Origin of the sequence: Micromonospora sp. D93 (assembly GCF_018070365.1) — a bacterium.
Classification (GTDB): domain Bacteria; phylum Actinomycetota; class Actinomycetes; order Mycobacteriales; family Micromonosporaceae; genus Micromonospora; species Micromonospora ureilytica.
Map to the genome: position 1 here is coordinate 114,199 of NZ_JAGPXW010000012.1, position 54,023 is coordinate 168,221.

The following is a 54,023-nucleotide window of genomic DNA, read 5'->3' on the forward strand; positions in this document are numbered from 1 at the left end:
CCACCCGGAGCGCGCGACGGTTGTCGATGCTGACCGGGCGTGTTGTCATTGGCGAGTGTCAGGTGCCGAGGAGCTGCTGCGGTCGAGGGGCCTGCGTGTCACGCGGCCACGCCTCGCGGTGCTCGACGTGCTGGCCGGAGGCGGTCACCTGGAGGTCGACGAGATCACCCGACGGGTTCGTGAACGCCTCGACTCGGTCTCCACCCAGGCGGTCTACGACGTGCTGGGCGCGCTGTCCCGGGCCGGGCTGTCGCGGCGGATCGAGCCGGCGGGCAGTCCCGCCCGCTACGAGGCGCGGGTGGGCGACAACCACCACCACGTGGTCTGCCGCGGGTGCGGCGAGATCGCCGACATCGACTGCGCGGTGGGCAGCGCCCCGTGCCTGGAGCCGAATGTCGCGCACGGGTTCGAGGTGGACGAGGCCGAAGTGACCTTCTGGGGTCTCTGCCCGGGCTGCCGGGCCCGCCGCTCCGCCGACGTCTGACCGGCGGCACCGGGGCGCAGGCGCGGCACCGGCGGCACGTGACCGGCGAGGCCGGCCGGGCCGTGGCACTCTTGGGCGGTGGACTCCGATGACCTCGGCCTCTTCGGTCCGGGTTCGGTCACGTGGAAGGTGCACGACGAGCCGATCCTGATCGTCGCCGGCCTGCGCTCCCTCTTCCTCCAGGCGTTGCACCCGCGGGCCATGGCCGGGGTCGCGCAGAACAGCAACTACCGCACTGACGCCTGGGGCCGACTGCTCCGCACCGCCACCTACGTGGCGACCACCGTCTACGGGACCACCGCCGAGGCGGAGGCCGCCGGGGCCCGGCTGCGCCGCCTGCACGACCGAATGCGGGCCACCGACACGCTCACCGGTGCGGAGTTCCGGATCGACGAACCGGACCTGCTGCGCTGGGTGCACGTGACCGAGGTCGAGTCGTTCCTGAGCACGGCCCGACGCGCCGGTCTGCCGCTGAGCGACGACGAGGTGGACGGCTACTACACCGAGCAGCGCCGCGCCGCCGCCCTGGTCGGCCTGGACCCGGCCACCGTCCCGGGCACCGCCGCCGAGGTCGCGGACTACTACGAGGCCGTACGGCCACAGTTGCGGATGACCCGGGAGGCCGCCGAGACGGCGGTGTTCCTCACCGCCCCGCCGCTGCCGTGGAAGCTCAGCCTGCCGGTCCGGTTGGGGCTCACTCTGGGCCCGCCGCGCTGGGCGTACCTGGGGATCGCCGGCACCGCGTTCGCCCTGTTGCCGACATGGGCGCGCCGGATGTACGGGGGTCTCGGTCTACCGACCACCGCGCTGTCGGCGGATCTGAGCGTGCGCGCGATGCGGCTCGCGCTCGCTGCCGTCCCCCGCCGCTACCTGGAGGGGCCGTTGATCCAGGCAGCCAAGGAGCGGGCCGCGCGGCACGCCGCTGCCTCGTTGGCCGGCTGACCCGACCTCCGCCAGGGAGATCAGCCGTCGGCAGGCCGGTCCATGGCCGCCCACGGCTCCTTGCCCGGCACCTGCGCGCCGGTCGGGCAGTGCCGCCGGAAGTCGCACCAGCCACAGCGCGGGCCCGGTGCCACCGGGAACGCCTCGTCCGCGTCGGCGCCGTCCGCGACCGCCCGTTCGGCGGCCATGATGTCGCGGGCTGTCTCCTCCGCGCGGGTCAACTGCCGGGCCAGCGACTCGACTGTGTGGTCGTGGGCGGCGACCGTGCCGGTCGGCAGGTGGTGCAACTCCACCCGACGACACGGCTTGCGGAACACCCGCTCGGCCGCATACGCGTAGAGCGCCAGCGCCTGCGAACCCCGGGCGTCGTCCGCGTCCAGACCGGTGCGACCGGTCTTGTAGTCGACGATGACCAGCTCGGGCCCTTCCGGCCCGGGTCGCGAGTCGATCCGGTCGGTGCGGCCGTTGAACGCCAGCACCGCGGTCTTGACCGCCACCACCCGCTCCACGCCGAGCGGGTCGGAATCCGGCTCCAGCGTCTCGACGTACGACTCCAGCCAGCCCAACGCCCGCAGGTAGGCGGCCCGCTCCTGCTCGTCGTCACGGTAGCCCTCGCGGACCCAGGTGCCCTTGAGCAGCGTGGCCAGCGCCTCGGGGCGCCGCCGGTCGGCGGGCAACGCATACCAGTTTTTCAGGGCGGTGTGCACGCTGGCGCCGAGCGAGTTGTGCGCCCACGGCGGGCCCTTGGGCGGGGCGGGCCGGTCGACGTAGGAGTAGCGGTAGCGACGCGGGCAGTCCGCGTACGCGCCGAGCCTGCTCGGGGTGCAGACGAACAGCCGCTCGGGCATGCCCTCGAAGCCGAGTTGCTCGGCGTCGCCGGCGCGCTGCCGGGGGGCCCGGCCGCCGGCGGCCGGCCGCCCCGCTGATGAGGATCGTCGCACGCCTGCGATCCTGCCATCCGCCCCCGACATCGCGCGCGTGCCGTCAGGCCATGTTGACGTACTGCGTGACGAAGGCGGCCACCGCGTCGGCGATGAGCTGCACGGCGATCGCGGCCAGCAGCAGGCCGGCGATCCGGGTCAGCACCTCGATCCCGCCCGGCCGGAGGATCTTCACGATGCCGCCGGAGAAGCGCAGGACGATCCAGACGGCGACCATCACGGCGAGGATCGCCACGGCGATGGCGGTGAACTCTCCCAGCCCGTCGGCCTGCTGGACGAAGAGCATGGTGGCCACGATGGCACCCGGCCCGGCCAGCAGTGGCGTGCCCAGCGGCACCAGCGCGATGTTGGAGGTGACCTGTTGGCTCGGGTCGTCGGCCTTGCCGGTCAGCAGTTCCAGGGCGACGAGCACGAGCAGCAGCCCGCCGGCCGCCTGCAACGCCGGCAGGTCCACGTGCAGATAGTCGAGCAGGGTCTGCCCCGCCACCGCGAAGATCACGATGACGCCGAGCGCCAACGCGACGGCCTGCCAGGCTGCCCGGTTGCGGTCGCGGGCGGGCAGCGGGCCGGTCAACGCCAGGAAGATCGGCATCATGCCCGGCGGGTCGGTGATCACCAGCAGGGTCACGAAAACCTCGCCGAACAGCTTCAGATCCACGTGATCAACCTAGCCGCGCCCCGATGGGCGAAATACCCGGATCAACCCGAAGCGACCTCGGTCACCCCGTCGGCGACGATCCGCTCGTACGCCTCGACGCCCGTGCTGAACGCGCCGAGCCGAACGGTCTTGTGGGTGCCGTGAAAGTCCGACGAGCCGGTGACGAGCAGACCCAGCTCGGCGGCGAGCGCCCGTACGTGTTCCCGCTCGGCCGGGCTGTGGTCCTCGTGGTCGACCTCGAGCCCGGCGAGCCCGGCGGCGGCCAGCTCGGCGATCAATTCGTCGGGTACCACCCGGCCGCGTCGGGTGGCCCGCGGGTGGGCGAAGACCGGCACACCTCCGGCCGCCCGGACCAGTCGAATGGCCCGGAACACGTCGATGTCCTCCTTGGGCAGCCGGTACCGCTCGCCCAGCCAGTTCGGGCCGAACGCCTCCCGGACACTGTCGACCAGGCCGGCGCGGATCAGCGCCTGCGCGAGGTGCGGGCGTCCCACGGTGCCGCCACCCGCTCCGGCCAGGATGTCCGGCCAGTTCACGTCGATGCCGTCGGCCCGCAGGAGACCGACCATCCGTTCGCCGCGTTCCTCCCGGGCGGCCCGGACCCGAGCCAGCTCGGCCACCAACTCCGGGTGGTCCGGGTCGAACAGGTACGCGAGCAGGTGCAGCGGCACCGCTGGCTGCTCGCCGGACCAGCGACACGACAGCTCCGCACCCCGGACCAGACGCAGACCTCGCGGCAACGCGCCGACGGCCGGCGCCCAGCCGGCCGTGGTGTCGTGGTCGGTGATCGCCAGCACGTCCAGCCCGGCGTCGACAGCCGCGCCGACCAGCTCGGCCGGGGTCAGCGTGCCGTCGCTGGCCGTCGAGTGGGTGTGCAGGTCGATCCGGGGGGCGGAGCCGGTACGCGAGGTCACCGCCCGACGCTACCGAGGAAACAGTGAGCCCGGCTCATGTGGGTCGCCCAGGTCACCCGGGGGTCAGAAAGTCCTTCACCAGGATCGGCTGATCTCCGGTCGGCACGCCCGGCACCGCTGTGGGGCTGGCGGGCTTTCCCGCCCGCACCTGGCCGACGTCGACCCGGACCAGCTCGCCGGTGCCGTCGAGGTAGGAGGCGTGGGCCTCGTTGCTCCACACGATCGCCCCGGTCATCGGCGGCCCGACCGCAACGGCGGTCGTAGCCGGCCCGAGCCGCTGCAGGTCGACAAGCAGGGACCGGCCGGCCTTGCCGACCTCCCCGTTCACCAGCAGCCACCGCCCGTCCGGTGAGACCCCGCCGACGCCGTCCTGGCTCAGCTCCGGACCGCAGCCGGTGCGTACCGGGTCCAGCTGACGGGTCGGGGTGAGTACGGCGAGGCAGGTCCGGCCCGGCTCGGTGGTGACCTGGCCGACGAGCCGCCCGTCGGGCAACCGCCCATAGACGTTGAGGCTCTTGCGGTCGAGGGCTGCGGGCAACGGCCCCGCACCGGGCCGCCAGAGGGTGTGACCTGCGCCGGCCGGGTCGAGTCGGACCAGCACGCTGTCGCCGACGAACCGGACGGGATCCGCCGCCGCGGGTACCGGGGTGCGTACCGCCCCGATGAGTTGGATGCCGGCCACGCCCGCCACCAGCAGATCGCCTCCGTCGCGCCAGGCGACCTGGAGGCTGTCCGGGGCCAGGACGATGGCGCCCGCCCCGGCCAGCAGCACCTGCACCAGGCCGTCGTCCTGCACCACCCACAGGGAGCGCCCTGCGGTGCTCTGCGCGCCGACCACCAGCCAACCGCCGCCGCCGGGCAGGGGCTGGGCGCGTTCGGCCGGCCCCACGTCGGGCAGCACCAGCCGCCGCCCGTCGGCGCTGATGAGCGTCTCGCCGACGAGAGGAGAGGTCGATGTCTCGGGCGAGGGGGCCGGGCCGGGAATGTTGGCCGTCGGGAGCGGTCGGCTGGTCGGATCCGGGTCGCCGATCACCACGATGGGTGGGCCGTCCCGCCTGGTCTCGGCACCGAGCTGGACCATGCCGGCGCCGAGCAGCACGGTGGTGACCGCCGCGAGGGCGACGCCGACCGCGGTGCGTCGACGCCGGATCCGGTTCGCGCGGCGAATGGCCTGCCCCGCCGGGTCGAGGCTCAGCGGGCGGGCAAGAGTGACCTGGCGCGAGAGTGTCTCCCGCACCGCACCTTCCACCTCGTCAGGCCGCACCTGGTATGAACGCCGTGGGCCGTCCGTCAGGTTGTCGCGCCGGCCTGGGACCTCACTCACTGCTGTTCCCCGGGCCCGTGCCGACGGGCACGGCCGCCGGGGCGGTGGGCAGCACGACCTGCGGGGTGATCGGACGCGGCGTGGCGGGGCGCGGAGCGGCCACGCGGGGCACGGGTCGGGCAGCCGCCCGCATCGGCCTGGGCGTCGCAGCGGCACCGGTGACCGGGACCCGTCCGGTCCGGGAACCCGGGCTCGTCGTCCGGCCGGCGGCGCCGGTCGCGCCCGCCCCACCGTCGGCGGCCGACCGGCCGGCGATACCGGCTGCTTCGGCGAGGTCCGCCGCGTCCGCGCCCAGTCGACGACGCAGCGTGGCCAGTGCCCGGGACGCCTGGCTCTTCACCGTGCCAGGTGAAATGTCCAACATCGCGGCGGTCTGTGCCTCCGACATGTCCTCGTAGTAGCGCAGCACCAGCACCGCCCGCTGCCGGTTGGGCAACTCTCGGAGATGCCGCCAGAGCAGGTCACGGTCGAGTTGCTGCTCGATCTCGTCGACACCGGCCCGCTCGGGCAGCACCTCGGTCGGGCGTTCGCCGTGCCAGCGCCGCCGCCACCAACTGGTCGACGTATTGACCAGCACACGTCGGGCGTACGGCTCGACCGCCTCGATTCCGCCGAGCCGCTTCCACGCGAGGTACGTCTTGGTCAGCGCCGTCTGGAGCAGGTCCTCGGCCGTGGCCCAGTCCCCGGTGAGCAGGTAAGCGGTGCGTAGGAGCGCGGCGGAGCGGGCCGCGACGAACTCGCGGAACTGCTCCTCCAACGAGTCCTTGCTCGCCACCGCCCACCTCCACACCCCTGCCGTCCTGGCAGAGTGCCACGTCAGGGGCGCTCTGGTCCATGACGAAAGGTGCGCACTTGCTCCGATGTTCGGTCGAAAACCTTCACGCGCCGTCGTCGGCCTTTGCCTCGTCGGCCTCCTTGCCGAGCCGCGCCTCGACCGCCTGCGGCTCGTACATCTCCTCGACCACACGCAGGTAGAGCTCGTTCGGGTTGGGCAGGTTCTTGATCTCGCGGAGCGCCTGCTCCTGGCCGGCGGACTCCAGCACGAAGGTGCCGTAGTTGAGCGCTCGGCCGGTAGGCGACTGCTCGTACTTCATGTCGGTGACCCGGACCAGCGGCATCATCGCCACCTTGCGGGTGACGATGCCGTTGACCACCATGACCCGCTTGTTGGTCAGGATGAACCGGTCATACCACCAGTCGGCGACCTTCCACGCCACCCAGCCCATCACCGCGAACCAGAGCAGCACGGCGATGGTGGTCAGCGCGCCGACGTCCTGACCGGCGAGGAAGCCGGAGAGGTAACCGAGCACGAAGGTCGCCGCGACGCCGATCAGCAGCGGGTTGGTGAGGTGGATCCAGTGCCGCTTCCACTCGCCGCGGTAGCGCTCGGTGGGGAAGAGGTAGCGGGCCACCAGCGAACTGGGCTCATCTTCCAGTGGCAGCACCCGACGAGGGGTCGAGCCGGTCGCGTCGGCGCGCAACCCGGCCAGCTCGTCCTCGGAGATCTGCGGCGGCTGGTAGCTGGCCTCCGGATCACGGATCCACCCCCGACCGGAACGACCCTGGCCGGCATAACCGGGCCCGTCGCCGTAACCGACGTCGTCCGAAAGGGACGGACCGTCGGACAGGCCGGGACCGGCCCCGTAGCCCGGGCCGTCATCAGGCCCGATCCGCGGGATCGGCTCGGTGTCGCGCTCGCGGCGTTCCCGGTCGGGGTCGTCCGGGTCGAAGGGTGGACCGGAGGGGCTGCCCATCGGCGGCTAGGCGACGAGACTGGTGAAGAAGTCGCCAAACCCCTGGGCGATATCCATGATCCCGCCGCCGAGCGACTTGAACACGTCCGCCGCAGAGTTTGGCCGGTAGGCGACGAAGAAGATCAAGAATGCGATTCCGGCCCAGGTGAGGACCTTCTTGACCATGGCGGGCCATCCTCTCGCGCGGCGCCGGGTCCCATTACCGCAGCGGCACCCAGAGTATCAGTGTGGTGTCGTACAGTGAATATCTGCGTCCGTTCTCCGTCAAACCGGGAGAGTTGTCAAGCTCTACCGGGTAGATACGGAGACGGTGCGCCGTACACGAGCTCGGGCGGAGTCCACTCGGTAAGGTCGTGTAGCACGACGTCTTCCGCGAGCAGGTGACCCGCACTCGCCGGCCAGGCTATCGCATGGAGCCACATTCCCCGAGCCTCGCCGGCGTACGCGCTTCGATCCATTGGTGAATTCACCAACCACAGTGGAGTGGGATGCCCGCCGACCTTGATCTTCGCCTGTCCGACGTGGTCAGGGTGACCCGACCCCGGGTCGGTCAGCGCGTCGACCAACTCCGGTCCCGGATCCGGGCCGGTCAGCCCGGCGAGTCGGGTGCCCAGGCCCACACCGGGCTCCTCGGCCACGAAGACCAGATCGGCCGGACCCCCGCCGAGTGGCGCCGGGCCCGCGCAGGCCACCGCTGTCGCCCGCACACCCGTGCGGTCGTCCCCGGCGTACGCCACGCCGGTGAGTGTCCAACCGGGCGGCAGTGGCCACGGGCACCACAGCGGCGTCACCGGTGGATCGGCGGTCGTGGTGATCCGCTCCACCACGCTCGCCAGGATGTCCGCTCCGATGTGCTCGGGCACGTGCAACGGCGGCACCGGGCCGCAGCGCACACACCTCGAGTCGGTGTTCATCAGATCCGGCGCCCGTACCGGGCCCCCGCATCTCGGACAACTCACCGCGACACTCACATCCCCCACCGTCTCCCCGGACCGCCGGAACGTCAAGCCGGAACGTCCGATTCGGCACCGTACGTGGGTCAGTCAGGCGGCGTGCCGGCGTGCGCGCGGATCCAGGCGTGCATCGCGATTCCGCTGGCCACGCCCGCGTTGATCGACCTCGTCGAGCCGTACTGGGCGATGGAGTAGAGCTGGTCGCACGCGGCGCGGGCCGGCGCGGAGAGGCCGGGCCCCTCCTGGCCGAACAGCAGCACGCAGTCGCGCGGCAGGGTGCCGGTCTCCAGCGGGCGCGACCCGGGCAGGTTGTCGATGCCGAACACCGGCAGGCGCCGCCCGGCCGCCCAGGCGACGAACTCCTCGATCGTCTCGTGGTGCCGCACGTGCTGGTACCGATCGGTCACCATCGCGCCGCGCCGGTTCCACCGTCGCCGTCCGACGATGTGCACCTCGGCCGCGTTGAACGCGTTGGCGTTGCGTACCACAGTGCCGATGTTGAAGTCGTGCTGCCAGTTCTCGATCGCCACGTGGAAACCGTGCCGGTGCCGGTCCAGATCCGCGACGATCGCCTCGTGCCGCCAGTAGCGGTAGCGGTCGACGACGTTGCGCCGGTCCCCCTCCGCCAGCAGTTGCCTGTCGTAACGAGGATCGTCCGGTGGGTCCCCCGGCCAGGGGCCCACGCCCACCTCAAGCTGGTCGTCGGTCACGGTCATCAGAGGGTACGGACCGCCTCGGCGCCCGGCGCGACGACCTGCCGGTCAACCGAGGTCGAGGGCGGCACCGAGCCGGTCCAGGAAGCGCCGGTCCGCCGGGCTGGCCGGTGGGTCCACCCGGCGCGCGCCGGTGCCGGGCACCGCGCGACAGACCCGGGCCGCGACCGACTGCACCCACTGGCGGTACGCGGCCGAGTCGGCGGGGTCGGCCCGCCGCCGGAGGACCCGGCTCGCCGCCCGGCAGGCGGCCAGCAGGTCCACCAGGTCGGTGAGGCGCTCGGCGGGTTGCGGGGTGCCGTCGTGGCGGGCGTAGATCGTGGCGACCACCGCGCGGACCAGGTCGCTGTCGGAGGCTCGACCCGCGGCCACGGCGTCCAGGCCGGCCAGGCTCGCCATGACCCCGCGCTCCGTCCGGCCAGGACCGGGCGCCGCGGCGGCCACGAGAACCCGTCCGGGCAGGCTGGTGAGCAGGTCCCACTCGGCGGCGGAGTAGACAGCGGTGGTCAGGGGCGCGGCTCGGCGGCCGGCAGAGGACGGCTCTCCCGCGACGGAGTGGCTCATCGGAACCTCCGGCGTCAGCATATGCCCCGAGACGGGAACAGGGCCCCTTCCCCAGCAGACCCGTGGCGGGGAAGAGGCCGGTGTTCGTCGACGGTCGAGCCCGCCGCGACGGTCAGCGCGGCTCGGGGAAGCTGGGCCGCTCCGGATCCACTCCGTCGGGGACCGCGGCGGCCGCGTACTCCCGCTTGGGGACCATGACCTTGCGCCGGAAGACGCAGACCATCGTGCCGTCCTGGTTGTAGCCGCGAGTCTCCACCGACACCACGCCCCGGTCGGGTTTCGAGCCGGACTCCCGCTTGTCCAGCACAGTGGTCTCGCCGTAGATGGTGTCGCCGTGGAAGGTCGGCGCGACGTGCCGCAGCGACTCGACCTCCAGGTTGGCGATCGCCTTGCCACTCACATCGGGCACCGACATGCCGAGCAGCAACGAGTAGATGTAGTTGCCGACCACGACGTTGCGCTTGAACTGGCTGGCCGTCGCGGCGTAGTGCGCGTCCATGTGCAGCGGGTGGTGGTTCATCGTGAGCAGGCAGAAGAGGTGGTCGTCGTACTCGGTGACGGTCTTGCCCGGCCAGTGCCGGTAGACCGCGCCGACCTCGAACTCCTCGTAGTAGCGACCGAACTGCATGCTGGTCCCTTCGACGGGCGGCGATGGAGTTCGGCACAGCATGCCTTACCGATGGTTAAGGCAACCGGCGGGGCGCGACGGCGGCGGAAATGTCACACCGGTCACTCGCCTGGGGGGAGACGCAATGAGCGGCGGGGCCCTCCCCGGCACCCGCCGCCCACGCTCTGATGTGAGGAATTCTGCCCTACGCCTGCGTAGGTTCAACAGAGATCGGCGTCACATTTATCTTTTTGTAACACTACTGTCCGTGACGAAGCGGAGGTTGATCAGCGATCTCCGCAGGCCGGATACCTCCTCGTCAGGGCCCAAGTTACCGATTCGTAGTGCTCAATCGGGTGGATCTCCCTGGAAACGCTCCCATTACCGCTGGTCACGCAAGTGCGTCGTGCACTTGCGTTCCGCAGGTCGGGTGTGAACAGACATGTGTCGATGACCCGCAGCACCCCCCGGCAGCCCCGAGCACGTTTCGTGCCCCACCGCCCGGGAATTCGATACGGTCAGCCCTGGTTCTACGGGACGTAGATAAACCGCGGTGATCGGAGAGTGCAATGGCAACCGTTGAGCTGACCTCGACGAACTTCGACGAGGTGACCGGCAACGACGGCATCGTCCTGGTCGACTTCTGGGCCGACTGGTGTGGTCCGTGCAAGCGGTTCGCCCCGGTCTACGAGCGCTCCTCGGAGAAGCACCAGAACATCGTCTTCGGCAAGGTCGACACTGAGGCCCAGCAGGAGCTGGGCGCCAAGTTCGACATTCGCTCGATCCCGACGATCATGGCGATCCGCGACGGCGTCATCGTCTTCGCCCAGCCGGGCGCCCTTCCCGAGTCCGCGCTGGAGAACCTGATCGAGCAGGTCGAGGCACTGGACATGGACGACGTTCGCAAGCAGCTGGCCGAGCACAACCACTGAGTCGTCCCCGCGACGACACGCCAGGCCGGGCCCGATGCGGGCCCGGCCTTCGTCGTACCCCCCGGAAGCTGGCGCATGATCACCTGCCTGGTCAGGCCGAACTGGCCGTCGGTGGGACCCGACACAGCCGGTACATCCCGTATCGTCACGACCCGATGGAGAACCTGACCACCCGCGGGCGCGCGACCCGGCTCGCCGCGACCGCACTCGGCCTCGCCCTGCTCGTCGTCGGCACCTTCTGGGGCAGCGACGACGACTTCCCGTTCGGCCCGTTCCGGATGTACTCCACCTCCACCCCGCCGAACGCGCCCGCACCCGACACCCGCGTCGAGGGGGTGAACAGCTCCGGGGCTCTGATCGACCTCGACCAGAACGCGACAGGCATCCGCCGCGCCGAGATCGAGGGTCAGCAGGCCCGGTACGCCGCCGACCCGACGCTGCTCACCGAGGTCGCCGACGCGTACGCCGAACGCCACCCGGACGCCCCCGCGCTGGTCGAGGTCCGCATCGTCATCCGCTGGCACGGCATCCGCGCCGGCCGACCGACCGGCCAACACACCGACGAGACCGTCGTCCGCTGGCAGGCCCCCCGATGAGCCGCTGGCTGACCGAGGCCGTACCCCGGGGCCGGGTGGCCGCGTTCCGCACCCTGATCTATCTGTTCGTCGCCGCCGACCTGGTGATCTTCACCCCCTGGGTACGCACCCGGGTCAGCGTGCCCGGCGACCTGTACCGGCCGCTCCTGATCGGCCGACTGCTCCCACTGCCGACGCCAACCGAGACGTTGGTGACGGTGATCTTCTGGGCGTTGCTGCTACTCGCGCTCCTCGCCGCGACCGGGCGGGCGCCCCGGCTGCTCGGCTGGGCCGTGTGCGCGCTGTACCTGGAGTGGATGATCATCGCGATGAGCTACGGGAAGGTCGACCACGACCGGTTCGGTCTGCTCGTCGCACTGGCCGTGCTGCCCACCGCCGGTCGCGCCCGACACGGCGACACCACCCGCACCGAGGCCGGTGGCTGGGCCCTACGCGTCACCCAGGTCGCGGTTATCTGCACGTACTTCCTGGCCGCCTTCGCCAAGCTGCGTTTCGGCGGACTGGACTGGCTGACCGGCTCGGTCCTGGCCCGCGCGATCATCCGGCGCGGCACCGACCTGGCGGACCTCATCGCCCAGGTGCCGCACCTGCTGATCGTCGCCCAGTTCGGCATCGTCGCGTTCGAGCTGCTGAGCCCGGTGGTCTTCTTCCTGCCGGCCCGCTGGCGACTCGCCATGGTCGGCTTCTTCTACTCGTTCCACGCGGTCACCATCGCGACCATCACGATCTCGTTCGCGCCGCACCTGGCCGCGATGACCAGCTTCCTACCGCTAGAACGGGTGCGCCCACTGGTCTGGGCCCGCCGGCTCGTCGGCCGCGAAACTCCCGCGTCAGCGACCGACGTTTCTCCAGCGGACCCGATGGACGCCGACACGGTGCCGCCTGGCCAGGCCCCGGTGGGAGCCGGCGCGGAGCGGGCGCTCGACGATCAGGCGCCGGTGGTCGGGCGACCAGTCGGCCCGTAGAGCCGCTCCCGGGCCTCCTGCGGCAGGGAACAGGCCGCCGTGCCACCGGGAAGCCGGTGCCGGTTGCGCGCCACCCAGCGGTACACCGGCCAGGCCGCGGCGCGGACCGGCCGGAACCGCAGACCCGCGCCGGCGACCCGCCAGAGCGGGCCACTCGCGGCAAGCAGTTTCGCGATGGCGTCCGGGCCCGCCGCGCGCGAGCCGTCCACGCCCACCCACTGCACGGCCTCCTCGCACTCGGCCACGGTCAGGCCGAGCGCGTCCAGGTCGGCGAACTGCCAGGGCACCACCCGCGCGGCGGTGGGGATGCGGCGCTCGATGAACTCCGCACAGGTCGTGCAGAACGCGCAGTCCCCGTCGTAGACGAAGGTCGACGTCTCCATGGTGTCCATCCTCCCCTCTCCGACCACGCGAACGCCCACAGGTGTACGGCGGGTCACTTGCGCTTGTCTCGTACACGTGTTCGAATAGTGCCCATGCGCTGGGACAACCTCACCGCTCCCCCGGTCGAGGGAGACCCCGAGCGGGCAGCGCCAGCGACGCCACCCCTGCCGCTGGCGCTGCCCGGCGCCATCGCCCGCACCAACGGAGTGGTCAGCCACAACTGCTTCGCCCGGAACACGCACACCTATCTCGATCTCGATGCCGGCGCGGACTTCGACCGGAAGGTGATCGTCAAGGTCAACGCCGGTGAGCTGGTCCGACGGGAGCTGGCCGCGCCGCGCTGGCGGGGCGCGCACGTGGCGATGGGCACCAACGTGGACTGCTACCAGCGCGCCGAGGGTCGTTACCGGCTGATGCCGCAGATCATCGGCGCCCTGCGAGACTTCGCCAACCCGTTCTCGATCCTTACCAAGGGCACGCTGATCCTGCGCGACCTGCCGCTGCTGCTCCAGGCCGCCGAGGTGACCACGGTGGGCATCTCCTTCTCGGTGGGGATCGTCGACGAGCACCTCTGGCGCAACGTCGAGCCGGGCACACCGCACCCACGCCGCCGGCTCGACGCCGTCCGGGCACTCGCCGACGCCGGCTTCTCCGTCGGCGTGCTGATGGCACCGATCCTGCCCGGCCTCAGCGACGGCGACGAGTCGATCGACGCCACCGTCTCGGCGATCGCCGCCGCCGGCGCGACGAGCGTGACCGCCCTGCCGCTGCACCTGCGTCCCGGTGCCCGGGAGTGGTACGCGCACTGGCTCGCCCGCGAGCACCCGCACCTCGTGCCCCGCTACCGCGAGCTCTACCGAGCCGGCGCATACGCCCCGCAGGCGTACCAACGGGAGTTGACCGCGCGGGTGCGGATCGCCTCCCGCCGGCACGGGCTGCACCGCGGGGAGCGGGGCGACAACCGCAACCTGCCCGAGCCGCCGCCACCGTCGGCGGCCGAGCAGCTGACGCTGTTGTAGTCGGAGCTACAGTCGGCGGGTGCGTACCGCTCAGCAGATCCTCGCCGACTCCGCCGTGATCGCCGTCGTGGGCGCGTCCCGCGACCCGTTCAAGGCAGCGCATGGCGTGCCGTTGCAGATGCAGCAGTACGGCTGGCGCATCATCCCGGTCAACCCGTCGGTCGACGAACTGTTCGGGGAACGGGCGTACAAGACCCTCGCCGACATTCCGCACCCCGTCGACCTGGTGGACGTGTTCCGGCCGGCGGCCGACGCCGTGCAGGTGGTCCGGGACGCGGCGGCGATCGGCGCCCCCGCGGTCTGGCTGCAACTGGGCATCGTCTCGGCCGAGGCGCGGCAGATCGCCGAGGAGGCGGGCATGGACTACGTCGAAGACCGCTGCCTCATCGTCGAACGCGCCGCCGCCAACCTGACCCGCCTCCCCTGACGCGAACCCCGCCCCGCCCCGCCGATCATGCAGTTGTGGTGCCAGGTTGGGGGCCTTTGCCGCTTCTATCCCCCATCACGACTCCTTGATCGACGCGTCCGTCGGCGCGGACAGCCTCGGTCACGAGCGCGATGCCTCTGAGTCATATTGATGCCTCACGGTCATCACGCTCGTGACCGACGACGCGGATCGGCGACCGGCCAGCAAGCAACCGGCAGCGAGCAACCGATCAGCAGGCGCGGATCAGAGCTTGTACTCCTTGAGGAGGCCCCGGGAGATGATGGTCTTCTGGATCTCGGAGGTGCCCTCGCCGATGAGCAGGAACGGGGCCTCCCGCATCAGCCGCTCGATCTCGTACTCCTTGGAGTAGCCGTAGCCGCCGTGGATGCGGAACGCCTCCTGGACGACCTCGGCGCAGTATTCCGAGGCGAGCAGCTTGGCCATGCCGGCCTCGACGTCGTTGCGCTGGCCGGCGTCCTTGAGTCGGGCGGCGTTGACCATGAGGGCGTGCGCCGCCTCGATCTTCGTGCCCATCTCGGCGAGCTTGAAGGCGATCGCCTGGTGCTTGGCGAGAGGCTGGCCGAAGGTCTTGCGCTGCTGGGCGTAGCTGACCGCCAGCTCGAAGGCGCGGATGGAGATGCCGCAGGCGCGGGCGGCCACGTTGACCCGGCCCACCTCGATGCCGTCCATCATCTGGTAGAAGCCACGGCCCACCTTGTCGGCGCCACCGAGGATCGCGGAGTCGGGCACTGTCACACCGTCGAGCACCATCTCGGTGGTTTCGACACCCTTGTAACCCATCTTCTCGATCTTGCCGGGGATGGTGAGGCCGGGGGCGGTCTCGCCGAAGCCCGGCTCCTTCTCCAGCAGGAACGTGCTCATGTTGCCGTAGACCGATTCCGCGCCGGTGTCGGTCTTGACCAGGGTGGCGACCACCGAGGAGTACGCCCCGTTGGTGAGCCACATCTTCTGCCCGTTGAGCACGTAGCGGTCGCCGTCGCGGACGGCCCGGGACTTGATCGCGGAGACGTCGGAGCCGGTCTCGGGCTCGGACATGGAGAAGGCTCCGCGCACCTCGCCGGTGGCCATTCTCGGCAGCAGGCGGGTCTTCTGCTCGGCGGAGCCGTGCTGGGAGATCAGGTACGCCACGATGAAGTGGGTGTTGACGATGCCGGAGATCGACATCCAGCCTCGGGACAGCTGCTCCACCACAAGCGCGTAGGTGAGCAGTGATTCGCCGAGCCCGCCGTACTCCTCGTCGATGGTGAGGCCGAACAGCCCCATCTCGCGCATGCCGTCGAGGATGTCGGTGGGGTACTCGTCGGCGTGCTCCAGCCGCTGCGCGTGCGGGATGATCTCCTTGTCGGCGAACTCCCGAACGGTCTCCAGGATCGACTGTTGCACGTCGGTCAGGCCGGGCGTCTGGGCGAGTCGGGCCATCTCAGCCTCCGGGGATCCGCGCACTACTCGTGGGTAACTGAACGCTGGGTCAGTATCGGCCCCCCGGGCCGACGAGGCCAAGGTGACCAGTCCACACAACCGCTGTGAAAAGGTTCACCGCTACGGGTAGCGTCCGGCAAGAGGGACTTTTCCGGCACCGGCAGCAGGAGGACAGCTGTGAGCTACCCGCCGCCGTCGGGACCACCCGAGGACGAGCCGCCGCCGTCACCCTACGAGCCACCCAGGGACCAGTCGCCGTACGCGCCACCGCCGGCCGGCCAGCCCCCGTACGCGCCGCAGCCGGACCAGCCGGCCTACGAGCTGCCAGCGGAACGCTCACCGTACGGGCCACCGGCTGGTGAACCGTCGCCGTACGGCCACCAGGGGCCGCAGCAGTCTGCCCACTGGAGTCAGCAACCGCCGTACCCCCCGCAGGGCCCCTACGGCCAGTACGGTCCACCGCCGTCCGGGCCGGGTCGGGGCACCAACGTGCTGGCGATCCTGTCGCTGGTGTTCGCCTTCGTGTTTCCGCCGGCCGGCGCCGTCCTCGGCCACGTGGCCAAGCGGCAGATCCGTACCAGCGGCGAGGAGGGCGGCCAGCTCGCGACCTGGGGGCTGATCCTGGGCTACGTCTTCACCGGGCTCACCGTGCTGGCCTGCTGTGGCTGGCTGGCGCTGGTGGCCTTCGCCAACAACGCCGGCGACAGCGGCAGCTACTGACCGACGCACCGGCGCGGCCCGGCCCGGTCAGCGGAAACGGGCCTCGCGGACGCTGTTGCCGCCGTCCACCACCAACATCTGCCCGGTGATGTACGAGGCAGCCGGCGAGCAGAGGAAGCTGATCGCCGCGGCGACCTCGTCCGGCGTGCCCGGTCGCCCCACCGGGGTGCCCAACCCCTGCTTGATCTCGGCCATGGTGGACGCCGCGGTGTAGATGGTGCCGGGCGCCACGGCATTGACTGTCACGCCGTCGGCGATCATCTCCATCGCCAGGGCCCGGGTCAGACCGACGACCCCGGCCTTCGCCGCGGCGTAGGCGGCCTCGGTGGGCAGGGCGTTGACCGGGCCGGCCGTGGCCGAGAGGTTGACGATCCGACCCCAGCCCCGCTCGGCCATCCCCCCGATGAACGCCCGGCTGCACAGGAATGCGGTGGAGAGGTTGCGGTCGATCTCACCGCGCCACTCGTCGTAGGTCAGCTGCGCCACCGGCCGCAGCACCCCCTGGCTGGCCCGACTGGCCAGGCCGGCGTTGTTGACCAGCACCTCGACGTCGCCCAACTGTTCGGCGACCGCATCGGCCAGCGCGCCGACCTCGGACTCGTCGGTCAGGTCCGCGACGAAACCGGTCACCCCCAACTCGGTCGCCCGCTCGTGGATACGTCGGGTGGTGGAGACGATGGCCACCCGGGCGCCCAGGTCGGCGAGTCGCCGGGCGGTGGCGTACCCGATGCCGTCCGGACTGCCCGCGCCGGTGACCAGGGCGACCCGCCCGTCGAGGCGCATGGTGACCGGGTCGGTGAGCGCGACCGGCTCGTCGGGACCGGGGTTGCCGGCCGGGGCGGCCGTCCGGGCGCGCCGGGCCGCACCCGGGCGGCTGACGTCCCGTCGGGGTCGGCTGCCGGAGCGGTCCGCGGCGCGCGCGTCGTATGCCATGCCAGCGATCCTGCCCGTTACGACCGGCCCGAGCAACGCGGCACCCGGAAGCGGGGGCGTCGGGTTTGGGCGGCGCTGGCTACCCTGTCTCCGCACCCCGACCTGACGGAGAGTTCGCATGACCAATCCCCCGCCGCCCGGCAACTGGACCGATCCCACGTGGTCGGCCCAGCCGTCGAGCCCCGCACCGGACCCGACCCTTGTGGCCGGTCAGCCGGTGCCCCCGCAACCTGGCCCGGTCGACCCGTACGCGCCCGACCCGTACGCCCCGGACCCGTACGCCCAGGTCGACCCGTACGCCCAGGTCGACCCGTACGTGGGCGCGCAGCCGCCGGCGACCCAGCCGATGCCCGGTTACGCCCCGGCCGGTTACGCCCCGGCCGGTTACCCGCCGCAGTACCCCGGCTACGGCTACCCGCAGCCCCCGAAGACCAACGGGCTGGCGATCGCGGCGTTCGTGCTGGCCCTGATCGGTTTCACGTCCTGCATCACCGCGCCGATCGGCGCGATCCTCGGGCATGTCGCGCAGAAGCAGATCCGGCTCAGCGGCGAGGGCGGCGCGGGGATGGCGAAGGCCGCCATCATCGTCGGCTGGATCCTCACCGGGTTCCTGGTGCTGGTGATCCTCTTCTACGCTTCCGCGATCATCTACGCGATCGCGACGAGCGACAACAGCAGCAGCTACTGATCCGCGCGCGGGCCGGCGTACCGCCGATTGTCGAGCCGGATCGACAGCCGGCGGCTGTCGTCCCGGCCCGGCCGGTCACTCCGCCGGTGGGGTGAACGACGAGGTACGGCTCATCCCGGCCGCCCGACCCTTGGCGGCGACCACAAGCGCCATCTTGCGGGACGCCTCGTCGATCATCTCGTCGCCGAGCATCACGGCGCCGAGCCGGCCGCCGGCCTCCGAGGTGTAGTGCTCGTACGCGTCGAGGATCAACTCGGCGTGGTCGTAGTCGGCCTGCGCCGGCTGGTAGACCTCGTTGGCGGCGTCGATCTGGCCCGGGTGCAGCACCCACTTGCCGTCGAAGCCCAGCGCGGCCGAACGCTTGGCCACCTCGCGGAAGGCGTCGACGTCGCGGATCTGCAGGAAGGGGCCGTCGATGGCCTGCTTGTCGTGCATCCGCGCGGCCATCAGGATCCGCATCAGGATGTAGTGGTACGGGTCGCCCGGGTAGTCCGGGATCAGGCCGCCGACCACCATCGACTTCATGTTGATCGACGCCATGAAGTCGGCCGGGCCGAAGATGATGGTCTCCACGCGCGGGGAGGCGGCGGCGATCGCGTCCACGTTGACCAGACCGGCGGCGTTCTCGATCTGCGCCTCGATGCCGATCCGACCGACCTCCAGGCCGATCGTCTTCTCGATCTGGGTGAGCGTCAGGTCCAGCCACTGCACCTGGGCGGCGGTCTGCACCTTCGGCAGCATGATGCAGTCCAGGTTGGCGCCGGCGCCCTCGACGACCTCGATGACGTCCCGGTAGGTCCACGGGGTGGTCAGGTCGTTGACCCGGACCACCCGGGTCTTGCCGGCCCAGTCACCCTCGTTGAGGGCGGCCACGATGTTCTTGCGCGCGTCCGGCTTGGCCAGTGGGGCGACGGCGTCCTCCAGGTCGAGGAAGACCTGGTCGGCCGCGAGCCCCTGAGCCTTGCCGAGCATCTTCACGCTGGAACCCGGCACGGCGAGGCAGGACCTGCGGGGGCGACCGACTGCGGCCATGGATGCGCTCCTTCCAGGGTCCGGCGGGCATGCCGACGCCACCTGACGACAGATCCGAGACCTTAACGATCCCAAAGGGCGTTGTGACGCCACGGTAACCTCGCGCCATGACCGGGGTGAATGGACCTGTGGAAGATCTCACTGGGCGCCGACTGGTGGTGGTGACCGGGGCCAGCTCCGGCATCGGGCTGGCCGCCGCCGTGCACCTGGCCTGCCGTGGCGACCAGGTGGTACTGGTCGGGCGGGACCCGGCCCGCCTCCAGGCCGCCGCCGAGCGGGTACGGGAGAACTCCGGTGAGCGTCCGGAGCTGTTCCGGGCCGACTTCGCGATCCTCGACGACGTACGCCGACTGGCCGAGCAGCTTCGAGCCGCGTACGACCGGATCGACGTGCTCGCCAACAACGCCGGCGCGATCGCGCTGCAACCACTTGTCACAGTCGACGGCTTCGAGATGTCGATCCAGGCCAACCACCTGGCCCCGTTCCTGCTCACCAACCTGCTCGCCGACCGGGTGGACCGGGTCGTGGTGACCGCCTCCGGCGGGCACCGCTTCGGCGCACTCGACCCGGACGACCTGAACAAGCCCCTGCGTGACTACCGGCCGATGGGCGCGTACGGCACCAGCAAGCAGGCGAACATCCTGTTCAGCGCCGAGGCCGCCCGGCGCTGGCCGGACATGTTCGCGTACAGCTTCCACCCCGGGGTGGTCCGCACCCGGTTCGCCAACGACAGCAGGCTCGTCGCGTTCGGCATGCGTTTCATGCCCTTCCGGAGCCCGGAGAAGGGCGCCGAGACGCTTGTGTGGCTGGCCAACCAGGAGCACTCCCGGCTGATCAACGGGGGTTACTACGTGGATCGTCGGCCGCGTCGGCCCCTTCGGAAGGCGGCCGATCCGCAGCTCGCCGCCCGGCTGTGGGCAGCGAGCGCCAAGGCGGTCGGTCTCGATGGCTGAGGGGACGGTGTGCTGACACTCGTCGCGATCGTCGAGTTCGCCGTCGGGGCCGAGGCCGCCGGGCAGCGTTACGAGGACTCCGTGCTGGCCCTGCTCGGCCGACACGGCGGCCACCTGGAACGGCGACTGCGCGGCACCGACGGGCGCACCGAGGTGCACATGATCCGGTTCGACGACCGGGCCGGGTACGAGTCGTTCCTCGCCGATGCGGACCGGGCGGCCCTGCGTACCGCCCTCGGCGAAGCCGCTCCGACGACCCGGGTCATCGAGGTGCACGAGAGCTAGCCCGCCCTGGGTTCGCTCCGCCGGCCGCCGAGCACCACCACCGCCACCCCGACCAGCAGCAACGCCATGCCGAGCAGCGCGTACGGGCGGGGCAGTTGACCCAGCCAGGCCCAGCCGAGCACTGCCGCGCCGGGCGCCTCCAGCAGGATCAGCACGCTCACAGTGGTCGCCGGGATCTTCCGCAGCGCGTAGTTGAACATCGAGTGCCCGAGCAGTTGTGCGCCGGCCACCAGGGCCAGGATGGCCAGCCAGGTACGCCCGTCGAACCCGGTCATCCGTACGCCACCGACCAGGCACAGGGCCAGCAGGATCAGCGCGCAGATCCCGTAGCAGATGGTGGTGTAGGTGGTGGTGCTGATGCTGGTCCGCGCCCGTTCCCCGAACGCGGTGTAGACGGCGGCGAACACGCCGCCGGTCAACGCCAGGACGTCGCCGAGGACGGCCCGGCCGGAGACTCCCACGTCCACCCCCGTGGCGACCGCCGCGCCGCCGACCGCCACCGCGATGCCGATCCACACCACCCGGGGCAGCGGACGCCCCTGGGCGCGGGCGATCAGCCCCTGCCAGACCGGCTGGGTGGCGACCAGTGCGGTGGAGGTGGCGACCGAGGTGAGCTGGGCGCTCGGCACCCAGGTCGCGAAGTGCCCGGCCAACGCGACCCCGGACAGAGCGCAGAACAGCCCCTCCCGCCGGCCGGCACCCACGGTCAGCGTTCGGAACTCGGCGCGACGTCGAACCAGCGCGAAGGGGCTCAGTACGGCCACCGCGAGCAGGTTGCGCCAGAACGCGATGGCCAGCGCGGGGGCGGCGGCGTACGCGATCAGCGGCGCGGACGACGACACGGCGACCACGGCCAGCCCGACCGCGCCGGTGGTCAGCGGATCCACTGTCGGCCGAGGTGAAGGTGGGGGCACGGGACGTAATCCTCACACGTATGACGGTCAGCACGGAGGGTCATCGCTCCGTTACGATCACGCGGTTCCGCGCCGGCGACCCTCGACCGCCCGGAGGCGTTCCCCCATGCCCAGCTACCAGGCGGTGCTGTTCGACTTCTTCGGCACCCTGACCCGTTCGGTGCAGCGCGGCGTCGCCCACCTCGGCACCGCGGAGCTGCTCGGGTGCCACACCGACACGTTGACCGAGGTGCTGGATCGTACCTACTACGAGCGGGCCACCGGCCTTCTCGGCAACGCGGAGGCGACCCTGCGCTGGGTGTGCGCCCAGGCCGGCGTACACCCCAGCGACCAGGCGGTACGGGCGGCCGTGGCCTCCCGGCACCGGGCGGTCCGCGCCGACACCTGGCTGCGGGCCGACGCGGTGCCGGTGCTGGCGGCCCTGCGCCAGCGCGGCCTGCGCACCGGCGTGATCAGCGACTGTACGCACGAACTGCCGGCCTTCCTGCCGCAGCTCGCGATCGCCCCGCTGCTCGACGTACGGGTCTTCTCGGTGCAGGTCGGGCGGTGCAAGCCGGATCCGACGCTCTACCTGACCGCCTGCCAGCGGCTCGGGCTCGCCCCCGGCGACTGCCTCTACGTCGGTGACGGCGGCAGCCAGGAGTTGACCGGCGCCGAGCGGGCCGGGATGACCGCCGTCCGGCTCGCCGCACCGGATCTGGCCACGCACCTGGTGTTCAACGCCGACCGGGACTGGCGCGGCCTCACACTCGGCACCCTGGGTGAGGTGCTCGCTCTCGTCGACGCGGACGCGGCGGTCGCGGGGGTCGGCGGCCGGGCGGGCTGATCAGTTGATCAGCGGCGGCGGACCCGGTGCAGGCGGAACGGCTTGCGGGTGGCCCGGACCGCCGGAGTCGCCCGGGGCGGCTCGGCCTGCGCGTCGGCCGGCAACTCCGCTCCGGCCAGCGGCGTACCGGCCGGGGCGAGCCGGTTCACCGCGCATCCGTCCGCGGCCCAGCGGGCCACCAGGTCGGCGGTCGGACCGGGCGCGTTGAGGCGCTTCGCCGCCACCAGCGGCGCGGTGATGTCCCACGCCTCGGTGCCCGGCTGCAACCGGCTCACCCGGGCCGGCCAGGTGACGATTCGACCGCCGTGGTCGCCGCGCAGGGTGACCTGGGCCTCGGTAGCGTCGGCCAGACCCGGTGCGGCCTGCTCGCCCGGCCCGCTCACCACCAGGAGCGCGCCCTCCAGTGGGGCGCACCAGAGCGCGAGCGCCGGCCCGCCGGCAACGCTGATCCAGGCCACGGCGGCCTTCTTCATCGCCTCGTCGACCAGTGGGGTGCCCCCGGGGGCGTCCTCGTCCGTCACACCCGCATCCTCCCGCATCGGCGCCTCCGCTCAGCCCACGAATGGCGGCACGGCGATCTCGCCCCGGGCCACCGGCACCACCTGACCGGCGACTGTCGCGCCGACCGCCACCCCGTCCGCCGCAGTGACAGTGCAGGCCAACGCGGACGGACGGTTCATCTCCACACCCTGACGGACCGCGTACTCCGATCGCCCCTCGCCGGGCAGCAGACCACTCGCCACCAGCCAGACACCGAGGCCGAGCGCCGCCGAACCGGTCGCCGGGTCCTCCGGAACGCCGATCCCCGGCACGAAGACCCGGGCGTGCGCGGTTTGCGCGGCCGCGTCCCAGGAGAAGACGCTGACGTGCGACACCCCGTACCGCTGCGCCACCGCGGGGTTCACCCGGGCGCGGGCCACCGACTCCGGCCGCACCGGCAGGTACGGGAACTCCAGCCCGCAGCCGGCGACACGTGGGGCGGGCCCCATGTGGTCGTCGGCGACCAGGCCGGCGATCTCCAGCAACGGCTCCGGGTCCAACTCCGGCCCGAGGGTCGGGGCGCCCCCGGTCAGCGTCGCCCCGGACGCGGTCACCTCGATCGGCAGCACACCGGCCCCGCACTCCTGGGTGACCTGCCCCACACCGAACATGCCCCGCCGGCACGCGGTGACCGCCGCGCCGACGCTGGGGTGCCCCGCGAACGGCAGCTCCTCCACCGGAGTGAAGATCCGGGCCCGGTAGGTGATGCCGACCTGGGTCGGCGGCAGCACGAACACCGTCTCGGAGAGGTTGAACTCCAGCGCGAGCGCCTGCATCTGCTCGGTGGCCAGCGCCTCCGCGCCGAACACCACCGCTAGGGGGTTGCCGGCGAAGGGGCGGTCGGTGAAGACGTCCACGATCTCGTAGGCCAAGGTCGACATGTTGATAAACCCTAGGCGCTTAGGCTGGTGCCCGTGAGCACGCCGAACCGGGTCTACATCGCCCGTCTCGCCGGAGTCGCCGTCTTCGACCCGAACGGCGACCAGGTGGGCCGGGTTCGTGACGCCGTGGCACGGCTCCGGGCGACCAAGCGTCCGCCGGAGGTGGTGGGCCTCGTCGCCGAGATGCCGATGCGCCGTCGGATCTTCCTGTCCATCAACCGGATCACCTCCATCGACGCGGACGCCGTCGTGCTCGGCTCCGGCACCCTCAACCTGCGCCGGTTCGAGAAACGCCAGAACGAGCTGCTGGTGCTCCAGGAACTGCTCGACCGGCGTGTGCAACTCGACCCGGGCGGCCAACCCGGCGCGGTCGTGGACGTCGCGATGGAGTGCACCCGGGGCGGCGAGTGGTCGCTGACCCGTGTCGCCGTACGCGAGCAGACCGGTCGGCTCAGCCGCCGCGGCCACCTGCACCAGGTCGAGTGGGACCGGGTGCGCGGGCTCAGCGGCATCGCCGACAACCGGGGTACGGCGAACCTGCTCGCCGTCCTGGAGGACATGCGCCCCGCCGACCTGGCCAACGCGCTGCAGGATCTGCCCGACGCGCGGCGTAACGAGGTCGCGGCCGCGCTGGACGACGAGCGACTGGCCGACGTGCTCAGCGAGCTGCCGGAGCACGACCAGGTGGAGATCCTCGCCGCCCTGGACCGGGAGCGGGCCGCCGACATCCTGGAGGAGATGGACCCGGACGACGCCGCGGACCTGCTCAACGAGCTGCCCCCGCCCGAGCAGGACGTGCTGCTGGACCTGATGGAACCGGACGAGGCCGACCCGGTGCGTCAGCTGCTGAAGTACACCCCCGGCACGGCGGGCAGTGTGATGACCTCGGAGCCGGTCATCCTGCCGCCGGACGCCACAGTCGCCGAGGCGCTGGCCCGGATCCGGGAGCCCCAGCTCTCCCCCGCCGTCGCCGCGCAGGTCTTCGTGACCCGGGCGCCGCAGAACACGCCGACGGGCCGCTACCTGGGCATGGTGCACTTCCAGGCGCTGCTGCGCGAACCACCGGCCGACCTGCTGGGCAAGGTGGTGGTCAACGACATCGACCCGCTGCGCCCCACCACGCCGCTGCCGGAGATCACCCGCCGGATGGCCACCTACGACCTGGTCGCCATGCCGGTGATCGACCGCAACAACCGGCTGGTTGGCGCCGTGACAGTGGACGACGTGCTGGACCACTCGCTGCCCCAGGACTGGCGGGACCGCGACACCCTGGTCGCCCCGGGCACCGCCGACGTGGCGCTGGACGGCGCGGATGGCTGAGCAGCGGCGGGCGGAGCGGCTCGACCAGCCGCGCGAGCCCCGGGGCATCAAGCTGCCCCGGTTCGACGCGGAGGCGTTCGGTCGGTGGTCGGAGGGCATCGCCCGGGGCATGGGCACCGCGAACTTCCTCGTCGTCATGACGGTGGTGATCGCGATCTGGTTCGGCTGGAACACCCTGGCCCCGGCGAACCTGCGCTTCGACCCGTACACCTTCACGTTCCTGACCCTGATCCTGTCCCTGCAGGCCAGCTACGCGGCCCCGCTGATCCTGCTGGCCCAGAACCGGCAGGCCGACCGGGACCGGGTGGCCCTCGAGGAGGACCGGCGGCGAGCCACCGCGCAGAAGGCGGACACCGAGTACCTGGCGCGGGAGATCGCGGCCCTGCGGATCGCGCTGGGTGAGGTCGCCACCCGCGACTTCCTCCGCTCCGAGCTGGCCCGGCTGGCCGAGGAACTGGACGAGATGGGGCAACGCCGGCAGCGACTGGAGCGCCGCCAGCAGGAGAAGGACAGCCGGCAGGAGCGGCGTGGCCAGCGGCCGACCGACGGTGTCGGCCTGGACGAACCCCGTGACGACCTGGACGGCGACTTCACCCGGGGCGCCCGGCCGGACGGCACCGGCCCGCGCCGGCCGGAGGGCTGACCAACTGGTCATCGATTGGCTCACACCGCCCCGGGCAGCGGCGGCAGCGGATGCCCCGCGACGTAGCATTGCGGGCATGTCAGCACCCGTGAGCACCGTCGAGGACGCGATCCAGGCCGCCCTGGCCACCGTCAACGACCCGGAGATCCGCCGGCCCATCACCGAGCTGGGCATGGTCCGCTCCGCCACGATCGGTGCCAGCGGCGTCGTACGCGTCGAGCTGCTGCTCACCGTCGCCGGCTGCCCGCTGAAGGACAAGCTGCGTAACGACATCACCGCCGCCGTCGCCGCGGTACCCGGCGTCACCGGCGTGGAGATCGACTTCGGTGTGATGACCCCCGAGCAGCGGCAGGGGTTGCAGTCGCAGCTGCGCGGCGGCGGCGCCACCGAGGAGCCCGTCATCCCGTTCGCCCAGCCCGGTTCACGCACCCGCGTGTACGCGGTGGCCAGCGGCAAGGGCGGCGTCGGCAAGTCCAGCGTGACTGTCAACCTGGCGGCGGCGCTCGCCGCCCGTGGGCTCTCCGTCGGGGTGGTCGACGCGGACATCTACGGCCACTCGGTGCCGCGGATGCTCGGCACGGAGGCCCGGCCCACCCGCGTCGAAGACATGATCATGCCGCCGCAGGCGCACGGCGTGAAGGTGATCTCCATCGGCATGTTCACCTCCGGCAACGCCGCAGTGGTGTGGCGTGGCCCCATGCTGCACCGGGCGTTGCAGCAGTTCCTGGCCGACGTCTACTGGGGCGACCTGGACGTGCTCCTGCTCGACCTGCCGCCGGGCACGGGTGACGTGGCCATCTCGCTGGCCCAACTGCTGCCCAACTCGGAGATCCTGATCGTCACCACCCCGCAGACCGCCGCCGCCGAGGTGGCGGAGCGGGCCGGTGCGATCGCCCTGCAGACCCACCAGCGGGTGGTCGGCGTCATCGAGAACATGTCCTGGCTGGAGCTGCCGGACGGCTCCCGGATGGAGATCTTCGGCTCCGGCGGTGGCACTGCCGTCGCCGAGTCGCTGAGCCGGACCATCGGTGCGCAGGTGCCGCTGCTCGGTCAGATCCCACTGGACACCCGGGTCCGCGAGGCCGGCGACGCCGGCAACCCGATCGTGCTGGCCGAGCCGGAGTCCCCGGCCGCGCAGGCACTCGGCACGATCGCCGACCGGCTCGCCCTGCGCCGCGATTCACTGCTGGGCAAGCCCCTCGGCCTCAAGCCCGCCGGCCGCTGACCACCACGAACACCCCTCAGCCCGTCGGCCACCGTTGGCCGGCGGGCTGAGTCGTCGTACGGCCGAGGCGGGTACGGGCCGGGCCGGGCCGAGGCGCGGAGTACGGGCCGAGGGGCGGGGTACGGGGTTGGTCAGGTGGCGTCGTCGTAGCTGACGCGAGGGGCTGGCGCCGAGGGGCTGCTGGTGGCCGTGCCGGAGCGGGCCTCGTTCGACCGCAGGTCGGCGGCGTTGGCCACGTCCTTCAGGTCGTTGTGCACGCCGCTGACGTCCGCGCGCAGGTTGTCGTAGACGCCCTGCAACGGCTTGCGGATCGCCGCCTCGTCCTCCTCGCTGAGGAGGTGCTTGCGGATGAACGCCTTCGGGTGCAGGTCTTCCAGCTGGATGTCGGTGCCCAGCTCGCGGCTCAGGTCGCCGGTGGCGTTGCGGGCCATGTTGCGCAGGTTGCGCACCAACCGCAGGCCGTCGGTGATCACGGCGGGGAGCCGGTCGCCGAAGATCAGCAGCGCCAGGAGCAGCAGCGCACCGATCTCCCACCAGTTCAGGTTGTCGAGCATCCCGCGGGCCTCCTCTCGGCGTCAGCAGCAAGACTACGCACGCTGGACCGCTTTCGGGCAAGGGGTGCGCCGCTGTTCACTTCGCGTCCGCGGCGAGAGTTACCGAGGTGTTCTGCCGGGTGGCGCCCCGCCGATACTCGACGGTCACGACCGAGCCCGGCGCGTACTTTCGGACCAACGCGGTCAGGTCCGTGGGCTCAGTCATCGGCCGTCCGTTGATCTTGAGGATCACGTCGCCGACCTTCAGCCCTGCGCCGTCCGCGGGGCCGGACGGCTCCACCTCGGCCAGCCGCAGGCCACCCCCGACAACCCCGGTCGGGCCGTCGGCTCGGGCGCCGATCACCGTACGCCGGGCCTTGCCGGTGCCGATGATGTCCTGGGTCACCCGCTTGGCCTGGTTGATCGGGATGGCGAAGGCGAGCCCGATGTTGCCCGCCTCCTGCCCCTCGGTGACGAGTGACTTGATTGTGGAGTTCACCCCGACCACCCGGCCGGCGCCGTCGACAAGCGGGCCGCCCGAGTTGCCGTGGTTGACCGCGGCGTCGGTCTGGATGGCGGCGTAGTAGCGCACCGGACCGCCCGGCTCGCCGGCCTGCATCGTCCGGTCCAGGGCGCTCACGATGCCGGCGGTGACCGTGTTGGCCAGCGACAACGGCGAGCCGATGGCGAGCACGGGGTCGCCGACCGCCAGCGCGTCGGAGTCACCGAACTCCACCGGCCGCAGCCCGGGACGACTCACCTTGATCACGGCGATGTCCGACTCCGCGTCCTGCCCGACGATTGTCGCCGGCGCGGTGCTGCCGTCGTTGAAGACCACCGAGGCCTTGCCGGTGCCACCGGCCACCACATGGTCATTGGTGATCACATGGCCGTCGGCGGTGGCGATGAACCCGGAGCCCTCACTGGTCCCGCCGAGGCTGCTCACCCGCACGGTGACAACGCTGGGCAGGACTCGCTCGGCGACCCCGGCCAGCGACTCCGGTTTGCGCTGCGCCAGTGCCGGCACCTCCGCGGGCGCAGCACCGAGGACGGCCGCGCCAGCGCCGCCGCGTACCGCGAACGCGTAGCCCAGCGCACCACCGAGGGTGCCGGCCAGGAGCGCGGTGATCACCGGGATGAGCAACAGGTGGCGCAGTGTCGGCCGGCCCGGCGCATCGGGATCGGTGACCGGCTCGGGCTCGGTGCCGGGGGCCACCACCCCGGGCACCACCACAGCGGTCGGCGCCGACGGGTCGCGCCAGGGGTCGGCGAGCGCGTCCGACCACCAGGCCGACGCGTCGGCCGAGTTGGGCCCGCCCGCAGCCGGCGCCGGCCAGCCCGGTGCCGGCCCGCCGGAAGACGCCTGCCAACTCGGTGCCATCCCACCGGGAGACGCCTGCCAACCAGGTGCCGGCCCGCCGCCTGGCGGGGCGAGGGGCGTGTGGTCAGCCCCCGGCATGGTCGGCGGCCCCACCGACGGCGCTCCTACCCCGGGCGGTCGCGCCGGAGCCGGAGTCTCACCGCCCCGGCGCCAGTCCCAGCCGTCGGTCACGTCGGTGCCTCCCAGTCCGTCCCCGGATCCCGCGCCGCGTCGCCCGGCCACGGGCCGGTCTGGTCGCGGCTGACGGGATACCGCCTCCAGGATTGCACGGATGTACGCGGTGCAGTCAGCGGTTGCCCCGGTGATCGCTTCCGGTGGAGGCGCGGCTGCGCCCCGCGACGGTCGCCTCTACGCTCACAGTGCCAACCCGCCCCCGCACCACGCACCGCCCCCGGAGGTGCCCCATCGCCACGGTCGCCGGTTCCGGCAGTTCGACGACGCAGGCTCAGCAGTTCGCCGAGTCGTACGTCACCGAGGATCTCGTTCTGCGTACCGCCCGCAGCCTGGCCCGTGAGGTGGGCCTCGACGCGGTCACCCCCGGCGCGGGAGCGGCGCTGCGGCTGCTCGCCGCCGCCGGCAATGCCCGTGCGGTGGTGGAGATCGGCACCGGCACCGGGGTGAGCGGGGTCTGGCTGCTGCGCGGCATGCGCGCCGACGGCGTGCTCACCACCATCGACCTGGAGGTGGAGCACCAGCGGATCGCCCGGCGGATCTTCGCCGAGGCGGGTTTCGCGGCCGGGCGCACCCGGATCATCACCGGCCGGGCGCTCGACGTGCTGCCCCGGCTCGCCGACGGTGCGTACGACCTGGTCTTCGTGGATGCGGAGGCGACCGGCTTCCATGCCTGCGTGGAGGCGGCGCTGCGGCTGTTACGCCCGGGTGGCGTGCTGGCGCTCAACGGCGTGCTGGCCAGCGGTCGGATCGGCGACCCGTCCGCCCGGGACGCGGAGACGGTGACGGTTCGCGAGACGATCAAGGCGGTCCGTGAGTCGGAGCACTGGATCCCCGCGCTGCTTCCGGTCGGGCATGGGCTGCTCGCCGCGGTGAAGTGCTGACCGGGCCTCAGTGAACGTCGGCCAGCCAGCGCAGCAGTGACCGGACGCCCCAGCCGGTGGCGCCGCGGCTGACCTCGGCCTGGTCGCCGTCGGCCCAGGACGGGGCCGACATGTCCAGGTGCAGCCAGCGGTCTCGTAGTTCGCCGGTGAACTCGCGCAGGTAGAGCGCGGCCAGCACCGAGCCGGCACCCTGCGCCGGTGCGCTGTAGAGGTCGGCGATCTCGCTGCCGAGGTACTCGACGTAGTCGGTGTGCAGCGGCATCCGCCACGCCGACTCGCCGGCCGCCTCGGCGGCCGCCAGCACGGCGGCGGCCAACTCGTCGTTCTCGCTGTACAGGGCGGCGGTGCGTTTGCCCAGCGCCACCGAGTTCGCGCCGGTGAGCGTGGCCAGGTCGAGCAGCAGGTCTGGTTTGAGCTGCTGCACCGCGTACGCCAACGCGTCGGCGAGGACCAGTCGACCCTCGGCGTCGGAGTTGGTCGTCTCGCTGGTCGTGCCGCCGTAGTGCCGGATGACGTCGCCGGGGCGGAACGCCGAGCCGCTGACCATGTTCTCGGCGAGCGGGGCCAACGTGGTGATCCGGACCGGCAGCCGCAGCGCGGCGGCGCCCAGGGTGGCGGCGACGACCGCGGCCGCGCCGGCCATGTCCTTGCGCATCAGCTTCATCGACGCCACCGGCTTGATCGAGATGCCGCCGGTGTCGAAGGTGATGCCCTTGCCGACCAGCACCACGTGGGTGCGCGCGTTGGCGGGGTGCCAGTCCAGTTCGACGAGCCGGGGTCCGCTGGCGGAGCCACCGCCCACGGCGAGGATCCCGCCGAAGCCCTCGGCGGCGAGTTCGGCCGGGCCACGGACCCGCAGCCGCAGGTCCGGAAGGTCGGCCGCGGCGGAGGCCACCTGGTCGGCGAACCACTGCGGGGTCTTCACCGAGGAGGGGGTGTTGGTCAGGTCCCGGGCGAGATGGGTCATCGCGGCAGTGGTCCGGGCCGTGGCGACGGTGTCCTCGTACGCGGTGGGGTCGGCGAGCAGCAGGTCGACGCTGCTGAGGGTCGGTCGGTCGCCGGCCTCGGTGAGTCGGAAGCGGTACGGAGCGAGCAGCAGCCCCTCGGTCAGCCCGCGAATCGCGGCCGAGGTCACCTCGGCCGGCAGCGCGATGGTGATATGCGTCTCAGCTGCGTTGGAGCGGGCCAGGGCCGCCCCGGCCGTCCGCCAGGCCGCCTCGTCGCCGTCACCGATGCCGAGCAGCTGCAGCCGGCCGGGGGTACCCCCGGGGCGCAGCTGGGTGTGGATCTCGCCGGTTCGGCCCGTCAGCCGGGCCGCCGACACCAGCGCCACGGCCTCGTCGGCCGTGCCGTCCGGGGCCGCCACGGCTGTCGACATGGGCTCGGCCGAGGTGTCACCCTCCGCCGTCGATTCGGCGGGCCGGACGGGCAGGACGAGGGCGTCGAGCCGGTCAGGCTCGGCAATCAGACGGATGTCGAGCACGCGGAACCGTACCTCCAGGAAAGTGTCGCGGACCGGAGGCGAACCCACCTGCCCGCAGCATTGAAGACCCTGAGCCACCGGCGATTCCGGTGGCTCAGGGCCCAAAGAACGTTCCGGGCGGCGTGAGCCGCCCGGAGCACTCCTCACTCAGCCGGCCGCTGCCTTCAGTGCATCACCGAGCGCGTTGGCCTCGTCGGGAGTCATCTCGACGACGAGCCGGCCACCGCCCTCCAGCGGGACCCGCATGACGATGCCCCGCCCCTCCTTGGTGACTTCCAGCGGACCGTCGCCCGTCCGCGGCTTCATCGCCGCCATGTTGTCTCCCCTCAGACCTACACCAGGGTCGGTGGGTTGCCCCACAGCCACTTCGTCACGACCACCCGCAACGGTCACGGGGGTGTCGACCAACGATTTTCCCTGATGAACACCGCCGGACCCAAACCGGAGCAGCATTGATGTAACAGCATCTAGCTTATCTTGAGAAGGCCTGTCACAATGTGCGGTCATGCAGGCACGGTCGGCACTCTTCGACCTGTACGGCGACCACCTCCGTCCGAGGGGTGGCCGGGCACCGGTTGCTGCCCTGGTCAAGCTACTGGCGCCGCTGGGAATCGCACCGCCAGCAGTTCGCACCGCCGTCTCCCGGATGGTGCGTCAGGGCTGGCTCGAGCCCCTCCGGTTGGTCTCCGGACCGGGATATTCGATCACACCGAAAGCTGCCCGCCGACTCGACGAGGCAGCGGCCCGGATCTACCGGACCGGCCGGGTCACCTGGGACGGCCGGTTCGATCTGCTGGTGTTGGAGGCTCCGGGCTCCCGGCGGGACCGCCAGCGGCTCGCCGCCAACCTCAGCTTCCTCGGCTACGGGACGCTCGACGAGCAGACCTGGGTCGCCACCCGCCCCGCGGAGGACGTCGACCTGCTCCTCGCCGAGACCGGCATCCGGTTCGAACGGTTCACCGCGTCGCACTTCTCCGGCACCCCCGGGGCGATGGGCGTGGTCCGACGAGCCTGGAACCTGGCCGAGATCGGCCGCGCCTACGAGCGGTTCGTCGCGGACCAGCGCCCGCTGCTCGCCGCGGTCACAGTGCGCAGCAGCGACGAGGAGGCGTACGCGACGCGGTTCCGCCTCGTGCACGCGTGGCGTACGTTCCTCTTCCAAGATCCGCAGCTGCCCCCGGCGCTGCTGCCCGAGCGGTGGCCCGGCACCGCCGCGGCCAGTTTTTTCGACCGGCACGCGGCCCGCCTGCGTCCGGCCGCCGACCGGTACGTCGAACAGTGCCTCGACGCCGGCAACCGCATCGTCCGACAGAAGGGTCGTTAGACACGTGACCGAGCCGTTGCTGGTCGACCGGACCGATGCCGTCGTCACCCTCACGCTGAACCGGCCGAACGCGATGAACGCGCTCGACGTGGCGCTCAAGGAGGCGCTGCGGGACGCCCTGGCCGAGTTGGAGACCGACAGGTCCTGCCGCGCGGTCGTCCTGGCCGGGGCGGGCGGGTCGTTCAGCGCCGGTCAGGACCTGCGCGAGCACGTGTCGACGCTGGAAAACTCGGCAAATGACCCGCTGGGCACCGTGCGCGCGCACTACAACCCGATCGCCGCCCGGCTCGCCAACCTGCCCAAGCCGGTGATCGCCGCGGTCCGTGGGATGGCCGCCGGGGCGGGCGCGTCGCTGGCATTCCTCGCCGACATCCGCATCGGCGGTCCGACCACCAGCTTCCTGATGGCCTTCGCCAAGGTCGGTCTCGCCGCCGACACCGGCGCCTCCTGGACGTTGCCCCGACTGGTCGGCCACGCCAAGGCTGTGGAGTTGCTGATGCTGGCCGAGCCGGTCCGCGCCGAGGAGGCCTGCCGGTTGGGCCTGCTCAACCGGTTGACGGACGACGACGAGCAGGTGTTGCCCGTCGCCCAGGAACTGGCCGCCCGCCTCGCCGCCGGCCCGACCGTCGCGTACGGGGCGATCAAGCGGCAGCTCTCCATCGCCGACGCCGGCACCCTCGCCGACGCCCTCGCCGCCGAGGCGCAGGCCCAGTCCATCTGCGGCGCCACCGCCGACCACCGAGCGGCCACCCTCGCCTTCGTCGGCAAGCAGAAACCGGTCTTCGAGGGACGCTGAACGCGATCCGGACGTCGCCCTTACCGTCCTCGAACAGGGGACGCCTAGCGTCGACCGGTATGAGCGATCGTGAAGCGGTGGCGCACCTGCTGCGCCGGGCCACCTTCGGGCCGACCGCCGACGAGGTGGACGCGGCCGAGCGGGCCGGGCCGGCGGCGACCCTGGACCGGGTGCTCACCCCGTCCGGCGCGGACCGGGGCGCGGCGGCCACGCCACTCCCGGCGCTTGCCCCCGACCCGTACGCCGAGCTGACCAAGGACTCCACCCGTGAGCAGCGGCAGCAGGCCAACGCGGAGCGCCGCAAGCAACTCCAGCAGGTCACCGAGTGGTGGCTGGACCGGATGGTGGCCGCCGAGGACGGGCTGACCGAGAAGTTGCTCTTCTTCTGGCACGGGCACTGGGCCACCAGCGCGCAGAAGGTCAAGTCGGCGCGGCTGATGCTGGGCCAGTTGGAGACCCTGCGCCGGCACGGCCGTGGGCCGCTGGGCCCACTGGTCGCGGCGATGGTGCGCGACCCCGCCCTGATCGTCTGGCTGGACGGGCAGAAGAACACCCGCAAGGCACCGAACGAGAATCTGGCCCGCGAGTTGATGGAGCTGTTCACCCTCGGCATCGGGGCGTACAGCGAGGCCGACGTGAAGGCCGGCGCGCGGGCCCTGACCGGGTGGGTGGTCGACCGGCGCACCGGTGCGGCCCGGATCGAGGCCCGGCGGCACGACCCCGGCGAGAAGAGCATCCTCGGGCAGAGCGGCCGGTTCGACGCCGAGGCGTACGCCGGTCTGCTGGCCGCCCAACCGGCAGCGGCGACCTTCGTGGCCGGGCGGCTCTGGTCCCGCTACGCCGGCTCCGACGCCGCGGCCCCGGGCGGTCTGGCCGGCGCGAACACCATCGCGACCCTGCGCGCGGTCTTCTCCGCACCGGCCTTCGCGCAGACCCGGGGCACGCTTGTGAAGCAGCCGGTGGAGTGGCTGGTCGGTGCGCTACGGCAACTCGGCATCCGACCGTCCGCGCTGACCGAGCAGCAACGCAAACAACTGCTGGCCGGTCTGAACGCGCTGGACCAGGTGCCGCTGCGCCCACCCAGTGTGGGCGGTTGGCCGGCCGGGGCCGCCTGGCTGACCACCTCGTCGTTGCAGGCCCGACTACGGACGGCCGGGGTGCTCGCCGCCGCCACGGCACCAGCGGCGCTGGCCCGGCTGACCGCCGCGCCCAGCGCCGGCCGACCGGACGCGCTGGCCCGACTGCTTGTGGTCGACGGCTGGGGTCCGCGCACCCGCGCCGCCCTCACCCCGCTGGCCGGTGAGCCCCGCAAGCTGCTGGCCGCCGGCCTGGTCAGCCCCGAATACACAGTCAGCTGAGCGGAGGAGTCGACATGGACAGCCTGACCCGACGCAGGTTCCTGCTCACCAGCGGGGTGGTCGGCGCGGGCGCGCTGGCCGCCGGGGCCGGCGCGTACAGCCTGCGGGACCTGCTGGATACCACCGGGGACCGGGACCCGCAGTCCCGCACGCTGGTGCTGGTGACCCTCTACGGCGGCAATGACGGCCTCAACACGGTCATTCCGTATGCCGACCCGGCCTACCGGGCGGCGCGCCCCGAGCTGGCGTACCCGGACGGGGAGGTGCGGCGGTTGGACGACGACTTCGGCCTCAACCCGGCGCTGGCCGGCCTGCACCAGCGCTGGTCCGGCGGTGGGCTGGCGATCGTGCGGGGGGTCGGCTACCCGAAGCCGGACCGCAGCCACTTCCGGTCGATGGACATCTGGCACACCGCGCAACCGGACCGGCCCGGCAACACGGGCTGGCTCGGGCGGTGGCTGGACGGAGCCGGTGGTGACCCCCGGCTGGCGGTCTCCTTCGAGCCGGCGCTGCCGCCGCTGCTGGCCGGGGCCCGAAGCGCCGGCGCGGCCGTGCCTGTGACCGACCGGAAGGCCGCCAAGGGGCTTCCCGCGGAGACGCTCACCGCGTTCGCCGCCGCGGAGGCGGGCGAGTCGGCGGCCCGGGGTCGCGCCGCCGCCTGTTTCGCCGACCTACGTTCGGTGGACGAGATGATCCGCCAGGTACGCGACTCCGCCGACCCGGACACGGCGGACCCGGACGGCGAGCAGGCCCCCGCGACAGCCACCGGCGGGGCACGCACACCGCTGGACGCACAGCTCGACCTGGTCGCGCAGTGCGTCGAGGCGGGAGTGTCCACCAGGGTCTTCTCGGTGTCGCTGGGCGGCTTCGACACGCACGCCGACGAGAAGCAGTTGCAGGCCGTCCTGCTGGGGCAGCTGGACCGGGCGTTGACCGGGTTCGCCGACCGGATGAGTCGCACCGAGGCCGGCCGGAAGGTGGTGGTGGCGGTCTACTCCGAGTTCGGCCGTCGGGTACGGGCCAACGCCTCGGACGGCACCGACCACGGCACCGCCTCGGACGTGCTGCTGCTCGGCGCGGGCGTCCGTGGTGGCTGGCACGGCGCACCACCGAGCCTCACCGACCTCGACGACGGCGACCTGAAATACACCACCGACTTCCGGGATGTCTACGCCACGCTGCTGGAACGGGTGCTGGACACCGACCCGGGGCCGGTCCTCGCCGACTGGCGGGGACGAGTGGAGAAACTCTTTTAGTCGTCCTCTTCCGGGTCCTGGTTGGCCTGCTCGCCCAGCACGAACGCCTGCATGGCCAGCTCGTCACCGGCCGGCGAGACGAAGGCGGGCAGCTCACGCGGCCCCAACTCCTGCACGTAGGACCAGAACAGCCGAACCGCCTCGGCGGGCGTGCCGGCCTCGATCGGCAGGTCGAGGCTGACCAACCAGGTGCGCCGCGCCGGAGGCGGACCGAGCTGGTCGGCCAACGCCCGGAAGGCCGCCGGCTCCAGTGCGGTGACCGGCCCGTCGAGCGTCAGCAGGTCGGCCGGCACCGGCTCGTCGAAGGCCCGTCGGGTGTACGCGACGACGAGCGTCCCCGGCTCGATCGGGGACTGCGGGTCGTCCGGGTCTTCGCGGTGGCGTCGACCCGGCGCGGTGACCCGGCCGAGGGCCACCAGCCGTGGCGGCCCGTCGACCAACACGGCAACCTGGTCTCCCGGCCCCGGCCGGGCGACGTCGGTCAGCCCGGTCAGCTCCAGCGTGTCGTGGTGCACGAGCCGCTCGGCCTCGTAACGCTCGGCGGGCAGCAGCACCGCCCAGGTGCCCACCCCGTCGGCGTTGCCGGCCGCGCCGGCCCGGTGCGCGGTCTCGGTCGTCATGTCTGCCATCTCATCACGCCGCCGGTGGGAGGGTGACGTGACAGCCGACGATGTGATCGTCGACCATTCCGGTGGCCTGCATCAGCGCGTACGCGGTGGTCGGGCCGACGAACCGGAAGCCGCGCTTCTTGAGTGCCTTGGCCATCGCCGTCGACTCCGGGGTGATCGGCGGGAGCTCGGCGAACGAGGCGGGGCGAGCCGGCCGGGGCTCCGGGGCGAAGGACCAGAGCAGCGCGGACAGGCCCTCCGGCAGATCCAGTGCGGCGCGGGCGTTGGCGATCGCCGCCTCGATCTTGGCCCGGTTGCGGACGATGCCGGCGTCGGCGAGCAACCGGGTCACGTCGGCGTCGTCGTAGCGGGCGACGGTCGGGAGGTGGAACTCGTCGAAGGCCAGCCGGAACGCCGGACGCTTGCGCAGGATGGTCAGCCAGGACAACCCGGACTGGAACGCCTCCAGCGTCATCCGCTCGTAGAGCGCGTCGTCGCCGCGCAGCGGCCGCCCCCACTCGGTGTCGTGGTAGATGGCGTAGTCGGGGGTGCTCGACCCCCAGGCGCAGCGAGCCAGCCCATCGGCACCGATCACCAGGTCAGTCACCCCGTACACGCTAGGGCATCCGTCCGACACCCCATCGCCACCAGGCCAACCCGGCCAGCCGCACGGTCAGGGCAGCCGGCCCTGCTCGACCAGACGGGCAAACCTCTTCAGCGCCTGGGTGAGGCCGAGCTTGGAGCCGGGCCAGAGCACCGGCCACGCCAGTCGACCGGCCCGACCGCCCGGCAGGTGGAACCACTCGTGCCAGACGACCTGGGTGCGGTCCCGACCCAGCTGGGTGCAGCGCAGCACCCCCGGGCCGCGCAGCACTTGGCCGTGGTGCACCACGCCGATCTCGTACGGCTCGTCGACCCGGACCACCCGCATCTCGTCGCGCAGCGTCGCCCGGCCGAGCGCGGTCACCGCCTCGATCCGGCTGCCCTCGCGCCCGTCGCCCTCGACCACCCGGACCCGGGTGAACGGGATCCAGTCGGACTGACGTTCCCAGGCGAGCAACGCGGCGAAGACCCGCTCCGCCGGGGCGTCGACGATCACCGTGGCGGTCACCTCACCGGCACCGGGTCGGGCCGCCTCCCGAAGATCGTCGGCGCCCTCCGGCTCGGTCACGCCGACTCCGACCGAACCACTGCGTCGCGCTGCTCGGTGCCGTCGGCGGGCTGCGCACGATCGGCCGACTCGTCGTCGGCGGGGGTGGCGGCAGGCGCCACACCATCGGAATCCGCCGGGGACGAGGTGGCGGCGGGCAACGCGCCGGGGGTCGTCGAGCCGACCGGGGCCGAACCCGCCTCGCCGGTCAGCGGCGCGTCTTTGCCCGGCTCGACCGCCGTACCAGGCTCTGCTGCCTCGCCCGGCTCCGCCGCTTCTGCGGTCGTCGCCTTGCTGGCGGACTGCTCGCGGGCCTGGCGCAGCACGTCCGCGTCGTCGGTGCGCCCCTCACGCAAGGCGATGACCTCCGACTCCAGTACGCCGATCAGCTCGGACTTGTAACCGATGTCGTAGGCGGCACGGCGCATCGCCTGATCGACCTGGTCCATCCGGTACCCGCGCAACCCGGTGTCGAAACGGACCGCCCCCACATCGGATTCGCGTAACGGGCGGGTGCCCGGCAACGCCACGGCCTGCGAATCCGGCTCGGCTGGCACCAGGCCGGGATCACGGCCGCTGACCAGCACCGTCACGCCGAATATCACCGCCGCGACGGTCAACGCCACGACCAGGAGGAGCAGAAGCTGACCCATGTACTGATCGTGGCATGGCAGCCGGCCGGGAGCGACCCCGCCACCCGCCCCGATCACGATCGGCGCCGACGCCCGCCCGGAGTTGCGGACGGACGACCGACTAGCGTCGGGACCGGCCGACGCGGCGGCGACGGCGCGAACCTCCAGGAGGCGGGCATGGCCGGGGCGCTTCGGCTGGGTGGGCGCACGTTCGCCCCCGGCGAGCTGGTGGTGATGGCGATCATCAACCGCACGCCTGACTCGTTCTTCGATCGGGGGGCGACCTACGCCGCCGACAGCGCTCTGCGGGCTGTGGAGCGGGCGGTGGACGAGGGCGCGGCCATCATCGACATCGGCGGGGTCAAGGCCGGCCCCGGTGCGGACGTGGGCGTCGCCGAGGAGATCCGGCGCACGGTGGACACCATCGCCGCCGTCCGGGCCGCGTTTCCGGAGGTGGTGATCTCGATCGACACCTGGCGTGCCGAGGTGGCGACGGAGGCCGTGGCGGCCGGCGCCGACCTCCTCAACGACACCTGGTCGGGCGCCGACCCGACGTTGGTCCGGGTGGCCGCGCAGACCGGCGCCGGCCTGGTCTGTTCGCACGCCGGCGGCCTGACGCCGCGGACCAGGCCGCACCGGGCCGCCTTCACCGACGTGGTCGCCGACGTGGTCGCGACGGTGACCGGGCTCGCCGAGCGCGCGGTGGCGGCAGGGGTACGCCCCGACGGCATCCTCATCGACCCGGCGCACGACTTCGGCAAGAACACCAGGCACTCGCTGGAGATCACCCGCCGACTGGACGAGCTGACCGGAACCGGCTGGCCGGTGCTGGTGGCGCTCTCCAACAAGGACTTCATCGGTGAGACGTTGGGCCTGCCGGTGGCCGAACGGCTGGAGGGGACGCTCGCCGCGACTGCGGTCTCGGCCTGGTTGGGCGCCCGGGTATTCCGAGCCCACCAGGTCGGCCCGACCCGCCGGGTGCTGGAGATGGTGGCCTCGATCCGGGGCGACCGCCCGCCCACGGCGACCCGCCGCGGACTCGCCTGACCGGTTGTCGCCGTAAGCGACCGCGAACGGCCGGACGGACCGACACGATCGCCGGAGGCAGCGGCGCTCAGGTCCAGCGGAGGATGTTCCTACGCCAGGCGTAGAGGATGCCGAGCGCGAGCACCGCCACGAACACCGCCATCTCCACCACCGTCACCAGACCGAAGCCCGGCCGGTCGAAGACCACCGCCCAGGGGAAGAGGAACACCGCCTCGACCGCGAACAGCACGTACAGGTAGGCGTACACGTAGTAGCGGATCTGCATCTGCGCCCAGTCGCCGCCGACCGGGTCGAGCCCGCACTCGTAGCTGGCCCGCTTGCCCGCCGGGTCGGCCGGACGCGCCGGGCGTAACACCCGGTTGGCCGAGAACGCCGTAACGAAGAAGAGAACGCTGGCGAGCAGCAGGAGCCCGAGCGTCGCGTACGAGCCCAGGTATCCAGTCACAGTCGGCAGCCTACCGTCCACCCGAACGGGCCGTCCCAAACACGTTACGGATTTGTTTCCAGATGGGACTAGTGCACTGGGGCAACTGTTACCGAACATTGGACACCCACCCATGTCACCGGAGGACAGATGGCCCGCGTGAAGGCATCGCCCGGTAGCCGGGCGGAGGGGCGGCGTTCCACGCCCCTGCTGGCGACCGCGCTCGCGCTCGGCCTGCTCGCGGCGCTCGCCGTGGGACCGGCCTGGGCCAGCGCGGCCGAACCGGACGCGGACCCGGTCGTGACCTCGGCCGAACCGGTCAACGAGCCGGGAGACGAAGGGCCACCGACCACGCCGGCGGAGGAGCCCACCCCGACCGAGGTCCCGGGCGGCGAACCGGTGCCGACCGACCCGGCCCCGGAGACCACCGCGCCGCCACCGGAGACGACGCCACCGGCGCCGGTGACCACCGCCCCGGAGATCCCGCCGGCGCCGACCACCAGCGCGCCCGCGCCGGGCGGCACCACCCGACCGCCCAGCCCGACGCCCCCGGTGCCACCGACGGCGCCCCCGGCCCCACCGGTCCCACCGACACCCCCGGCTCCGCCGGTCCGCCCGCCCGCGCAGGGTTCGGCGCCGCCGCCGCAGAACCCGCTGGGCGTGCAGGTCACCACCGGCGACGTCACCCTCACCGAGGCGTACTGGAACGCGGCGAGCACGGCCGCCACCCTGCAGGTCACGGTGCACAACACGGGTACCACCGCGCAACGGATCCGACTCTCGTACACGCTGCCCGCCGGGCTGACCGACGCCGGCACGAAGGGCTGCGCCGCCGCCGGTGGTGGTGGCGCGTACCGATGCGGTGCCTGGACCGCCGGGGCGGGCGTCCGGTTCAGTACCGTGCTGCGCCTGCGGGTCGCTGGCACGGCGTGGAAGCAGATGCCGCTCAGCGGCTCCGTCCAGGTCGTCGCGGACGCGCCGGCAGTGGCCGGGGAGGCGACCGACGACCAGGGCTTCGCGGTGCTCTTCCCACCCGGCCCGCCGGTGCCCGGGATCGCGCTCGCCGCCAACGAGGTGGCCTTCGACATCAGCGGCAGCCCCAGCACCCTCACCCTCCGGCTGGGCAACACCGGCACGGTGGACGCCGCCGGACGGGTCGAGGTCGTCCTACCGGCCGGGGTGACCGTGCCGACCCCACCGCCCGGCTGCGTGGCGGTTGACCCGACGCGTACCCGCTGCGACGCCGGCCTGGTGCTGGCGGGCACGACCGCCGAGGTGCAGCTGCCGGTGGAGGCGACGCCGCAGGCCCAGCGGGAAGCGCCGTTGTCCGGCGCCGTGATCGGTCAACTCGATCCACGCAGCGGCCCGACCCGTCGGGTGCAGATGAGCTTCCGGATCACCGCCGCTGCCGCCCTGGCCACGCCGGTGGTCTCCCCGCCCGCGCCGACCGGCTCGCACGGCGTACTCCCTGCCGGTGCCGCGACCGGAGACGGCGGGTTGACCTCGGTGCAGCGCACCGCGGTCAGCCTGATCGCGGTTTCCACGCTGCTGGTGGTGCTGGCTCTCACGCTGACCATGACCTCGCTGCGCCGCCGGTTCGGCGGCCCGCCGGCCGAGCCCACGCTCAATCCCGCCGACTGATCGACGGACGACCCCGGCAGCGCGGCCGGGGTCATCGGCGGGGCCCGGTGGTGATCTGGATTACGGCGGGCGGGGCGTAACACCGCAAAGGTGGGCATTTATCGTCTCTATCGGGTCCCAGTCGGCGGACCTCCGGCGATGGTTAGGGCTCCCTTAGACGTAGGCTCTCAGGTGAGGAACGACAGCGGCCGGACCAGCCTGGGGCGGTGCGGTGAAGCGTTGCGTCAAGGAGGTTCCGTGGCCGGGCAAGCCCCGCAGTCGCGAACGAAGGTGGCACCGTGAGCGCGAGGAGTGAGCCGGTTTTGCGAGCCCCGCAGTCGCGAACGAAGGTGGCACCGTGAGCGCGAGGAGTGAGCCGGTTTTGCGAGCCCCGCAGTCGCGAACGAAGGTGGCACAGTGACCAAGCAGATCCGTCAACTCGACCGAGTGGTCATCCGGTTCGCCGGTGACTCCGGCGACGGCATGCAGCTGACCGGCGACCGGTTCACCTCGGAGACGGCGCAGCTCGGCAACGACATCTCCACGCTGCCAAACTTCCCCGCCGAGATCCGGGCGCCCGCCGGCACGTTGCCGGGGGTGTCGAGCTTCCAGGTGCACTTCGCCGACTACGACATCCTCACACCGGGTGACGCGCCCAACGTGCTGGTGGCGATGAACCCGGCGGCCCTCAAGGCCAACCTGGCCGACCTGCCGCGCGGCGCGGACATCATCGTCAACACCGACGAGTTCACCAAGCGCAACCTCGCCAAGGTCGGTTACCAGGCCAGCCCACTGGACGACGACTCGCTGGCCGGCTATGTGGTGCACCCGGTGGCGCTGACCTCGATGACTGTCGGCGCGCTCGCCTCGCACCAGGTGTCCAAGAAGGACGCCGAGCGCTCGAAGAACATGTTCGCGCTCGGCCTGCTCTCCTGGATGTACTCCCGGCCCTACGAGTCGACGCTGCGCTTCCTGGAGCGCAAGTTCGCGTCCCGTCCGGAGCTGGTCGCCGCGAACGTCGCGGCCTTCAAGGCCGGCTGGAACTTCGGCGAGACCACCGAGGACTTCGCGGTCCGCTACGAGGTCAAGCCCGCGAAGATGAAGCCGGGCACCTACCGCAACATCACCGGCAACGCGGCGCTCTCGCTGGGGTTGGTCGCCGCCGGGGTCCGCTCCGGGCTGCCGGTCTTCCTCGGCGCGTACCCGATCACGCCCGCGTCGGACATCCTCCACGAGCTGAGCAAGCACAAGCGCTTCGGCGTGATCACCGTGCAGGCCGAGGACGAGATCGCCGCCGTCGGCGCCGCGCTGGGCGCCTCCTACGGCGGGTCGCTCGGTGTGACCACCACAAGCGGCCCCGGCGTGGCGCTCAAGAGCGAGACGATCTCGCTCGCGGTGGCCCTGGAGCTGCCGCTGGTGATCGTCGACGTGCAGCGCGCCGGCCCGTCGACGGGCATGCCGACCAAGACCGAGCAGGCCGACCTCAACATGGCGCTCTACGGACGGCACGGCGAGGCGCCGGTCGCGGTGATCGCGCCCCGGTCACCGTCGGACTGCTTCTTCGCGGCACTGGAGGCGGCCCGGATCGCGCTGACCTACCGCACCCCGGTGATCCTGCTGTCCGACAACTACGTCGCCAACGGTTCGGAGCCGTGGCTGCTGCCCGACGTGGAGTCGCTGCCCGACCTGCGGGTCGAGTTCGCCACCAAGCCCAACGGCGACGACGGCACCACCTTCCTGCCCTACCTGCGTGACCCGGAGACCCTGGCTCGGCCATGGGCGATCCCTGGCACGGCGGGCCTGGAGCACCGGATCGGCGGTCTGGAGAAGGCCGACAAGACCGGCGACATCTCCTACGACCCGGCCAACCACGACTTCATGGTGCGCACCCGGGCCGCCCGGATCGAGACCATCCCGGTGCCGGACATCGAGGTGGAGGACCCGGACGGCGACGCTCGGGTGCTGGTCCTCGGCTGGGGTTCGACGTACGGGCCGATCGGCGCGGCATGCCGCGGCGTACGCCAGCGCGGCCTCTCCGTCGCCCAGGCGCACCTGCGGCACCTGGCACCGATGCCGGCCAACCTCGGTGAGGTGCTCCGCTCGTACGACAAGGTGGTCATCCCGGAGATGAACCTGGGTCAACTGGCCCACGTCATCCGGGCCCGCTACCTGGTCGACGCGATCAGCTACAACCAGGTCCGCGGCCTTCCGTTCACGGCCGCCGAGCTGGAGACGACGCTGGAAGAGGTGCTGAAGAATGTCTGAGCCCGTCGCCGTCAAGCTCACCGCGAAGGACTTCAAGTCCGACCAGGAGGTGCGCTGGTGCCCCGGCTGCGGTGACTACGCGATCCTGGCGGCCATCCAGCAATTCATGCCGGAGCTGAACATCCCCCGGGAACGCACCGTCTTCGTCTCCGGGATCGGCTGCTCGTCCCGCTTCCCGTACTACATGAACACGTACGGCATGCACTCGATCCACGGCCGGGCCCCGGCGATCGCGACCGGCCTGTCGGTGTCCCGGCCGGACCTTTCGGTCTGGGTGGTCACCGGCGACGGCGACGCGCTCTCCATCGGTGGCAACCACCTGATCCACGCGCTTCGGCGCAACGTCAACCTCAAGATCCTGCTGTTCAACAACCGGATCTACGGTCTGACCAAGGGCCAGTATTCGCCCACGTCCGAGGTCGGCAAGATCACCAAGTCGACTCCGGCCGGCTCGGCGGACGCCCCGTTCAACCCGCTCTCGCTGGCCCTCGGCGCGGAGGCCAGCTTCGTCGGCCGGACCATCGACTCCGACCGTAAGCACCTGCAGTCGGTGTTGCGGGCCGCCGCCGAGCACGAGGGTTCGGCGTTCGTGGAGATCTACCAGAACTGCAACATCTTCAACGATGGGGCGTTCGAGCAGCTCAAGGACCCGTCCACGCGGGACGACTACCTGATCCGCCTGGAGCACGGCCAGCCGATCACCTTCGGCGCTGCTCGCGAGCCGAACGGCCAGTCCGGCGGCGCTGACGGGCAGTTCTGCGTGGTGCACCCGCCGGGTGGCTTCGGCCTGGAGGTCAGGGACACCAGCTCGGTCCGCCCGGAGGAGATCGTCGTGCACGACGCGACGGTCAACGACCCGGCGTACGCCTTCGCGCTGTCCCGGCTGCCCGGCCTGGACCTGCGCAACACTCCGATCGGGGTGTTCCGCTCGGTGGACCGGCCGTCCTACGACAGCGTGGTGCAGGCTCAGCTCGCGGCCGCCAAGGCGACTGTCACCGAGACCCCCGAGCAGCAGCTCGCCGGCCTGCTGGGCAGCGGCGACACCTGGACGATCATCTGACCCGTCCGCACTGACGAGAGCGGCCGTCCCCGATCCGGGGGCGGCCGCTCTCGTCGTACCGGCGCTGCCTCAGCGCTGGGCGGACCGGCGCTGCCTCAGCGCTGGGCGGACCGGCGCTGCCTCAGCGCTGGGCGGAGGCCGGCGTCCAGAGGTTGTCGATCTCCTTCTCTGCCGCCGCGAGACTCGCCTCGTGCAGCGGGATCAGCTCGGCCATCTCCGGCACCGACGGCGCCAGGGTCAGCTCGGCGCTGATGAAACGCGGCTGCATGCCGGTCATCGACAGGCCGTGCGGGAGCCACGGCTCGGCGTGGTCCCAGCCGGAGCGCGGAGTGCCCTCGCCGTAGCCGCCGCCCCGGGTGGCCAGCACCACGAACTCGCGTCCGCCGAGCAGGCCCTCCTGCGTCGTGGGGTCGAACGACAGCCCGGGAACGATCAGGTGGTCGACCCAGGACTTGACGCTGCTGGGCGCGCCGAAGTTGTAGAGCGGCAGGCCGAGCAGCACCACGTCGGCCTGCTTCACCTCGTCGACCAGCCGTGCGCTGAGCTCCCACGAGTCGCGCTGGGCCGGCGTGTGCTGATCCGGAGGGGTCATTCGCGCCAGCCCGCCGTCCGCGTCCAGGTGCGGCAGCGGCTCGGCGCCCAGGTCCCGGTAGGCCACGGTGCCGTCCGGGTGGGCCGCACGCCATGCGTCGACCGCGCGGGCGGTGAGTCGCCGGCTGACCGACCAGTCACCACGGATGCTCGAGTCAATATGCAGCAGGTGCATGATTTCTCCTTAAGGAATCGTCTGTGCAGCACCAACTATTTATAGCAGGCCGATGTTCCGCCGGGTCGGTAGACTGGGTCACATGTCCGCGCAGCCGCTCGACGCCTCCGAGCACCGCTCGGGCGCACTTCTGGACCATCTGGCCCGGCGGATGCGGCTGCGGTCGGAGTCGGTGCTGGCGCCGCTGGGCCTACGCCCCCGGCATCTGGTCGCGCTCACAGTGCTGCGCGCCGGCGGTGGCACCGGCCAACAGGCGCTCGCCGCCATCCTGGAAATGGACAGCACCAACATCGTCGGGCTGCTCAACGACCTGGAAGCCAAGCAGCTGATCGAGCGGCGGCGCTCCCCCGAGGACCGCCGCCGACACGTCGTCGAACTCACCGAAGATGGGACAAAACGCCTCAGCGAGGCCGAATGCGCCCTGGCCGGCGCCGAGGACGAGGTGCTGGGCGCACTGGATCCCGCCGAGCGGGAGACCCTCTACAAGCTGCTCAGCCGGGCCTCCACCGGCACGTCGATCAACTGCACCGAGGCGATCTGCGCCACCGACGACACCTGCTGACGCGGCGTCACCTCAGCGGCGAAGCGGCCAGGCTCGCCCAGCAGTGGCGGGACGATCAGGCGGTGGTGGCCGACTGGGGGCGGTCGTCGCGTACGTGCACCAGCATGTCGCCGGTCTCGATCACCGCACCGGCCCGGTCGGCCAACGTGACCACCTTGCCCCGCCGCACCAGGGCGATCACCAACGACTCCAGCTCGCGCGGCGAGCGACCCACCTCGTCCCGCTCCGCGGAACGCATCGCCAGCGCCATCCCCTGACCGGGAGTGAGCAGATCTTCCACCACGTCGATCAGCGGCGGCGCGGAGGTGGACAGGCCGAGCAGCCGGCCCGCCGTGGCCGAGGAGACGATCACGTGGTGCGCGCCGCTCTGCTTGAGCAGCGGGGCGTTCTCCGCCTCCCGTGCCGCCGCGATGATGCGGACCTGTCCGGCGGTGAGCTGCCGTACCGTCAACGCGACAAGCACCGACGCGTCGTCACTGTCGGTCGCGATGATCACGGCCTTGGCGCTCTTGACGTGCGCCTCGTTCAGCACCGACGACCGGGTCGCCGAGCCCTCGATCGCCACCAGCCCGGCGGAGGTGGCCTGTCGCAGTGCGGCGGCACTGCGCTCCACCACCACGATCCGCGAGCGGTCCAGACCGTTCTCCATCAGGGCGGAGACAGCGCTGCGCCCCTTGGTGCCGTAGCCGCAGATGATGACGTGGTCCTTCACGGCTCTCCTCCACCGCGACAGGCGACGGCCGGTCCGGTACTGCTCGGTCAGAACTTCCAGGGTGGTGCCGACCAGGATGATAAGGAAGATCACTCGGGCCGGGGTGATGAAGAGGACGTTGACCAGCCGGGCCGACGGCGCGGCCGGGGTGATGTCCCCGTAGCCGGTGGTCGAGAGCGACACGACCGCGTAGTAGAAGCAGTCGAGCAGGGTGAGGCCGTCCTCATTGACATCGCGGTAGCCGGCCCGGCCCAGATAGACAGCGGCGACCACGGCGAAGACCAGGCCCAGAGCGGCGGCGAGCCGAAGGCTCAGCGCGCTCAGTGGGCCCCGGCGCTGCGCGGGAAAATGGATCACTGTCGGACCTGCTCCCCCGCCGTCGCCTGCACGCCCACAACATAGCGGGTACCCCGTCGATCGGACGGCCGGGTCGCGGCGGACAACCGGCACGGCGCCCGCACCCGACTACCGGACGGTGACACTGGTGGCCGAGCCGGCCACCAGACACACCCACCTGCGTCGGTGACGTGTCGGGCCGGCGCCGTGCGGCGGTGCGGGCCCGCACGGGCAGCCGGCGGGTCCGGCAACGGGCATGATGGGGATGTTCCCCGACGACGACCGCGAGAGTGAGGCCCGCATGTCGTTACTGCGACGAGTGATCGGCGGGGTGCTGCGCCGGCACCGCCAACGTCAGGGCCGCACGCTGCGCGAGGTGGCCGCGTCGGCCGACGTCTCCGTGCCCTACCTCTCCGAGGTCGAGCGGGGCCGCAAGGAGGCCTCCTCGGAGGTGCTCGCGGCGATCTGCCGAGCGCTCGGCATCAGCCTCGCCGACCTGCTCGGCGAGGCCCGCGACGACATGCGCCGGGTCGAGCCCCGCCTGCCGGCCGCGCCACGCGCCGCGCTGACCCACCTGGAGCGGGTCGACGCGACCCGACGCGAGATCGGCAACGCGACCCTGCTGGTGGGTCCCCGCACCAGCGGGTTCGTCCTGCACCAGGGAGCAGGGTTCAGCGAACCCACCCTCGGCGTCGACGCGTTGGCCTCCGCTGGCGGCTCGCGCCCCGGTCCGCGTACCCCCTGCCTGTCTGGCGGTGAGGTGGCCCTGAGTGGCGCGCGGCGGCTGACCGCCGCGTAGGCCGCGCCGGTTCTGCCGTCGGCGGATCTGCCGGCGGCAGAATCACTGGGCCAGCCACCGCCGTCGCCCGCACGCTCAAGGGGCCGGTCCACCGGGCGGTCCCCGCCGCCCGCCGGTGCGGTGGAAGGCGGCGGCACATGATCGGGTACGGCGTGCGAATGCTGGAGAGCGGGCAGCCAACCTTCGGTGACCATGTGTTCGAGCGGCTGCTGCGGGAGCGGATCGTCTTCCTCGGAAGCGAGGTGACGGAGGAGTCGGCCAACCAGATCTGCGCGCAGATCCTGCTGCTCGCCGCCGAGGACGCCGACCGGGACATCCACCTCTACATCAACTCGCCGGGCGGTTCGGTGAGCGCGGGGATGGCGGTCTACGACACGATGCGCTACGTCCACAACGACGTGGCGACGCTGGCGCTCGGGTTCGCCGGCTCGATGGGGCAGTTCCTGCTCTGCGCGGGTACGGCCGGCAAACGGTACGCGCTGCCACACTCGCGGATCATGATGCACCAGCCGTCCGGTGGGATCGGCGGGACCGTCGCCGACATCACCATCCAGGCGGAGAACATGCTGCACGTGAAGCGGACGATGCAGGAGCTGATCGCCCAGCACAGTGGACGAACCCTCGACGAGATCCAGCGGGACTGGGACCGGGACCGTTGGTTCACCGCCGAGCAGGCCCGGGAGTACGGCCTCATCGACCAGGTGATCACCCGAGCCGATCAGCTGCCGGGGGTCTGACGCCCGCGGTTCGCCGATCGCCGTGTCGGCTGACGAAGCCCACGGCCGCGCCCTCGCGGCCCTGCTCGGAGCCCCTCACCCGTGGGCATTGTCAAACCCTGGTCTGACGCGGCGGGCGGTGGCCGGTTGGCAGGCTGAGGGCATGATCGAGGCGACTGAGCTGACCAAGCACTACGGTCCCAAAACTGCCGTCGACGGGCTCACGTTCACGGTGACGCCAGGGCGGGTCACCGGCTTTCTCGGTCCCAACGGGGCCGGGAAGTCCACCACCATGCGGCTCATGCTGCAACTGGACCGGCCCACGTCGGGGCACGTCAGAATCAACGGCAAGGAGTACGGCGAACTGACCGAGCCACTACGGCAGGTCGGTGCGCTGCTGGAGAGCCGGGCGGCACACCCTGGGCGATCCGCGTACAACCATCTGCTCAGCCTGGCGGCCAGCAACCGCATCCCGCGGCAGCGCGTGCGTCAGGTGATCGAGATGGTCGGGCTGGAGAGCGTCGCCGGCAAGCGGGTTCGAGGTTTCTCGCTGGGCATGACACAGCGGCTCGGGTTGGCCGCCGCGCTGCTCGGCGATCCGCCGGTGCTGCTGCTGGACGAGCCGATCAACGGGCTCGACCCGGAGGGGGTCCGGTGGATCCGGCAGCTGTTGACGGGGCTGGCGGCCGAGGGGCGCACCGTGTTGCTGTCCAGCCATCTGATGACCGAGATGGCGGCCACCGCCGATCATCTGATCGTCATCGGCCGGGGACGCATGCTCGCCGATATCTCGACCAGCGAGTTCGTGGCGCAGCACGCGGGTTCGTACATCCGGGTGCGCTCACCCGAGGCGGCGAGCCTGCGCAGCGCCCTGACGACCCGCGGGATAGAGGTGACCGAGGCGGGAGAAGGCACTCTGCACGCGATGGGCGTCGAGCTTGAGCAGGTCGCTGCGGTCGGCCGCGACGAGGGCCTGATAATCACCGAGCTCACGCCCTGCACAGCCTCACTCGAAGACGCGTTCATCAAGTTGACAGCCGATGCCGTCGAGTATCGCGGTGGGATCACGGAGGCAAGCCGGTGAGCAGCAACACGATACCCGCAGTCCTGCACTCGGAATGGATCAAGGCACGGTCGACGGTGGGCAGTCTGGTGACGCTGCCCCTGGCGCTGGTCATCAGTCTCGGTCTGGCGCTGGCAGGTGGCTTGTCCACCCGCAACGCCATCGACAGCGGCAGCGCCATGCTGGCCTCGGACTTCAACCCCATCAACTCGGGGTTCAACGCCCTCCTCTACGCCAATTTGGCCTTCGTCGTGTTCGCGGTGCTCGTGTTCAGTTCCGAGTACACGACCGGGATGATCCGCGCCTCGCTGGCGGCGGTGCCCACCCGGGGCCTGTTCTACCTGGCCAAGCTGGCTGTCGTGGCGGGGGTCGCGTTGATCGTCGGCGGGGCGGCCGTGATCGCATCGTTCCTGATCACCCAAGCCGCGTTGGGCCCACACGGGGCGAGCCTGTCCGACCCAGGGGCCGTACGCGCCGTACTCGGTGGGGTCGCATACGTCGTACTGATCAACGCCTTCTCGGCCGCGGTCGCGGCCCTGCTCCGCAGCACCGCACTCGCGTTGGGCATCCTCATGCCGCTGTTCTTCGTGGTAGGGCCGGCTCTCGGCACGATCTCCGGAACCAAGCCGGTGGCGCAGTTCCTCCCGGACCAGGCCGGCATGCGCGCGATGCGGGTGACCGCCGAATCAGGCGACCTGACGGCCGGACAGGGGATCCTCGTGCTTCTGCTGTGGACGCTCGCGGCGGCGGCTGCCGGGTACTGGTTGATCCGTCGGCGTGATGCATGACAGATGTCCCCTCCGCACCGCCGTATGGCTGCGGACCCGGCCTCGGTCAGAGCAGCCCTCGGCGAGGTTGGCTGACCGCGGCACGCACCCCTGCGCTGACCAGTCCGTTCTCATACGCGGCGATCACAAGTTGGGCGCGGTCGCGACGATTGAGCTTGGCCAGGATCCGGTTGAGGTGCGTCTTCACGGTGGCCATGCTGATGTGCTCACGGTCGCAGATCTGCGTGTTGGACAGGCCGTTGGCAACGAGTGTCAGGATCTCACGTTCCCGGTTCGTCAGGACGTCCAGGTGGCCGGTGGCGGGAACCGCCTCGGCCGCACAGAATCGAGCGATCACCCGTCGGGTGACGCTGGGTGCGAACAGCGCGTGCCCGCCGGCCACCACATGGACGGCTGTCAGCAGGTCCGCGGGGGCGATGTCCTTGAGCAGGAACCCACTGGCGCCCGCGCGCAGGGCCGAATAGACGTACGGATCCAGGTCGAACATGGTCAGAATCAAAATTCGGACGTCCGTGGTGGCCTGGTCGCCGGTGATCAGGCGAGTGGCCTCAAGGCCGTCGGTGTGCGGCATGCGCACGTCCATGAGGATGACGTCCGGCCGCCTGCTCTTCGCCAGCCGAACCGCGGCTGCGCCGTCGGCCGCCTCCCCGACGACCGTGCACTCCGGATCAGAACTCACCAGCAGGCGGAAGCTCTCGCGCAACATGGGCTCGTCGTCGACGATCGCGACCCGGATCACTGCCGACCACCCATTGGTGCGTACGGAATCTTCACGTGGACCTGGAAGCCGCCGGCTGCCAGCGGCCCGGCCGTCATATCACCATTGTGCATCTCCACCCGCTCCCGCATACCGGCCAGGCCGAACCCCTCCGCTGCGGAAGGGCGGATCGGCCGGCCGCCTACCGGCCCGTCGTCCGCGACCTCGACGAGGAGCTCACTCCCGGTGCTCCGGACCGTCAGGCTGCAGCGGGTCGACCCAGCGTGCTTGATGACGTTGGTCAGTGCCTCTTGAACGATCCGGTAAGCGGTCAACGACACGCCCGGAGGGACGTCGTCCTGCTCCGGCAGTTCGCTCCGGACGGTCAGGCCCGCTTTCTCGGCACGGCGCACCAGCGTGGGGACGTCCGGCAGACCAGGGGCCGGTCCACGAGGTTCGTCGCTGTCCCGGAGAAGCCGGAGGGCTTGCCGCATCTCGACGAGCGCCTCTCGGCTGACCTGCTCGATCACTGCGAGCGAGGCCAGCGTCTCGGCCGGCCGGTCCCGAGCCAGATGTCGGGTCACCGCTGCCTTGACCGCGATGACCCCCAGGTTGTGCGTCACGATGTCATGCACCTCGCGGGCAATTCGCAGCCGTTCGTCGGAGACCGCTCGCTCAACCCGGTCGGCAGCCCGCCAGACCGCGTACGCCCGCCGCTGCGCAACCGCGATTCCGGCGGCCCAGGAGGCGCCTACCAGGGCGAGGCCGGGCAGCAGTGTTCCGAATCGACTCGGCCACGGTTGCGGCGACCCGGTGGCGACGGCCAGAAACGTCAGAACCACGCTGGACGACACGATCATCAGCCAACTGCGACGGCTTCGCTGACCATCGATGGCCGCAGCCGTGTAAGCGGCGAGGGCCGCCGCGAGGAGCGGGTCCGGCAGGACCCCCAATGACACGCTGACGATCGATGCGAAGGCGACGCTCGCGAAGACTGGCATTGGCCAGACCCTGCGGAGTGCGACGGGGAGCGCGATCAGGGAGACCAGCACACCGTGTAGCCAGTCGGGAAGCGTGCTCGACCGGGGCAGGGCTGTCAGGTAAACCGTGGCGAGCAGCCCGGCGACGACGATGTCGACGGCGACCAACTCACTGTGGGTCAGCGGCCGAACCGGCAGCCGGGCACCTTCTACCGCTCCCTTCGGGTGCACGAACCCCCCTTCTAACCAAGGTCCCGGAGAGACTCATCAATCTACGTGCTACCAGCGCCGGACGAAGCCGATCCTGCACGCCGAGATGTTCAATCTCCGCGCAATACCGCGATTGTTCTGACCGTCTGCCAGTTGGCTCACCTCCCTGGCTTCTGATACTCAGGGATCGTCGGTGCAGGCGGCATTGCCCTCAACGACTCCGGGACCAGGCTGCCCGGATTCCCGATTCCCGATCGGATTCGCGGGAAATAACGCAGAGGACCGACAAGAAACCACCACGGCTGCCAGCCTTCGAGGTGCCCCCGGCAGGATTCGAACCTGCGACACACGGTTTAGGAAACCGATGCTCTATCCCCTGAGCTACGGGGGCGCGAGCGCCTAGTCTAGCGACCTGGGGTTCACCTGGGGTGGCAGGGAGTGGCCCCCGTTCACCCACGTTGCCCGGACCTCTGTTCTCCCAGCCCAGGAGCACACCCGGAGCACACGAACCCCGGTTTGCGACCGGCGGTCGGCCGGGGTGACCCGCGCTCGTGGGCAGTGGGTCAGGGCGGCGAAGCTGGACATGCTGAACACCCGGCGTAGCCCGCGGTGGTAGCGGTGGGGTCGGACCTGGTGGCCTTGGCGGCGGCTAGAGTCGCGGGAGATCGCTGCGAGTCCGGCGTGCGCGGCAAGTGCTGCGGGGCTGGGGTAGGTGGTGAGGGTGCCGGCGTGGGCGAAGAACTCGGCGGCGAGGGTGGTGCCGATGCCGGGCAGGCTGGTGATGATCTCTCCCAGCTCGTGGTCGCCGACGACTGCCGTTGGCGTCGGCTGTCCGGGGCGTCCCCGGTGCGCCGCGGGGCCTCACGACCTTCCCACACTCTGGCGAGGGTCACCGGGCCGCGAACCGGGCGTCAGGTGTCGAGGCCTGCGAGGTTGAGGCGTTCGAGCAGGCTGGGCTTGCGGGCGTGCACCGCCCGTAGCTCGGCCAGCCGCTGTCGGAACGATGTGCTGCCTCCGTCGCGTTCGCCGAGATCGCGTAGGTCGACGAGGAGCTGAACCGCGGTGTCGTACTCGCGTGGTTTCTTTGTGGCGATGAGTTCGTCGACCCGATGCCAGGCGGCGGGTTGGTCGACTGCGAGGGTGTCGAGGTGCCGTTGCCGGGCGGCTGCTACGGACCGTTCCCGGCGGACCCGGTCGCGTTCGCGCTGCTCGGCGTCCCGTTGTTCTCTTTCCGCGCGCAGCTCCGCGGCGGTGGCGAGTAGTTCCCCGGCGGTGCGGGCGGCTGCCGGGGTGGGCGTGTTGGTGGGGTGTGCGTCGCGGTAGCGGCGCAACAGTCGGCTGCGTAGGTGGCTGTCGCCGCCGGTGATCAGGTCGGTCAGGATGGCGTCCTTGTCCCGAGCGGGCAGCCCGACGACCCAGGTGCCGTAGTTGTGCGCGGTCGGTTCAGCGGCGGCGGCCGGCGACGACCCCGCCGCCGCAGCCGCGATCAGGTCGGGGTCGATGCGTAGGAACTCGGCGACGGCGGTGAGGGGCGCGTCGAGGGTGCCCATGCCGGCGGGGATAGGCGGTTCGGGCTCGTCGTCGGCGATGTCCTCGGACTGTACGCAGCGGAGCCAGGCCAGGTAGAGCAGGCGCAGGTCACCGCCTGCGAGGCCGGCCCGGACCGGGATGATCGAGGCGAGCAGACCGTGGCCGTCGAGATCCCACTCGTCGGTGCCGTCCTCGTCCTCGTCGTGCAGGTCGATGATGACGTGCTTGCCGGCGGCCCAGGCGGATGCGCTGTCACCCTGGCAGTACTGGGCCACCGTGGCGGGGTCAAGCACGT

Annotated in this window: 62 protein-coding genes and 1 tRNA gene (1 of these 63 running past the window's edge); 29 read left to right on the forward strand and 34 right to left on the reverse strand. The window is 71.5% G+C overall.

Features of this window, described 5'->3' with window-relative positions; translation table 11 throughout:
• Positions 1 to 55: 55 nt before the first annotated feature.
• Together KBX71_RS16190 and KBX71_RS16195 are read left to right on the forward strand one after the other, a co-directional pair.
• Positions 56 to 484 carry a Fur family transcriptional regulator gene (locus KBX71_RS16190; protein ID WP_124819964.1) on the forward strand — a complete coding sequence of 143 codons (429 nt, stop codon included), beginning with the start codon at positions 56 to 58 and terminating at the stop codon, positions 482 to 484.
• A gap of 78 nt (positions 485 to 562) precedes the next feature.
• The gene (locus KBX71_RS16195; protein WP_210818865.1) at positions 563 to 1,426 is read left to right on the forward strand and encodes an oxygenase MpaB family protein; all 864 of its coding nucleotides are present in this window, start codon (positions 563 to 565) and stop codon (positions 1,424 to 1,426) included.
• Between the two features lie 20 nt (positions 1,427 to 1,446).
• On the opposite strand, the gene KBX71_RS16200 is transcribed toward KBX71_RS16195, so the two are convergent.
• The 11 genes from KBX71_RS16200 to KBX71_RS16250 all read right to left on the reverse strand — a co-directional run bounded on the left by KBX71_RS16200 (position 1,447) and on the right by KBX71_RS16250 (position 9,875).
• Positions 1,447 to 2,397, reverse strand: a complete 951-nt coding sequence (locus KBX71_RS16200) for a PD-(D/E)XK nuclease family protein (protein ID WP_247683559.1) — start codon at positions 2,395 to 2,397, stop codon at positions 1,447 to 1,449.
• 13 nt (positions 2,398 to 2,410) lie between these two features.
• A complete protein-coding gene (locus KBX71_RS16205) occupies positions 2,411 to 3,025 on the reverse strand; it encodes a MarC family protein (RefSeq protein ID WP_124819967.1) in 615 nt (204 codons plus the stop codon).
• A 41-nt stretch (positions 3,026 to 3,066) separates the two neighbouring features.
• Complete coding sequence (locus KBX71_RS16210) at positions 3,067 to 3,939, reverse strand: PHP domain-containing protein (protein WP_210818867.1); 873 nt, start codon at positions 3,937 to 3,939, stop codon at positions 3,067 to 3,069.
• A gap of 52 nt (positions 3,940 to 3,991) precedes the next feature.
• A complete protein-coding gene (locus KBX71_RS16215) occupies positions 3,992 to 5,176 on the reverse strand; it encodes a hypothetical protein (protein ID WP_210818868.1) in 1,185 nt (394 codons plus the stop codon).
• Positions 5,177 to 5,255: 79 nt separating this feature from the next.
• Entirely contained in the window at positions 5,256 to 6,038 is a 783-nt protein-coding gene (locus KBX71_RS16220; protein ID WP_210818869.1) for a SigE family RNA polymerase sigma factor, read from the reverse strand.
• Between the two features lie 103 nt (positions 6,039 to 6,141).
• On the reverse strand, positions 6,142 to 7,017 hold the full coding sequence (locus KBX71_RS16225) for a PH domain-containing protein (RefSeq protein WP_196928450.1): 876 nt from the start codon (positions 7,015 to 7,017) through the stop codon (positions 6,142 to 6,144).
• Positions 7,018 to 7,023: 6 nt separating this feature from the next.
• Positions 7,024 to 7,182 (reverse strand): hypothetical protein, encoded by a 159-nt coding sequence (locus KBX71_RS16230; protein WP_007455302.1) that lies wholly within the window; start codon positions 7,180 to 7,182, stop codon positions 7,024 to 7,026.
• 116 nt (positions 7,183 to 7,298) lie between these two features.
• Entirely contained in the window at positions 7,299 to 7,997 is a 699-nt protein-coding gene (locus KBX71_RS16235) for a DUF6758 family protein (RefSeq protein WP_374102608.1), read from the reverse strand.
• Between the two features lie 59 nt (positions 7,998 to 8,056).
• Positions 8,057 to 8,680, reverse strand: coding sequence for an RNA methyltransferase (locus tag KBX71_RS16240; RefSeq protein WP_124771323.1), 624 nt, complete (start codon positions 8,678 to 8,680; stop codon positions 8,057 to 8,059).
• A 51-nt stretch (positions 8,681 to 8,731) separates the two neighbouring features.
• Positions 8,732 to 9,268: a hypothetical protein gene (locus KBX71_RS16245; protein ID WP_196928452.1), complete on the reverse strand. Its 537-nt coding sequence runs from the start codon at positions 9,266 to 9,268 to the stop codon at positions 8,732 to 8,734.
• Between the two features lie 91 nt (positions 9,269 to 9,359).
• Complete coding sequence (locus tag KBX71_RS16250; protein WP_030486570.1) at positions 9,360 to 9,875, reverse strand: MaoC family dehydratase; 516 nt, start codon at positions 9,873 to 9,875, stop codon at positions 9,360 to 9,362.
• Between the two features lie 548 nt (positions 9,876 to 10,423).
• Between KBX71_RS16250 and trxA the strand changes: the two genes are divergently transcribed.
• The 3 genes from trxA to KBX71_RS16265 all read left to right on the forward strand — a co-directional run bounded on the left by trxA (position 10,424) and on the right by KBX71_RS16265 (position 12,347).
• The gene (trxA, locus tag KBX71_RS16255; protein WP_007455291.1) at positions 10,424 to 10,786 is read left to right on the forward strand and encodes a thioredoxin; all 363 of its coding nucleotides are present in this window, start codon (positions 10,424 to 10,426) and stop codon (positions 10,784 to 10,786) included.
• A 155-nt stretch (positions 10,787 to 10,941) separates the two neighbouring features.
• Entirely contained in the window at positions 10,942 to 11,382 is a 441-nt protein-coding gene (locus KBX71_RS16260) for a hypothetical protein (protein WP_210818871.1), read from the forward strand.
• Positions 11,379 to 12,347, forward strand: a complete 969-nt coding sequence (locus KBX71_RS16265; RefSeq protein ID WP_210818872.1) for an HTTM domain-containing protein — start codon at positions 11,379 to 11,381, stop codon at positions 12,345 to 12,347. Before KBX71_RS16260 ends, KBX71_RS16265 begins: the two co-directional genes overlap by 4 nt.
• On the opposite strand, the gene KBX71_RS16270 is transcribed toward KBX71_RS16265, so the two are convergent.
• The gene (locus KBX71_RS16270) at positions 12,311 to 12,730 is read right to left on the reverse strand and encodes a thiol-disulfide oxidoreductase DCC family protein (RefSeq protein ID WP_210818873.1); all 420 of its coding nucleotides are present in this window, start codon (positions 12,728 to 12,730) and stop codon (positions 12,311 to 12,313) included. The genes KBX71_RS16265 and KBX71_RS16270 overlap by 37 nt on opposite strands.
• 93 nt (positions 12,731 to 12,823) lie before the next feature.
• Here KBX71_RS16270 and KBX71_RS16275 point away from each other — a divergent pair, with 93 nt between their 5' ends.
• Both KBX71_RS16275 and KBX71_RS16280 read left to right on the forward strand, forming a co-directional pair.
• Entirely contained in the window at positions 12,824 to 13,750 is a 927-nt protein-coding gene (locus KBX71_RS16275; protein WP_210818874.1) for a radical SAM protein, read from the forward strand.
• Positions 13,751 to 13,769: 19 nt separating this feature from the next.
• Positions 13,770 to 14,177 carry a CoA-binding protein gene (locus tag KBX71_RS16280; RefSeq protein ID WP_210818875.1) on the forward strand — a complete coding sequence of 136 codons (408 nt, stop codon included), beginning with the start codon at positions 13,770 to 13,772 and terminating at the stop codon, positions 14,175 to 14,177.
• Positions 14,178 to 14,420: 243 nt separating this feature from the next.
• On the opposite strand, the gene KBX71_RS16285 is transcribed toward KBX71_RS16280, so the two are convergent.
• Entirely contained in the window at positions 14,421 to 15,617 is a 1,197-nt protein-coding gene (locus KBX71_RS16285; protein WP_196928458.1) for an acyl-CoA dehydrogenase family protein, read from the reverse strand.
• A gap of 177 nt (positions 15,618 to 15,794) precedes the next feature.
• Between KBX71_RS16285 and KBX71_RS16290 the strand changes: the two genes are divergently transcribed.
• A complete protein-coding gene (locus KBX71_RS16290; protein WP_210818876.1) occupies positions 15,795 to 16,337 on the forward strand; it encodes a DUF4190 domain-containing protein in 543 nt (180 codons plus the stop codon).
• 27 nt (positions 16,338 to 16,364) lie between these two features.
• On the opposite strand, the gene KBX71_RS16295 is transcribed toward KBX71_RS16290, so the two are convergent.
• A complete protein-coding gene (locus KBX71_RS16295; RefSeq protein ID WP_124819984.1) occupies positions 16,365 to 17,270 on the reverse strand; it encodes an SDR family NAD(P)-dependent oxidoreductase in 906 nt (301 codons plus the stop codon).
• 118 nt (positions 17,271 to 17,388) lie between these two features.
• Here KBX71_RS16295 and KBX71_RS16300 point away from each other — a divergent pair, with 118 nt between their 5' ends.
• Entirely contained in the window at positions 17,389 to 17,958 is a 570-nt protein-coding gene (locus KBX71_RS16300) for a DUF4190 domain-containing protein (protein ID WP_210818877.1), read from the forward strand.
• A gap of 75 nt (positions 17,959 to 18,033) precedes the next feature.
• Here KBX71_RS16300 and KBX71_RS16305 read toward each other — a convergent pair whose 3' ends face one another.
• The gene (locus KBX71_RS16305) at positions 18,034 to 18,990 is read right to left on the reverse strand and encodes a CoA ester lyase (RefSeq protein WP_210818878.1); all 957 of its coding nucleotides are present in this window, start codon (positions 18,988 to 18,990) and stop codon (positions 18,034 to 18,036) included.
• A 128-nt stretch (positions 18,991 to 19,118) separates the two neighbouring features.
• Between KBX71_RS16305 and KBX71_RS16310 the strand changes: the two genes are divergently transcribed.
• Both KBX71_RS16310 and KBX71_RS16315 read left to right on the forward strand, forming a co-directional pair.
• The gene (locus tag KBX71_RS16310) at positions 19,119 to 19,943 is read left to right on the forward strand and encodes an SDR family NAD(P)-dependent oxidoreductase (RefSeq protein WP_210818932.1); all 825 of its coding nucleotides are present in this window, start codon (positions 19,119 to 19,121) and stop codon (positions 19,941 to 19,943) included.
• Positions 19,944 to 19,952: 9 nt separating this feature from the next.
• Positions 19,953 to 20,228, forward strand: coding sequence for a hypothetical protein (locus KBX71_RS16315; protein ID WP_210818879.1), 276 nt, complete (start codon positions 19,953 to 19,955; stop codon positions 20,226 to 20,228).
• Here KBX71_RS16315 and KBX71_RS16320 read toward each other — a convergent pair.
• Entirely contained in the window at positions 20,225 to 21,142 is a 918-nt protein-coding gene (locus KBX71_RS16320; RefSeq protein ID WP_210818880.1) for a DMT family transporter, read from the reverse strand. The genes KBX71_RS16315 and KBX71_RS16320 overlap by 4 nt on opposite strands.
• Positions 21,143 to 21,248: 106 nt before the next feature.
• On the opposite strand from KBX71_RS16320, the gene KBX71_RS16325 reads away from it, so the two are divergent.
• Positions 21,249 to 21,968 carry an HAD family hydrolase gene (locus KBX71_RS16325; RefSeq protein ID WP_124819990.1) on the forward strand — a complete coding sequence of 240 codons (720 nt, stop codon included), beginning with the start codon at positions 21,249 to 21,251 and terminating at the stop codon, positions 21,966 to 21,968.
• An 8-nt stretch (positions 21,969 to 21,976) separates the two neighbouring features.
• Here the strand turns inward: KBX71_RS16325 and KBX71_RS16330 are convergent, their stop codons facing one another.
• Both KBX71_RS16330 and KBX71_RS16335 read right to left on the reverse strand, forming a co-directional pair.
• Positions 21,977 to 22,507: a hypothetical protein gene (locus KBX71_RS16330; RefSeq protein WP_210818881.1), complete on the reverse strand. Its 531-nt coding sequence runs from the start codon at positions 22,505 to 22,507 to the stop codon at positions 21,977 to 21,979.
• A 12-nt stretch (positions 22,508 to 22,519) separates the two neighbouring features.
• Entirely contained in the window at positions 22,520 to 23,389 is an 870-nt protein-coding gene (locus KBX71_RS16335) for a PhzF family phenazine biosynthesis protein (protein ID WP_210818882.1), read from the reverse strand.
• A 33-nt stretch (positions 23,390 to 23,422) separates the two neighbouring features.
• On the opposite strand from KBX71_RS16335, the gene KBX71_RS16340 reads away from it, so the two are divergent.
• From KBX71_RS16340 to KBX71_RS16350, 3 genes are all read left to right on the forward strand, one after another.
• On the forward strand, positions 23,423 to 24,709 hold the full coding sequence (locus tag KBX71_RS16340) for a magnesium transporter MgtE N-terminal domain-containing protein (protein ID WP_210818883.1): 1,287 nt from the start codon (positions 23,423 to 23,425) through the stop codon (positions 24,707 to 24,709).
• Entirely contained in the window at positions 24,702 to 25,352 is a 651-nt protein-coding gene (locus KBX71_RS16345) for a DUF1003 domain-containing protein (RefSeq protein ID WP_210818884.1), read from the forward strand. The genes KBX71_RS16340 and KBX71_RS16345 overlap by 8 nt, the downstream gene beginning before the upstream one ends.
• A 76-nt stretch (positions 25,353 to 25,428) precedes the next feature.
• Positions 25,429 to 26,577 carry an Mrp/NBP35 family ATP-binding protein gene (locus tag KBX71_RS16350; protein WP_210818885.1) on the forward strand — a complete coding sequence of 383 codons (1,149 nt, stop codon included), beginning with the start codon at positions 25,429 to 25,431 and terminating at the stop codon, positions 26,575 to 26,577.
• 131 nt (positions 26,578 to 26,708) lie between these two features.
• Here KBX71_RS16350 and KBX71_RS16355 read toward each other — a convergent pair whose 3' ends face one another.
• Positions 26,709 to 27,131: a preprotein translocase subunit TatB gene (locus KBX71_RS16355; RefSeq protein WP_196928467.1), complete on the reverse strand. Its 423-nt coding sequence runs from the start codon at positions 27,129 to 27,131 to the stop codon at positions 26,709 to 26,711.
• 76 nt (positions 27,132 to 27,207) lie between these two features.
• Positions 27,208 to 28,662, reverse strand: a complete 1,455-nt coding sequence (locus KBX71_RS16360; protein WP_374102609.1) for a S1C family serine protease — start codon at positions 28,660 to 28,662, stop codon at positions 27,208 to 27,210.
• Between the two features lie 314 nt (positions 28,663 to 28,976).
• On the opposite strand from KBX71_RS16360, the gene KBX71_RS16365 reads away from it, so the two are divergent.
• On the forward strand, positions 28,977 to 29,546 hold the full coding sequence (locus KBX71_RS16365; protein WP_124820012.1) for an O-methyltransferase: 570 nt from the start codon (positions 28,977 to 28,979) through the stop codon (positions 29,544 to 29,546).
• A 7-nt stretch (positions 29,547 to 29,553) separates the two neighbouring features.
• Here the strand turns inward: KBX71_RS16365 and KBX71_RS16370 are convergent, their stop codons facing one another.
• Both KBX71_RS16370 and KBX71_RS16375 read right to left on the reverse strand, forming a co-directional pair.
• Positions 29,554 to 31,029 carry a M17 family metallopeptidase gene (locus KBX71_RS16370; RefSeq protein WP_210818933.1) on the reverse strand — a complete coding sequence of 492 codons (1,476 nt, stop codon included), beginning with the start codon at positions 31,027 to 31,029 and terminating at the stop codon, positions 29,554 to 29,556.
• A 147-nt stretch (positions 31,030 to 31,176) separates the two neighbouring features.
• Positions 31,177 to 31,344 carry a DUF3117 domain-containing protein gene (locus tag KBX71_RS16375; protein WP_007455245.1) on the reverse strand — a complete coding sequence of 56 codons (168 nt, stop codon included), beginning with the start codon at positions 31,342 to 31,344 and terminating at the stop codon, positions 31,177 to 31,179.
• Between the two features lie 190 nt (positions 31,345 to 31,534).
• On the opposite strand from KBX71_RS16375, the gene KBX71_RS16380 reads away from it, so the two are divergent.
• Genes KBX71_RS16380 through KBX71_RS16395 form a run of 4 tightly spaced genes read left to right on the forward strand, consistent with a single transcriptional unit; the run spans position 31,535 to position 35,763 of the window.
• Positions 31,535 to 32,353: a PaaX family transcriptional regulator C-terminal domain-containing protein gene (locus KBX71_RS16380; protein WP_091394799.1), complete on the forward strand. Its 819-nt coding sequence runs from the start codon at positions 31,535 to 31,537 to the stop codon at positions 32,351 to 32,353.
• 4 nt (positions 32,354 to 32,357) lie between these two features.
• Positions 32,358 to 33,149 (forward strand): enoyl-CoA hydratase-related protein, encoded by a 792-nt coding sequence (locus KBX71_RS16385; protein ID WP_210818887.1) that lies wholly within the window; start codon positions 32,358 to 32,360, stop codon positions 33,147 to 33,149.
• A 59-nt stretch (positions 33,150 to 33,208) separates the two neighbouring features.
• Positions 33,209 to 34,507 carry a DUF1800 family protein gene (locus KBX71_RS16390; protein ID WP_210818888.1) on the forward strand — a complete coding sequence of 433 codons (1,299 nt, stop codon included), beginning with the start codon at positions 33,209 to 33,211 and terminating at the stop codon, positions 34,505 to 34,507.
• A 14-nt stretch (positions 34,508 to 34,521) separates the two neighbouring features.
• Positions 34,522 to 35,763, forward strand: a complete 1,242-nt coding sequence (locus KBX71_RS16395) for a DUF1501 domain-containing protein (RefSeq protein ID WP_210818889.1) — start codon at positions 34,522 to 34,524, stop codon at positions 35,761 to 35,763.
• On the opposite strand, the gene KBX71_RS16400 is transcribed toward KBX71_RS16395, so the two are convergent.
• The 4 genes from KBX71_RS16400 to KBX71_RS16415 all read right to left on the reverse strand — a co-directional run bounded on the left by KBX71_RS16400 (position 35,760) and on the right by KBX71_RS16415 (position 38,174).
• The gene (locus KBX71_RS16400) at positions 35,760 to 36,383 is read right to left on the reverse strand and encodes a hypothetical protein (protein ID WP_210818890.1); all 624 of its coding nucleotides are present in this window, start codon (positions 36,381 to 36,383) and stop codon (positions 35,760 to 35,762) included. The genes KBX71_RS16395 and KBX71_RS16400 overlap by 4 nt on opposite strands.
• A gap of 13 nt (positions 36,384 to 36,396) precedes the next feature.
• On the reverse strand, positions 36,397 to 36,978 hold the full coding sequence (locus tag KBX71_RS16405; protein ID WP_124820003.1) for a DNA-3-methyladenine glycosylase I: 582 nt from the start codon (positions 36,976 to 36,978) through the stop codon (positions 36,397 to 36,399).
• A 66-nt stretch (positions 36,979 to 37,044) separates the two neighbouring features.
• Positions 37,045 to 37,542: an SRPBCC family protein gene (locus KBX71_RS16410; protein WP_210818891.1), complete on the reverse strand. Its 498-nt coding sequence runs from the start codon at positions 37,540 to 37,542 to the stop codon at positions 37,045 to 37,047.
• Entirely contained in the window at positions 37,539 to 38,174 is a 636-nt protein-coding gene (locus KBX71_RS16415; RefSeq protein ID WP_210818892.1) for a DivIVA domain-containing protein, read from the reverse strand. Before KBX71_RS16415 ends, KBX71_RS16410 begins: the two co-directional genes overlap by 4 nt.
• 156 nt (positions 38,175 to 38,330) lie before the next feature.
• Between KBX71_RS16415 and folP the strand changes: the two genes are divergently transcribed.
• Positions 38,331 to 39,200, forward strand: coding sequence for a dihydropteroate synthase (gene folP, locus KBX71_RS16420; protein WP_210818893.1), 870 nt, complete (start codon positions 38,331 to 38,333; stop codon positions 39,198 to 39,200).
• Between the two features lie 67 nt (positions 39,201 to 39,267).
• On the opposite strand, the gene ndhC is transcribed toward folP, so the two are convergent.
• Positions 39,268 to 39,645 (reverse strand): NADH-quinone oxidoreductase subunit A, encoded by a 378-nt coding sequence (ndhC, locus tag KBX71_RS16425; protein ID WP_124820007.1) that lies wholly within the window; start codon positions 39,643 to 39,645, stop codon positions 39,268 to 39,270.
• A gap of 129 nt (positions 39,646 to 39,774) precedes the next feature.
• Here ndhC and KBX71_RS16430 point away from each other — a divergent pair, with 129 nt between their 5' ends.
• The 3 genes from KBX71_RS16430 to KBX71_RS16440 all read left to right on the forward strand — a co-directional run bounded on the left by KBX71_RS16430 (position 39,775) and on the right by KBX71_RS16440 (position 44,569).
• Positions 39,775 to 41,265 carry a hypothetical protein gene (locus KBX71_RS16430; protein ID WP_210818894.1) on the forward strand — a complete coding sequence of 497 codons (1,491 nt, stop codon included), beginning with the start codon at positions 39,775 to 39,777 and terminating at the stop codon, positions 41,263 to 41,265.
• Between the two features lie 396 nt (positions 41,266 to 41,661).
• The gene (locus KBX71_RS16435) at positions 41,662 to 43,509 is read left to right on the forward strand and encodes a 2-oxoacid:acceptor oxidoreductase subunit alpha (RefSeq protein WP_210818895.1); all 1,848 of its coding nucleotides are present in this window, start codon (positions 41,662 to 41,664) and stop codon (positions 43,507 to 43,509) included.
• Positions 43,502 to 44,569, forward strand: a complete 1,068-nt coding sequence (locus tag KBX71_RS16440) for a 2-oxoacid:ferredoxin oxidoreductase subunit beta (RefSeq protein ID WP_210818896.1) — start codon at positions 43,502 to 43,504, stop codon at positions 44,567 to 44,569. Before KBX71_RS16435 ends, KBX71_RS16440 begins: the two co-directional genes overlap by 8 nt.
• A 121-nt stretch (positions 44,570 to 44,690) precedes the next feature.
• Here KBX71_RS16440 and KBX71_RS16445 read toward each other — a convergent pair whose 3' ends face one another.
• Entirely contained in the window at positions 44,691 to 45,335 is a 645-nt protein-coding gene (locus KBX71_RS16445) for an FMN-dependent NADH-azoreductase (RefSeq protein ID WP_247683562.1), read from the reverse strand.
• 82 nt (positions 45,336 to 45,417) lie between these two features.
• Between KBX71_RS16445 and KBX71_RS16450 the strand changes: the two genes are divergently transcribed.
• A complete protein-coding gene (locus KBX71_RS16450; RefSeq protein WP_210818897.1) occupies positions 45,418 to 45,897 on the forward strand; it encodes a MarR family winged helix-turn-helix transcriptional regulator in 480 nt (159 codons plus the stop codon).
• Positions 45,898 to 45,952: 55 nt separating this feature from the next.
• Here the strand turns inward: KBX71_RS16450 and KBX71_RS16455 are convergent, their stop codons facing one another.
• A complete protein-coding gene (locus tag KBX71_RS16455) occupies positions 45,953 to 46,966 on the reverse strand; it encodes a TrkA family potassium uptake protein (protein ID WP_210818898.1) in 1,014 nt (337 codons plus the stop codon).
• A gap of 280 nt (positions 46,967 to 47,246) precedes the next feature.
• On the opposite strand from KBX71_RS16455, the gene KBX71_RS16460 reads away from it, so the two are divergent.
• The 4 genes from KBX71_RS16460 to KBX71_RS16475 all read left to right on the forward strand — a co-directional run bounded on the left by KBX71_RS16460 (position 47,247) and on the right by KBX71_RS16475 (position 50,311).
• Positions 47,247 to 47,744 (forward strand): helix-turn-helix domain-containing protein, encoded by a 498-nt coding sequence (locus KBX71_RS16460; protein WP_210818899.1) that lies wholly within the window; start codon positions 47,247 to 47,249, stop codon positions 47,742 to 47,744.
• Positions 47,745 to 47,881: 137 nt separating this feature from the next.
• Positions 47,882 to 48,481, forward strand: a complete 600-nt coding sequence (locus KBX71_RS16465; protein WP_210818900.1) for a ClpP family protease — start codon at positions 47,882 to 47,884, stop codon at positions 48,479 to 48,481.
• Positions 48,482 to 48,623: 142 nt separating this feature from the next.
• Positions 48,624 to 49,544, forward strand: coding sequence for an ABC transporter ATP-binding protein (locus tag KBX71_RS16470; RefSeq protein ID WP_210818901.1), 921 nt, complete (start codon positions 48,624 to 48,626; stop codon positions 49,542 to 49,544).
• Positions 49,541 to 50,311 (forward strand): ABC transporter permease subunit, encoded by a 771-nt coding sequence (locus tag KBX71_RS16475; protein WP_210818902.1) that lies wholly within the window; start codon positions 49,541 to 49,543, stop codon positions 50,309 to 50,311. Before KBX71_RS16470 ends, KBX71_RS16475 begins: the two co-directional genes overlap by 4 nt.
• Positions 50,312 to 50,357: 46 nt before the next feature.
• Here KBX71_RS16475 and KBX71_RS16480 read toward each other — a convergent pair whose 3' ends face one another.
• The 5 genes from KBX71_RS16480 to KBX71_RS16500 all read right to left on the reverse strand — a co-directional run.
• Positions 50,358 to 51,050 carry a response regulator transcription factor gene (locus KBX71_RS16480; protein WP_210818903.1) on the reverse strand — a complete coding sequence of 231 codons (693 nt, stop codon included), beginning with the start codon at positions 51,048 to 51,050 and terminating at the stop codon, positions 50,358 to 50,360.
• On the reverse strand, positions 51,047 to 52,156 hold the full coding sequence (locus KBX71_RS16485) for a sensor histidine kinase (RefSeq protein WP_210818904.1): 1,110 nt from the start codon (positions 52,154 to 52,156) through the stop codon (positions 51,047 to 51,049). Before KBX71_RS16485 ends, KBX71_RS16480 begins: the two co-directional genes overlap by 4 nt.
• A 360-nt stretch (positions 52,157 to 52,516) precedes the next feature.
• A tRNA-Arg gene (locus KBX71_RS16490) sits at positions 52,517 to 52,589 on the reverse strand.
• Between the two features lie 8 nt (positions 52,590 to 52,597).
• Positions 52,598 to 52,993: an IS110 family transposase gene (locus tag KBX71_RS33755; RefSeq protein WP_256442057.1), complete on the reverse strand. Its 396-nt coding sequence runs from the start codon at positions 52,991 to 52,993 to the stop codon at positions 52,598 to 52,600.
• Positions 52,994 to 53,109: 116 nt separating this feature from the next.
• Positions 53,110 to 54,023, reverse strand: partial view of a hypothetical protein gene (locus KBX71_RS16500; RefSeq protein ID WP_210818905.1) — the 3' portion only. It continues 238 nt past the right edge of the window; 914 of the gene's 1,152 nt are visible here — the last part of the coding sequence; its start codon lies off the right edge, out of view; the stop codon is at positions 53,110 to 53,112.

What these genes read in the sequence shown, in the direction of transcription:
- KBX71_RS16200 (WP_247683559.1), bottom strand. Translation starts at nt 2,397, where the DNA reads ATGTCGGGGGCGGATGGCAGGATCGCAGGCGTGCGACGATCCTCATCA.
- KBX71_RS16225 (WP_196928450.1), bottom strand. Translation starts at nt 7,017, where the DNA reads ATGGGCAGCCCCTCCGGTCCACCCTTCGACCCGGACGACCCCGACCGG.
- KBX71_RS16230 (WP_007455302.1), bottom strand. Translation starts at nt 7,182, where the DNA reads ATGGTCAAGAAGGTCCTCACCTGGGCCGGAATCGCATTCTTGATCTTC.
- KBX71_RS16245 (WP_196928452.1), bottom strand. Translation starts at nt 9,268, where the DNA reads ATGCTGACGCCGGAGGTTCCGATGAGCCACTCCGTCGCGGGAGAGCCG.
- KBX71_RS16250 (WP_030486570.1), bottom strand. Translation starts at nt 9,875, where the DNA reads ATGCAGTTCGGTCGCTACTACGAGGAGTTCGAGGTCGGCGCGGTCTAC.
- trxA (WP_007455291.1), top strand. Translation starts at nt 10,424, where the DNA reads ATGGCAACCGTTGAGCTGACCTCGACGAACTTCGACGAGGTGACCGGC.
- KBX71_RS16260 (WP_210818871.1), top strand. Translation starts at nt 10,942, where the DNA reads ATGGAGAACCTGACCACCCGCGGGCGCGCGACCCGGCTCGCCGCGACC.
- KBX71_RS16265 (WP_210818872.1), top strand. Translation starts at nt 11,379, where the DNA reads ATGAGCCGCTGGCTGACCGAGGCCGTACCCCGGGGCCGGGTGGCCGCG.
- KBX71_RS16270 (WP_210818873.1), bottom strand. Translation starts at nt 12,730, where the DNA reads ATGGAGACGTCGACCTTCGTCTACGACGGGGACTGCGCGTTCTGCACG.
- KBX71_RS16275 (WP_210818874.1), top strand. Translation starts at nt 12,824, where the DNA reads ATGCGCTGGGACAACCTCACCGCTCCCCCGGTCGAGGGAGACCCCGAG.
- KBX71_RS16285 (WP_196928458.1), bottom strand. Translation starts at nt 15,617, where the DNA reads ATGGCCCGACTCGCCCAGACGCCCGGCCTGACCGACGTGCAACAGTCG.
- KBX71_RS16295 (WP_124819984.1), bottom strand. Translation starts at nt 17,270, where the DNA reads ATGGCATACGACGCGCGCGCCGCGGACCGCTCCGGCAGCCGACCCCGA.
- KBX71_RS16300 (WP_210818877.1), top strand. Translation starts at nt 17,389, where the DNA reads ATGACCAATCCCCCGCCGCCCGGCAACTGGACCGATCCCACGTGGTCG.
- KBX71_RS16305 (WP_210818878.1), bottom strand. Translation starts at nt 18,990, where the DNA reads ATGGCCGCAGTCGGTCGCCCCCGCAGGTCCTGCCTCGCCGTGCCGGGT.
- KBX71_RS16325 (WP_124819990.1), top strand. Translation starts at nt 21,249, where the DNA reads ATGCCCAGCTACCAGGCGGTGCTGTTCGACTTCTTCGGCACCCTGACC.
- KBX71_RS16330 (WP_210818881.1), bottom strand. Translation starts at nt 22,507, where the DNA reads ATGCGGGAGGATGCGGGTGTGACGGACGAGGACGCCCCCGGGGGCACC.
- KBX71_RS16335 (WP_210818882.1), bottom strand. Translation starts at nt 23,389, where the DNA reads ATGTCGACCTTGGCCTACGAGATCGTGGACGTCTTCACCGACCGCCCC.
- KBX71_RS16345 (WP_210818884.1), top strand. Translation starts at nt 24,702, where the DNA reads ATGGCTGAGCAGCGGCGGGCGGAGCGGCTCGACCAGCCGCGCGAGCCC.
- KBX71_RS16350 (WP_210818885.1), top strand. Translation starts at nt 25,429, where the DNA reads ATGTCAGCACCCGTGAGCACCGTCGAGGACGCGATCCAGGCCGCCCTG.
- KBX71_RS16355 (WP_196928467.1), bottom strand. Translation starts at nt 27,131, where the DNA reads ATGCTCGACAACCTGAACTGGTGGGAGATCGGTGCGCTGCTGCTCCTG.
- KBX71_RS16375 (WP_007455245.1), bottom strand. Translation starts at nt 31,344, where the DNA reads ATGGCGGCGATGAAGCCGCGGACGGGCGACGGTCCGCTGGAAGTCACC.
- KBX71_RS16380 (WP_091394799.1), top strand. Translation starts at nt 31,535, where the DNA reads ATGCAGGCACGGTCGGCACTCTTCGACCTGTACGGCGACCACCTCCGT.
- KBX71_RS16390 (WP_210818888.1), top strand. Translation starts at nt 33,209, where the DNA reads ATGAGCGATCGTGAAGCGGTGGCGCACCTGCTGCGCCGGGCCACCTTC.
- KBX71_RS16395 (WP_210818889.1), top strand. Translation starts at nt 34,522, where the DNA reads ATGGACAGCCTGACCCGACGCAGGTTCCTGCTCACCAGCGGGGTGGTC.
- KBX71_RS16400 (WP_210818890.1), bottom strand. Translation starts at nt 36,383, where the DNA reads ATGACGACCGAGACCGCGCACCGGGCCGGCGCGGCCGGCAACGCCGAC.
- KBX71_RS16415 (WP_210818892.1), bottom strand. Translation starts at nt 38,174, where the DNA reads ATGGGTCAGCTTCTGCTCCTCCTGGTCGTGGCGTTGACCGTCGCGGCG.
- folP (WP_210818893.1), top strand. Translation starts at nt 38,331, where the DNA reads ATGGCCGGGGCGCTTCGGCTGGGTGGGCGCACGTTCGCCCCCGGCGAG.
- KBX71_RS16430 (WP_210818894.1), top strand. Translation starts at nt 39,775, where the DNA reads ATGGCCCGCGTGAAGGCATCGCCCGGTAGCCGGGCGGAGGGGCGGCGT.
- KBX71_RS16440 (WP_210818896.1), top strand. Translation starts at nt 43,502, where the DNA reads ATGTCTGAGCCCGTCGCCGTCAAGCTCACCGCGAAGGACTTCAAGTCC.
- KBX71_RS16445 (WP_247683562.1), bottom strand. Translation starts at nt 45,335, where the DNA reads ATGCACCTGCTGCATATTGACTCGAGCATCCGTGGTGACTGGTCGGTC.
- KBX71_RS16450 (WP_210818897.1), top strand. Translation starts at nt 45,418, where the DNA reads ATGTCCGCGCAGCCGCTCGACGCCTCCGAGCACCGCTCGGGCGCACTT.
- KBX71_RS16460 (WP_210818899.1), top strand. Translation starts at nt 47,247, where the DNA reads ATGTCGTTACTGCGACGAGTGATCGGCGGGGTGCTGCGCCGGCACCGC.
- KBX71_RS16465 (WP_210818900.1), top strand. Translation starts at nt 47,882, where the DNA reads ATGATCGGGTACGGCGTGCGAATGCTGGAGAGCGGGCAGCCAACCTTC.
- KBX71_RS16470 (WP_210818901.1), top strand. Translation starts at nt 48,624, where the DNA reads ATGATCGAGGCGACTGAGCTGACCAAGCACTACGGTCCCAAAACTGCC.